The organism is Pseudomonas sp. p106 (assembly GCF_003936645.1).
GTDB lineage: Bacteria > Pseudomonadota > Gammaproteobacteria > Pseudomonadales > Pseudomonadaceae > Aquipseudomonas > Aquipseudomonas putida_E.
The window spans coordinates 1-57,671 of sequence record NZ_RHQR01000021.1; the positions used below are offsets into that span (position 1 = coordinate 1).

Sequence of the window (57,671 nt, forward strand, 5' to 3'; positions counted from 1 at the left end):
TGCGGGAATAGCTCAGTTGGTAGAGCACGACCTTGCCAAGGTCGGGGTCGCGAGTTCGAGTCTCGTTTCCCGCTCCAGTTTAAATACTGTGGCGTCTATGCGGTGCAGTGGTGGTGAAGGTCGTCAAGACGCTTCACGCCGACAGCGGTAAAGCTTCACAATGCGGGAATAGCTCAGTTGGTAGAGCACGACCTTGCCAAGGTCGGGGTCGCGAGTTCGAGTCTCGTTTCCCGCTCCAAATGTAAGACGAAAAAAGGGACCTCTGGTCCCTTTTTTTGCGTCTGGATTTTTTGCCATGGACGGCGAGAGTACGCCGATGCCCCTGGAGCAGGGGCGATGCCGTGCTCAGCGGTAAGTGATGGTGAAATTCAAGGCGCCTTCGGCCACACCAGGTTTAACCGTTGGGGCGGTCTGAACGTAGCGTGCCTGAAAGTCCAGGCGGGTCAGGCCGACGTCAAGCTCTTTGACCAATTGGTCGGCCTCCAAGGGCATCGGTGAGCCGTCGCCGCGTAGAATCTGGATACCGATGCCTGCAGCATCCGAGGTGGTGGTCAGGCTGAACAGACCTTGGTCGGGGTCAATGGCGCTGGATCCTCGGACACCGTCGAGTTGCAGGTAGATATCTGCGCGTTTGGCGCCCGGCGTACTGTTGTCCTGGCAATCGTTGAGGGTGATATGGAAGGGGGTGGCCGGCGTGTGCGTGCCGACGCCCTTGAAGTCATCTACCTTGTGGTCGCCCAGCAGGACAGGGTCGGCACTGACCGCATCGGCTTTGAGGGTGCACTGTGCGCGATTGACCGTCGCTGTTAGCCGATAATCCAGCACCTTGCCCAGGTCGTGGATAAAGCCATGGAACATCTCTCCACTGACCCGCTGCGGGCCTGCGTCAATATCACCGGTCTTGATGAACAGCGCTTGGCCGTTGACCGCGCTCAGTTGCGCGGCGAACACAGTATCTTGGGTCATGGCCCCGGAGTAGGGAATGGCAGTGCCGTCGTCCGGTGTGAAGCTGTTGCTACTAGCGCCATTGTACGGGACGCCCATATCGATGTAGACACCCACGCCCGGGATGTTGGTTTGCAGCACATGGCCATCGACGTTTTTGCCGTCGACCGGTGGCAGGCTGCCGCTGAACAACGGTGCAGTGTTGAGAAGCCTGGCGGTCACCGGGGTGACGGGATTATAGAAGCATTGCAGCGTAGTGCCCTGTTCATTGCGGGCGAACAGGTTGGCTTTGCCGATGAGTGCTCCGACCGGGGCGTCGCGCGGGACCCAGAACGTGCCCAGGTCTTTTTGAAAGGTCAGGTAGGTGGGGCCGCCAGCGGCAAATGCGCAGCTGCCGTGGGCGCTGGTGGACGCCAGGCCGAGCGCCAGGTTGCACAGGATCAAGGCGAGTGGGTGCAGGTGGCTGCGGCAAGATGAGGTCATGAGGTGTGTCCCTGTGGGGCGTTGGCGGAAGCCGGGTCGGTGTCGTCAGCTGAGTGCGGTAGGCAATCGATCGTTTGCATGCGATAGCCGTCGCTGACCGGCATCGCGCGTGCATCCAGCGTCACATGGCATTTCTGGATTTCGATGTCGCCCCAGTGCACCTGCAATTGCTGCTGGCCGGGTTCGGTGGTGGCCAGCAGTGTTTGTCCGGCTTGGCCGACCACACCCAGTGCCTGGCCGTGGGTATCGCTGACCTGAGCGCCGAACGGCAGCGGCCGGCCGTCGGGCTGCTGCAGGGTAAGGACCATGCGCACCACTTTGCGTGCATCGAAACGGGCTTTGACCACCGCGCCCCGGCGAGGCACCACTTGTTGGCTGGCATTGTCGATGACCACTTCGGGTGATAGCTGGTCGGTGTCCAGCACCAGTGAATTGATCCGGTAGGGGTTCAGGTGTGAGACCAGCAGATAGCCCTGCTCATCGGTGCGTGCCGAGGACGCATTCTGCACACCGACGTTGGCGACGTTGGGAACATGGACCAGGGCAGGGTTCTCGCCCAGGTAGCTGCCCAAGGCGATGCCGTCGGCATGCACCAGCAGCGCACCGCTGGCGTTCAGCGACAGGCTGCGTTGGTCGTTTGCTTCGCTGTAACCCACGCCAAAGCTACCTTGGCTGCCTTGATACGCGAGCGCCACAGCGCCGCTCTGGCGGTTGTTCTGGTCGCTGGCGAGCGAAGCATGGTAGCTGAGACGATCATCCAGCAGGCCGCCCTGCAGGCTCGCCCGCTCGCTGTGCTTGCCGTCGGAATGTTGCAGGCTGAACGAGGCGGTGTGCGGGCGGCGGCCGAAATCAAGCGGCAGGCTCAGGCTTACCCCGAACAGGCGGCTGTTGGTATTGCGCGCGCTAAGCGATTGAGAGGCGAACAGGTTGATCGCCAGTTTGTCCACGCGTGTGTTGTACTGCAGCTGGTACTGGCGGCGCTGATAGTCGCTGCGCCAGTAGTCTTCCTGGGACAGCGTCAGGCTCAGTGAGCTGCTGCGCCCAAGGTTCTGGTACATCGAGGCTTCGACCCGGCTGCGCCGGCTGCCTGCAAACCGAGCATCGGCATAACGCTGCTGAACGGACTCGTCAAAGTCGCGATAGCCCTCGGTGGAATAGCGGTAGCCTGCAAAGCGCAAGCTGGTGCGGGTCTGGAAGCTCTTGCCATAGCGCAGGCTATAACTTTGCCCCTGGACGCGGCCAAGCGTGCTTCCCAAGTCTGTATTGGCTTGGGTGGCATCCAGTGACAGCGCGCCCAGCTCGCCAAAGTCACGGGCCATGCCCAGTGCTGTGGCGCGGTAATGGTCGCTGGCGAGCACGCCGCCGTAGAGGGTGGTGTTCCAGGCGCCGCCGCGGGCCAGCGTGCCCTGCCAGAAGCGCGGGTTGTCGAGGTGCTTCGCGCCATTGTAGTTGCCGGCTGTGGCGGTGTAGTGCCAGACGCCTTCACGCAACAGGCTGCCCAGCGATGAATAGGGCTGGATGAAACGGCTGACCTGGCCATCGCTTTCCGTGACCACGACTTCCAGCTCACCGTTGCCGGAGCCGACACTCAGGTCATCGATTTCATAGGGCCCGGGCGCGACGTAGGTCGAGTAGATTGCAAACCCGCTGCGCAGCACTTCGACCTTGGCCCGGCTCTGTGCGACACCGCGGATTACCGGAGCGTATTGGCGCATGGTGTCGGACAGCATGCCCTGGTCCGAGGCCAGGCGTGCACCGGAGAAGGCAAAGGTGCGAAATACCTCGCCGCTGGTAAAAGTCTCACCCAGCGTGAGGTTGGCATACAGGCCGGGCAGGTCGCGCTGTGCGTAGGTGTCGGTGCGTGTCCAGCGGCGCAGGCCTTCTTCATTCTCGCGCAAGGCCTGCTGGCTGCGTAGGCGCCAGGGCCCCAGGTTGAGCCCGCTGCTCAGGTAAAGGTCCTGGCTGCTGGAGTTGCGCCCGTCGCGTCTGGTGCTGTGCTGGGCAGACGCCTGGTAGTTGACGAAGGCAGCATTGATCCCAGTATCCCAACGCTCCTGCGGCACGTTGCCCGAGCGGTCCTGGCGCAGGGCGATCTGTGGAATGGACAGCGACAAGCGCAGTTGCGACGGGTCGAAATCGACGCTCGCTTGCGGGATCAGCGCAGGCAGGTCGACACAGCGATCGTCGTCGGGCAGGGGCGTTTCCAGCGCCTGTTCACGCAGGTTCAGAGTGCGCAACAGTTCGCTGGTCAGGCAGGCTTGCAGGCCTGTACCTTGGGTGGCCTCATGGAATTCGATCTCGCGTTCTTCGACGGGCGTGAGGTTGACCAGCAGTGCCACGCGATAGCGCCCTGCTGTCAGCGGCGTCTGGGCCGCCAGTGTCTGCAGCGCGAGCGCACCGGCTTCTGCCGCCTGGCCAGGGGGTTGGCGCATGAAGCCTGCCTGGAACTGTGCAGGAAGGTCGGCGGCAAGAGAGGGGGCGCTCAGCACCAGGGTCAGGCAACCGCCCATCAATGGCGGTTGCAGGGCGAAGCGCAGGCGCGACGGCAGAGGCCTGCGCCGGTCAAATTGGAGCATGGGAGGGTCCTGAACTGCGCTACCGATCAATGCCTGGGCGCGGTCGGTGAGCGATGTGTGGTGCGTGGGTTGAGCAGCGGCGTACCGGCCGCATCAGGGCCTGGGTACAGCGTGTTCGAGGGCGCTAGGTTAGGCTGGCGCGGGGAGGTGGGATGTAGGAAAGGTCTTTGCTTTGCGGTGGAGTCGTCCACGTAATGCAATGAACTCCCGCCGCAATGCGCAGCGGGAGTTCATATCAGTTAACGCTTTTGTTAACTCTATTCGATCCTCCACTCCGTGCCGTTATTTCTCCAGGCTATTTTTTGACCTAGACCTACTAAGGTAAGGTCAGCCGGAATCGGTCTCCATGGACTGGGCGGCACTGATTCGAGAACGGTATTGGAACCGCCACCCTTTTGAGAGTTGTTCGACTGCGGATTCCTGCGAGAGCTTGGAGGGGTATGTGGGGGCGACTGATGGTTTTCATTGGTCTGCGGACCCGGCCCTTCAAAGTTGTCTGACGAACTTGACGAACTTGACGAACTTGACGAATTGCGGTGCTGGGGCCCCTGGCTGGACTGCTGGGGCCCCTGGCGGGACATGGGCGGTGGATTTCGCGGCGACTGCTGCGAATTTGCTGTGTTCTTGGGGAATTGGACGTCGGTGATATTCTTGAAGAAGGCCTTTTTCGCCGCCTGATAACTGGCCATCGCCTTCGCGGATTGGGCGGCCCTGGCTGTGCGCAGTGCAGCGCGGACGCTATTGATCCCCACACCCCCGACGAAGCCGCCCAGAAAGCTGAGCCCATAGGCGATGTAGCCCAAGTTGGCATTATCGTCGTTGGTCGCCGTCAAGTAGGCTTGAATGCCTAGCGCCGCTGCGTTGGCAGCTACTCCGCCTATTCCTGCAATATAACCTAGGGTGATACCGATGCTCGCCGGTGCCGTCCAAGGCATCGTGATTACTGATACGCCCAGCATCAAAGCGGCGATGCCCACCCCCAACCATGCGCTCCACGGCGTCTTCGGCTTCTCGGGCGGGTCGACATACGAGGGGGGATCGCGATGCGGCGAAACGCCCTCAGAGCGGTGCCCGGTTGGGTCGCGCCAGTTGACTGGGTTGCCCAGGGCATACAGGTAGGGGTTGACTCCCGACTCTTCGGGGCTAAACGAGTCCGGGCTGTGGAAACGCATCAGCGCGGGGTTGTAGGCGCGATAGCCGCTGCCTAACAGGTACCAGCCAAGTACCTCCTCGCGGGCTTCGCCATTGAATGCCAGGAGGCTGCGCATGCCGTTGTCTTCAGGCCGTTCGCCGTAGGCGCTATAGTCTGCATGGCGGGTGCCGTCAGCATCGCATTCGCCGATGACGCTGCCGGGCAGGTCGCTTAGCAGCAGTTGCGTGGCGGCGGGATCTGTAGGGTAGCGCTGTACCCCCAAGGGCTGGTTTGCGCCATACAGGTACTGTGTGAGCACACCGTCTTGCGAGGTGCACTGCAGTTGTTGGCCCAGGAAGCGGCGGGCGTCCTGCCGGGTGCCACGGTGCAGCGAGCCCACCAGCACATTATGGCCATCGTACTGGTATTCGACCAGAGGCGTCAGCCCGTCGGCATCCAGCACTCGTTGCAGGCGGCCGAGGGCGTCGTACTCCAGCTTGCGTCCTTGCTCGTCATTGAGCATGTTGCCGAGTTCGTCGTAGTCGAAGGCTTGCTCTTCGGGGTAATCCTCAAGCAGCTGATGCGTGACTCCTAACAGTTTGAAACTGCCATCGGAGGCATAAGTAAAGTCAGCCCTGTCGGTGTTGCCATCGGCAAATACGGTTTGGCAGCGGGTGAGGTTGTCCAGCTCATCGAAGCGGAACAGCTGGCTGCTGATCGGCCGCCCCTTGGCATTGCACGGCAGTGCCTCTCCTTCACAGTAGTGCGCGACCAGGCGGTCGAGCTCATCGTATTCGAAGGTTTCCTTACGTACCTCTTTACCACCGCGTTCCAGGGTGCGGTTTTGCAGCATGTCGTTGTCCAGCCAGGTCAGGGTGATGACCTGTATTTCACTGCCGGTTGCGCTCAGGGTTCGTTTTACCTCGCGTCCCAGCGAGTCATAGTCCTGCGTGCACTGCACATGGCGCTCGGCATTGGCGCTGTCGCGGGTGGTGGTACAGGCGAGCAAACCTTGGCTATTGTATTCGAACGCCGCTTGCAGGGTGCCCTGCTCGATGCTGGTGACCCGGCCCAATGCGTCATGGCCATAGATGCTGTCGTGGACATCGGAGTGCTCGAGGGCCCTGATTTGGCCTTGCAGCGAGTAGCGGTAGTCGCTGTGATGCTTGAGCTGGCCGGCGACCTTCCAGGATTCTGCTGCCAGGTAGCCCTGATCGGAATACTGGTATTCGCGGCTCCCATTGCTGTTGCCAGCAGTGGAAATGTCTGCGCTCAGCGGTTCGTATGCAAAATTGGCTTGCAGAGTGCTGTTGGTCAGTACCTGCTCATCCATTTCGATACTGGCGTTCACGTGAGTGGGTTGCGCGGTCAACTGCGGTAAGTACTGATAGCCGATCACCCGCTTGCGCATGCCCTTGGCGGTGCTCTGGAGGGTGTAGGCGGTGCGTTTTTCCACCAGCTGGGTTGTGCCGTGGTAGGTGTATTCTTCTACCCGCGGGCCTACTTTGAGTTTGGCCAAGCGATCCAGGCCGTCGAACGCTCGCTCGCAAACCGTCTGGCTGTCGCTGGCGCCCGCCTTGCGCACCTGCAGCGAGGTGGTCAGCTCGCCGGTGCTCTGCGGGGCAAAATGACGGATCAGTGCGGTGCCGTCCGGGCGCACGGTCTCGGCCATACGCCCCCAAACGTCGTAGACGTATTCGGTGACGCGTCGTGCTGCCTGGGTGCTGCTCTCAGTGAAACTGAACGTGTCTTTGATACAGCGGCCAAGCCCGTCATACACGAAGTCCGTGCGGCCCGCCTGAATGGCTGGCTGGTCGCCCCGCTCGAGCTGGCGATACTCGAAGACCGGTTTATTGAAGGCATTGAGTTGGCTGACTTGTAGCTGTTGCTTGACCCCCGGTGCATCCGGGCTCTCGCGCCAGCGAGTGACAAGATCGCCACCGTCACCGAAAGGAGTTGCGTGCGTCACCTCCTTGATGCCATCTGGGCGAAGCACCTCGCTGCGCGCGCCCCAGCCGTCGTAACCATAGCTGTAGTTGCGGGTCACATCTGGCGCTAGCGCCTGGGTATCGACGATGTCAGGCGGGTAGTCGTAGAAGGTTTCGCCGATCAGGCGGCCCACCGAGTCATAGCGCTGTTGTGACACGGTGTACTGGAGGCGCTGTTGCGGGTTGCCCGGGGCACTGACCTCACGCTCTTCCCTGATCTGCCGGTTCTGGCCGTCGTAGACGATGCGCGTGAGCACTCCTTTGGCATCGATGACTTCTTCGCAGGTGCGTGTGCGGCCGTCTTCGCTCAGACGCGGATAGGCAAAGCGGCGGGTCGCCTTGTATGCCGGTTCGTCTGGCGCTGTGGTGTGCTCCACGACGCGATTGAGCACATCGTATTGATAGCGGTTGACCACGCCCAGGGTGTCTTGCTCTTCGACCAGTTGGCCACTGAGGATCGACTGTGCCGAACGAGTGGTGGCCTCCAGGGTGCCGCACGGCGCACTGTAGGTCTCCCGGGTCTGCATCCAGGTAGGTTGCCCTGCAGGGTCATTGATCAACTCATAGCGCCAGCGGCGGCCCGCCGAAACACCATTCATGCTGAACTGATGCTGATCGATTCGGCCGTGCAGAAGTGGCTTTTCAGGCATGTTCAAGTAAGTACGATGATTGCTGTGCAACAGCGTCTCATGTTCCTCGCCCTGCTCGGGGGTGACCGCGAAGGTGTCTTCCTGCTCGAGCGCGAGCCAGCCATCAGGCAGCGCGTTGTAAGTGCTCTGGCGCAGGCCGGGCAGCTGCACATAGCGGTAACGATTACGTTTGATCGGGGCTGCTGGCAGCGTGTCATCATCAACCGGGGCCGGGTAGACAGTCTCGCACTTGAGGTTACGCACGAAACCTTCCGGGTCTGCCGGGCAGCCGTCGCTTTGCTCCTTGGGATAGTACTCGCGCACGGTGCGCATGCCATTGGCCTGAATTTCTTCAACCAGATTGCCGCTGGCGTCATAGCGGGTTAGCTGGGTTTCATCGCGACGGTCTTGCGAGTTGCCTTCCAGGGTGAAGGTCTTGGTGACCTTGTGCGGCAACTGGAAATAATTCGGCTGGTCTGCGAATTGCCGATTGGCCAGTTCGTGATAGGTGGTGCTGACGGTTTCGATGCAGCCTTGCTGGGTGGTGACCTGTTCGGTCATCAGATGGAAACGGTTGAAACTGCGCTTGACGGTGCGCAGTACCTGGCCATCAAGGTAGTGGCTTGCCGTGGATTCGTAGCTGAAGCCGGCCTGTGTCGATTTGTAGAGGTTGTCTTCGCCGCCTTCGGTCCAAGTGACGCCCGCGCCGTTGCCCAGAAAGTTGTTGCTGCTGAAGGTGTAGGTGTTTTTCATGTGGGTTGTTTCATCCAGCGGATCGGGCTGGAGAACATGTTCGGCGGCATAGGGCAGTGTTTGTGCAACCCCGGGAAGCGCGTGGCCGTCTTCCTTGTAAGTCACTGTCTCGACACCACCTACCGGGTTGCTCAAGCGGGTCAGGTAGTACGACCCGCCGATGGCTCGATAGCTGAACTCCCATCTGGCCTGATCGGCACCGGGCAAAGTCATACTGATCAGTTGGTCGCCTTGCAGGCCCAGGCTGAACCGGGCTCGGGCGTCAGTCTCTGGTTGCAGGTCCAGCAATACCTGGTCGTTGCGGCCGTAGTCGATGTTCAGCAGGGTGCGCTGGCTGTCGTCTCGAATCGTCGCCAGGCAAGGCTGGCCATTGACCGGGGTGTAAAGCAGGTCGATACCATGCCCCGAAGGCGCCAGCACTCGAACCGGCAGGGCCACTTCAAAGTTGGGGGCCTGTGGCTCAAGGATCTCGGTGAGCCCAGACTTGTGCGCGATGCGAAAGCGTTTTTTTTCCCCCTCGCTGATATTGCGGAACTGGAAGCTTTCCAGCTTGCGCTCCGTGATAACGGCGGTTTCTCCCGGGCCATTGTCGGCGACATGGAAGCTCTCGCCGGTGTGCAAGTCAAGCATGCCGTTGGGCACGCTGAACCTGGTCAGTTTCAAGCTCCAGCCGATGCCAAAGCCGGTGTTGCGTTCGTTCAGGGGGTTGAAACCCAGTTGCAGGGGCAGGTTGGGGCCGCACAGCGCGTTGGCGTTGAGCTCCGGCAAATCGATACCGAGCGTATATTGGCCGGTGCGTGGATCGACGCTGCCTTGAACGAAACTCATGAAGTTGAACGCATTGGAATGCAAAGACATACCGTGTTCCTCGTGAAACCACTCAGCTCAGCGGGTGGGGGGGGTAGGTGAAGTTACAACGACCACTTTGCCGAGGGTGTCGCGCTTGACTGTACCCGTGCTTTTGCCCTCTACGACGATACCCAAACCCTCTTTGATAAAGTCGTTGGCAATATAGGTGTTGAAGAAATAATCAACATCCTGATTGTTCAAGCGTGCCGTATGGTGCGTGGTTTTCAAGCGCAAACTCCATTCGGGTTCACCCGCCTTCATATTTCTGGAATACAAGGTGATCAGTGATGCAGACGGTATGTCGTCCATTTGAATTTTGCGCGGTGTGCCAAGTCGAGTGTCGCCGCTTGTCAGGTCAAGTGTGAAGGTGCCGCCCTTGGTAATTACAGGGATGTTGAGTGCCCGGGAATCCTGGTCGGGATCGGTAACGATAATGACCCCTGATTGAAGCGGAGTATTTTCATGTGTCATGACAGAAACCTCATTGGTTAAGCGCTTCACTCATCTGGGTGTGAGTCGCCAATGTCAGCGCAGGTTCGCGCGCAGGGCCTGTAAAGCCTGATCAAAGGCTAGGAGAGTTGGCCTTAAGGCGCACCTAGTAGTTTTGCCAGTTGTCCGGCTTATTCAGGGCGGTTTATAACTGAGGTCAGATCAGCCGCAGGCGGTACACGGTGGGCAGGGGGTAACGCCTTCATTATTTATCAACCGTCAACGGCGTTATTCAGCCATTACCACGGTTGGGTATCCACCGTCTTTAATCCGAGGTCGTTAAACATGAGTGCGCAGCACAGAGCATTGCTCGAGGAACCAGAAGTTCCTGATTTGAATGAATATGATGAAGTTGATCTGACGGCATTGGGTGACCGGAACCTGATGACCTACATTAAATATACCGGTATGCAAGATGGAGACTTTGTTCGGCCCCGTTGGGTGGGTGCCAGCCCGTCCGGCGAGGCGTTTGATGATGTTACAGCGCAGCTTCAAGTTGGCCCGGAGGATGTGGCCAATGGGCTTGAGGTCACTATCCGCAACGACAGGCTCCGTGCCGCCGAAGGGGGTTGGGCGTTCTACTCTTATCAGGTCAACGATGGGCAGGAGTCCCTGCGTAAGTTCTGTTACGTAGGGCTGCGCGCACGGACCGAACCGGAAACCCTTTCGGTGCTGCATGCCTTGCCGTCACATGGCTTGACACTTCAGCCAGGTGCCTTGCCCGCCGGTGGGGCAATTACGATGCTGGTTGCACCGTATCAGGCCATGCAGGTAGATGACACGATCACGCTGCAACTGGTGGGGTATGACGAGGACGGAGTGGAGGATAGCGTTTGGTCGCGTACGCTGACCGTGACAAAAGACCATTTCGACAAGATTCCATTGTCTGCCGATGTGCCCAAAAACTGGTTCGGTTTCTTGGAAAAAGGCTACATGGAAGGCTTCTACCGCATTGACCTGGTGGACGGTGGTAGTGTCGATTCGCCTCTGCAGCGCTGGGAAATCGACTCGAAGGCAACGTTGCCCGACCTGCTCGCTGCCCCGCGCATCGAGGGCCACAGCGAAGGTGACCCTCTGGACCCGACACAGTTTCGCAATGGTTTGGCCATTGCGGTGCCGGCGTATCCAGGTATGCAGGTGTCTGACCATGTTGTCCTGCATTGGCGCAGCCCGGCGGGTGATTTGGTCCAGGCGGCGCGGGTCGATCCCAGCAGCCTGGCTGCCGGCTCGCTTTTTTTTCGAGTGCCCGTCGAGAATGTGATGCAAAACGCCGGTAGCAGTGTGCGATTGAGTTACCTGTATGGACGTAAGGGAGGCAACTTGAGCTCGAGTGAGCTTCAGGTGACTGTGGCATTGATACGGTCGCTGCCTGCCGCCGATGTAAGGGGTGCCATTCCAGAAGGCCCGGCTGATGCTGGCCGCATCCCCGGCCTTGAAGCCAAGGACGGGGTTTACGTCGTAGTGCCTGCAGACACGCTGGCCCCAGGGGAGCTTGCCGAGGTGCACTGGATGGGCCAGTCAGCGCTAGGCCAGTACATAGCCAAGGAGCCGGTCAGCCCGGCCAACCCGCTTCGCTTCTTCATTCCCAAAGACTATGTGCCAGCCAATTTTGGGCGCGGCGAAAAGGACGAGTCCAGGCGCTTTCAGGTGTTTTACCGGCTGATCGGTGCTACCGGCCAAGTCGACTCGGCGCCCTACAACCTTCGGATTACGCCGGTGCCCAGCACCAGCTACCCACAGATTACCTGCACGCAGGCCGATGCAGGTGGGCTCTCTCTGGCGAAGGTACCGGCAGCGGGGGCCGACCTGGCGTTGGGCACTTGGCTGTTCGGTAAGCAGGGCCAATTGCTGACAGTTGTGGTCAGTGGCGTGACCGCGACGGGCGAGGTCGAAGAGGTGATTCTGGACAGCGCTCCTGTCACTGCCGAGCAAGCCGAGAACGGCGTAAGGGCGAAGTTGCCCAAGGCATTTCTGGAAGGGTTGATAAGGGGCGAAAGTTTTACCATTTCGCCACGGCTCAGCTTTGACGGCGGCGTTTATTTCACGCCGTTTAGAAGTATCACACTGACGTTGAACCGCTAGAAACAACTGACCGACCGCCCTGTGGCCAACGCATTGCTACTGCGCCATTAAGGGCGTCTGCGGATACCCAACAACGTGCGTCGTACCTGTTTTCTTTAGGCATTTACATGGCCTGAGGACAGGTGTCGCTCGCCTGTTAATGAAGACTCGATTGTCTGGAGATACATTAAATGGCCAAGCCCACACTCGAAGAGTATTTGTCTTACCTGAGCGTCGAACCCCGCACGAAAGGGTGGGGCGCCTTGCTGGTTTATGACCGGTTTAAAACCAACATGCTGTTGGCGCAAGAACATATCGAACGGTTTGATGGCAGTCACTGGTTGAAACCGATCAGCCTGCGGGTGGAAACGGAGGGCAACAGCTGGACGGATATTTCTGAGTTGACGCTGGACAAGCCCAGCCTGTCGTTCGTCAATTCCAACATCAGTAGTTCGGCTGCCCGTTTAAGCATGCACGTGTCGGGGGGCAAGTTCAAACAACTGCGCAAAGCGCTCGGCAGTGGTCAAACAGAACTGGTAGGGCTTTCGCGGCTCGATCCGTTGAGCGCCCCGGCTGTACGCATGAACATCAACCTCAATCAAAGTAATAACGGTACGATCACGGATGAAGGGCGAGTGACCTTGGACCTCTCCCAAGGGTCGGCTTATACCTTCGAAGTGTCGAGTTGGAAAGACTTGAACGAAAAGGTCGGCAGCGCCATTCAGCGCACCTTCGCAGCGCTACCGGCCGAGGAGCGGGTGTGGGAGCTGAATATTCTCAAGCCTGTCGAGGGCGAACTCAAACCCACGTCTTTTGCGGTGCGTACCCATTCGTTGGCCAAGGCTGGGCAATCGATCGTCAGCAGTGATCCGGCTGAGCTGGACGAGGGCGCAGTGGTGGTCGGCGTCGCGTTCAATGGTGCACGGGGGGGCGACTTCCCAACCCGGGACGAGGACATGCCGTACTTGTTGCCGGAGTCGGGTTCCTCGGATCCGTTCACGATGAACCTGCTGGTGGGCAATGATGTCTGGAGCAAACAGGTGCTTGCCCAGATGTTCAAGAAAGTCCCGGGTTATGAAAACGAGCAACCGGAGTATGAATCGCAGGCGGGTTTCATCACCCAGCTGACTTGGCCGGGGCTCACCCTTACAAGCCCCGAGCAGACACACCGTTTTCCAACGCCTCCTTTGTATGAAGGGTTGGACGGTGCAATTACCGCCAGGCGCATCGATGGCTTCAAAGCATGGCGGTTTGATTTGCTGAGGACCTCGGTGAACATGACGCTTGCTTCAAAGGGCGGCGTTGTTGTGCTGGAGTGGAAAGGTCAATGGCCGCCGTCTGGAGAGGATCACCCAGTTCTGGAGTCTGACGAGTTTATCTGGAGAGCCAATGGGGGCAATGGCAGTCTGGCAGTCAAATATCCGGTGGCGATTGACTATACGTGTCGGCAAAACTTTGCGCTTGAACTCGAGACCGCTGGCGAGCACAAAGGCCGTGTCAAAGTGGTGAAAAAAGAACAACAGATCGATGTTGCTCTGGCTCAATACGACGGTCGGCAATTCGTGTGGTTGGAAGAAGTATTCAAAACAGCCCAAGACCTTTTCAAAACTTCTTTCAAAAACGCGTTCGATCAGGTGGTTACGGCGGTTGCGTCGGCAGGCGCGTCTATCGATGTGCTGCGGTTGAACGGTTTGCTGTTCCGTAGCGAGCAAATCGCTGAGCCTCGGAACCTGCAGGTACCTGGCGACCTGTCATTGCTGGGTACTTTGGCACCGAAGCTCACCGCATTCGCCGTCGAACCGCTGGAAGCCACGCTTTCTGCGGGCACCACACAGACCTTTAGGCTGGCGCCACTTCCTGGTGCAGCTGTGGCCTGGAGCCTCGATCACCTGCCAGGTGAGTCAGGGGACAAGGGCACCATTGCCAACGGTGTTTATACCGCGCCGGCAAGCGACGCAATCACGGGGACGTCCAAGCGGGTCATTGTCACCGCAACGGCTGGTGATCAGGTCAGCCGGGCGTTGGTGACCGTCGTGCCGCAGGGCGTTTCGGTTTTCCCCTTCATGCTCAGCGGCCAATTCTCTGACCAGTCGCCTGCCAAACCATCCCGTTACGTTGTGGTCGGCGGCAGCCTGGGCGCTCCGATGAGTTGGGCGATGAAGCCGGGCTCCAAAGGCACCCTGCGGTTACCGGGCGCTGAAGATTCGGACCTGGACATTCCGGTGGACAAGGAAACGCGTATCTACGTCGCCCCAACCAAACAGCAGGGGGCTCCCGGTACAGTCGATTATCTGATGCAGCTGGACACGGTCACCGTGAGCTCGGGGGCACACACAGAGGCCATGGATGTGGTTATTCCGTGGACAACCACCACTGCCGAGATGAGGGTCACTGCGCAAACGGACAATACCCTCAAACTGGCCTTGTGGGCACAAAGTTGGGACGGGGGCGTAGTGGAGATACCGCCTGCGAACACGCTGTGGTTTCTGGTCAAGGGCGAGGGCGATCTGGCAACGACAGGGATCTACACACCGGGTGCGGAAGGTGACTACATCATCGTTGCCGCTGTTGACAAGACCTCGCCGGTCCTTCTATGGGGCTACGCAGTGCTGCCCATGCCCTATGAGCAGACCCACATCGAACTGATCGAACATGTCCAGGTGCACAGCACTCAAAGGAGGAGCTGATCATGGCTGCCAACTCCAAACAAAACCTGCTCGATGAACTGAAAAAAGGGAGTGTGTTGCATGGCTGGGGCGCAATCCTGGCCATCGGCCGGGAGCGCTTCAATCAGTTGCTCCAGACACAATTTGTCGATGCCTTCGCGACGCAGGATTTTACCTTGCCGATCAGCGGCGAGTACTTCATGGAGAATCGTACCGAGAAGGTCGTGTTCGACAACCTCATGCTCGGCCCCCCGCAACTGTCGTTCAAGCATGCCAGCGGTAGAACGGCGCACGTCACCGTCAGCATGGAGTTGATCGCCGGTACCTGCCATGCGATCGCTCAGCATCCCAAGGCACCAGCCTGGCTGCGTCGAAGTCATGTATTGATGCAGGGCATGGGTTACCAGTTGCAGATGCAGGCGGTGTTGAGGGTGATTCCCATACCCTTTTCCAGCCAGAGCCAGTTGATCCTGGACCTGAGCACTGTCACCGAGCCTACCTGTAATCTGGCCTCGTCCGAGATCGCCAGCCGTGCGATGGGAGACTTCATCAAGCAGCAACTTGATCAGCAACGCACTGAGTGGGTACTGCCTGTGCTGACACTCGACTTGCTGGGTTATGACGCGACGGCGATAGAGAGCTTCGATGTCGTGACCCAGAAAGCACCTGAGGGCGGCGGCAGTGGCGCCTCACCCGAAGACGATGGTGCAGTGCTGCTGTTGATGCAACTGCGCGGCAGTGCTGCCCGGGGGGACGTTCCTTCTGCGCTGCCCTACCTGTTGCCCGCGCTGGATGACGGGGCGGCAACTACAACGCTGCCTTGCTGGTAGACCGCATGCGGGCGTCACTGTTGAGCCGGCGTGCCGAAAACACGCTGGCGCGGATAATGCTGGTGCAGGCTTATCAGGTGAGCATGGCCGAAGAGCATGTTGCGCATGATGCAATTCTGTTCGGTGACATCGGGGCCACTGCGCAAAGCGCAGACCTGCAACCTGCCCTGAGCAGTGTCGCGGCCTCGCGCCAGGTCAATTACCAACTCAAGGGAACACCCGCCGGTGCATGGTCGGCGCGCAACCTGCTTCATCCGCGAGCCTGCGGTGAGGTCGTCGAAGGCCGCTATACCGCCTCAGCGCTGAACGAGTTCGTCAGCCATCAACAAGTGGTGGTGGTCACTGCACACGTTGCCGGCGAAACGGGCAACAAGACCAGTACGGCCTTGGTGGTCGAGTCCAGCGACCCCTTGGCCATATCACCCAGGGTGGTGCTTTGGGGCGAGGGAGACGCTGCGATCAAGCTGAATGCGTCCCAGAGTGAAGGGGTGCAATGGTCGCTCGAGGGGGGGGAGCATGGCATCTTGCAGCCCGACCCTGCCGACCCGCGCATCGCCCACTTTGTGCCCAAGGACCAGGCGGGGGCGGCCCAGGTCGTGCTGCAGCGTATCAAGGTCAGCTGCGGCGCCGAGAGTGGTTATGCCACTGTGGTGATACTCAACCGTGCCCCAGTGCTGAAGGTTGAACCGTTTCATGTGAGCACGATGCCACCGAGCGGGATGCAGACGTTCACTTTGGCCGACTACCCCGCTGACCGGTGGGTACTGTTCGGTGCCGGCGAGATCGACTCGGCCACCGGCGCGTACACGGCGCCTGAAAGCGACGCGGGCGAAGTCAGCGTGGTCGCCGGTATCGCTGGCATACATCCCGGTTTTGCCGTTATCGAGCACCAGCCTAACAGGCCACAACAAGTGGCCAGCCTGCGGGCGCGCTGGAAGACGCTCAACAGGTTCGAAATTTCGCTCAACAACGCCAACCGCAACCGGGTGCTGGCCAATGGGCTGCAGCAGGTCGGTATCGACATTCTGATCGAAACCAACTCGTTCGAGGGCGATGAGGGTGTGGTCTGGGACCCAGTGAGTGATCTGGAACTCTCGACGCTGGTGATCCTGCATGAGGATGGCACTGAAGTCGATTATCTGCGTCCCGGGTGCGAAGGGCTTGACCCGGACGAAACCGGTTCCCCGAGGAAATGGGCGGTCAGCAAGGTTCGCAATCGCTTCGACTACTTGCCCACCGGCAGCGCCCCGGCTGCGCAGGTGCCATTGCGCACGCCCGCTGATGCCAGGCGCACGGTGACTGTCTATGTACATTGCCTGGAGGCGGAAGTCAGTAAGTTCAAGGCCAAGTTCCAGGACCATTCCAATGGCTGGCACTACTCGCAGGAAAAGGACGAAACCAAGGGGGTCGTGCAACTTGAAGGGGTGCGTGTACCGGCACCGAGCATCAGCAACTACTCGATGGTGGCAAAACGTGTGGCCAGCCGAATGGGTTCGGATCACGGCCAGCCGCTGGATACCTTCAACTATTGGCACTACACCACCGATTACTGGGTGATCAGCGCCAGGGACGTGCAGTTTGCCAGCGCTCGTTTCGATCACGCCTCGATGATCAGGTGGGAAAGCGAACTGCTCAAGGAGTCGTATTGCACGTACACCGGCTTCGCCTTCAAGCCACGCCGTTACCCGGGTGCGGTACCTGCGTCTACGGGCATCGAGTATCAGGCTGAGTTGCAGTTGTTGGCGAAAGAGTCCTTGGTGAATTTCAAGGAACTGGATTACGGCTTCAAGGGGCAGGAAGACGTCGCCGAAGGCAGCCTGCTGTTAAGCCTGGATCGGGCGCCCAACCTGAACTACTGGTACGACACAGGCGGCAAGAAATACCGTGAAGTGCTGGACAAGCCATTGTTGTTCACCCTGATCGACAACTTTGGCATTGCGCACCGGCTCAAGGCCACTTTTGGCGGCGGAGCCGATGGCCGAAACACACTGACGCTTGAACTTCAGTAAGTGTTTGTCGCCCCTTGGCGGGGCGACTTTTTTCCGCTATCAGAACGAGTGTGTTCCTATGACGACGCAATCCCTTATTCATTCCAACGCTTTCAATTTTCTCAGCTTCGTGCAGGGGAGTGTCGACCCGCGAACCGGGTTGTATTCACTACTGATAGAGCTGCCCGAGTTGCCTGCCAACCACCTCAGCGGCCCCACGCTGCCACTGCGCCTGGGCTACAACCCGCTGAACAGCCAGGACACCGGATTCGGTGTCGGCTGGAGCCTTAACCTCAGCCAGTTTGTCGTCAGTAGCGGCATGCTCAGCTTGCATACGGGTGAGAGTTTCAAGGTGGCAGACAATGGCCCTGGCGAAAAGGCCGTGATACCTGAACGCAAGATCGACAGTTTTCATTTCGACAACGTCAGCGAGGGAGGGAACAAGTGTTTTCGGATCGCCCACAAGTCCGGCTTGATCGAGCTGCTTGAGCCGCAGGCACCCACATTTGCGGTGGCTTTGCCTGTACGCGTGCTGGCAGCGAGCGGGCACGGCATCAATCTGACCTACCAGGTGGTAAACGGCGAGCCGTGCCTGGCATCCATTACCGATGACACCCAGGTCAACGGTCGCCCGCGCACCTTGCTCAAGATCGATTACAGTAGCCATTCACGGGTGCTGATCGACCTGAACCCTGATTCCGAAGCGTTCGCACGCTACACCCTGGAGCGCACGGGTGATGAGCTGGTCAAGATTGTTTTGCCAACTGCGGACCAGGCACGCTGGGCATTCACTTATCGCCGGGTGGGCGAGTTGCGCTGCCTGACTGATCTGCACACTCCCGTCGGTGCACGCGAAGTCATTGAGTACAAGGATGACGGCCATGCCTTGCCCGGCGGCCAAGGGCGAACGGTGCCGTACGTGCAGCGGCATGTCCTGAGCCCGGGCGGGGGGCAGCCGGATATCGAAACGCGGTATGCCTTCAGTAGCAACAACTTCCTTGGTAATGGCACGGGGGTGGCCTGGGAGGACAACGGGCTGGACAACCTGTACAAGTTCACCGGTTCCAGCTTTGTCTACAGTTCGACTGCGAGTCAGTATCAGGATGGCACCGCGCTGCGTACGACTGAGCGCACATTCAATCGCTTTCACTTGCTGACCTCGCAGGTCACCACCCAGCAAGGCTGCATCGAAACCGTCACAACGACCTATCACGAACGAAGTGACACTTTGTTCGCAGACCAGCCGAACAACTTCCAGTTGCCAAACACGGTGACCTCTGCCTGGTCGTTACAAGGCAACTCCAGGGATCGCCGTACTGAAGTGTCCGCCACGCAATACGACAGTCACGGCAACCTCACCCTGGAGGTACAGGCCAATGGTGTACAGACACGCTATAGCTATTACCCGGCCGAGGCTAGCGAGGGCTGTCCGAGCGACCCGGAAGGTTTCGTGCGCACCCTTAAATCACAGGTGCTGGTGCCCGCTGCCGACGGTGAGGGGAAGGCAGAGGCCCTGAGCCGAAATTTCACCTATATCGCCTTGGGCGCACTCGATGCTCAGGCCAAGGGCCAGCTTTTGCCAGACAGCGAAGCCCAGGTGCGTGTGATTGACGGCACCATCCTCTGCCATACCGGGATTGAGTACGCCGAGGCGCTGGCCGATCCGCTGCTGCATGGCCGGCGCCTGAGCGAGGTGCGGAGCATGGGCGGCAAGCCTACCCGTACCGACTACCGCTATGCCCTACGGGTGGTGAATCAGCACCCGGTAGTGGAGATACAAGCTACGGCGACCGGCTTCGACGGGGCGCAAAAGGTCAATACGCTGCAGTACTCGGAGCTGATCGGCGAGCCCCTGCTCAACTACGATGAAAACCAGGTGCAGATTGCCTACGAGTACGACCAGCTCAGGCGGGTAGTGCTGGAAACGGTGGCTCCGAACATGGAGGAGTTCAAAGCCGCGCGCGCATACAGCTACCAGTTGTCCTCCACGGGAAATCAGGCTGTGCAGGTCATGAAAGATGTCAAAGGGGTTACCACCTGGAGCTACGTAGACGGCCTCAATCGTGTGGTTCGCCAGTTGCGCCAGGACCCTGACTTCGCGCAGACAATGGCCGCCCAGGAGGCGCCACGGTTGAGCTACAGCGCTGCCTACGATGCCTTGGGCAATCTGCTTGAAGAAACCGAATATGAATGGCTGGCGCTGGACGATCTGCCGCTGCGCACCCGCTTCGAATACGACGCCTGGGGGCAGCGCAGCTGTGAAATCGGCCCCGACGGCGTGCGCACCCATGAGCAGATCGACCCGATCGGTACGCCAGAATCGAAAGGGCCGATCCTCACCCAGTGGCGCGAGGCGGCGGACGGCCTGTTGCGCACTGGCAAGACCGTCACCTGGCAGAATCTTTTCGAAAAGCCGGTACGGGTCGAACGTTTGCGCCTGGATGGTACGCGCGAGAGCTTGCACCAGTACTTTTATGACGGCCTTGGTCGCACGGCGCGAGAAATCGACGGCCGCGGCGCCCAGACTGCTTTCGCCTTTGATGAGTTCGACCGCTTGCACACGCATACCCTGGCCGATGGCTCGCAGGTGGTGCGTGAGTATGCTGGTCACAGCGATGAAGACTTGCCGGTGCTGATCAAGGTGCTGCACCCCGATGGCGCTACCCAGAGCGTGTTGGGTGAGCAGGTGTTCGACGGCCTGGGTCGCATGGTCGAATCAATTACCGGCGGTCGCCGGCGCGTGCTGCAGTATGCCGATGGCATGCGTCAGCCTGAATCGGTCATCACACCCAGTGGCCAGAAAATCCGTTACCAATACCTGCCTCAGTTGGGTGAAGAGCCTTTGCAACGGACGGTGATTGACTCGGGGGTCGAGGCTCAATACCAGTATGACAAGCAGAATGCGCGGTTGCTGTACTGCAAGGAGCAGGGCGAGGAGCTTTCGCGTACTTATTTCAGTACCGGCCAGGTACGGTCGGAGACGCGAGTTCAGCAGGGGGCTCGCTACGAGATGGCCTATGTACACAGCCTGGGCGGACGCCTGTTGAGTTACACCGATGTACTCGGGCAGGTTCAGTCTTATACCTACAATTCGCTGGGCCAACTCGAACAAACCAGCCTGGGTGCGCTGACCAGTACGTTCACCTATGACTCGCTGGGGCGTAACAGGTCGATCATGACCCAGGCGCGTGATGCCGATGGCAGCGTTCGCAGTTTGCAGACCACCCTTGAGTACGATGAGTTTGAGCGTGAAACGTCGCGCCGCTTTGATTTTGACGATGCGCAACAAGTGCTGGCGCAGGCTTATGATGCGCTCGATGCGATCGTGAGCAAGACGCTCACCGAGGACGGGCGAGTGCTGCGAGAGGAGGCTTACACCTACGACGAGCGTGGCAGATTGACCGATTACATGTGTGAGGGCGAAGACGCATACCTGCCGGTCGACCCCTACGGCAAGAAAATCCAGGCCCAGCGCTTCGATTTCGATGCCTTGGACAATATCTCCCGAGTGCGCACGCGTTTTGACGGTGGCACCCTCGATGCCCGCTATCAGTTCGACAATGAACTGGATCCTGCACAGCTGACTGGTTTCGAAATTCGCGGGCTTGAGGATTCGCCGCTTATTGTCGCGCTCGAGTATGACCTGGACGGCAACCTGGTGCTTGACGAGCAAGGGCGCACGCTTGCGTACGATGCGCTGGGGCGTTTGCAAAGCGTCAACGGGGCGGCCGGTACAGCCAGCGCGAACTATGCGTATGACCCGCTGGATCGCCTGGCGATGCAGGAAACCCTTTGAGCGGTGCGCACGGTGTAACCGGTGTTTCTGGGCTTTGGCGATGCGGTTAGGCGCATATCCGGAGTGATCTGGTGCCCTTGAGATCGAGCGCCGCCCGCGCGGCGCTCGATCTTGTTGATAACTCGATAATTACTCGGCGGTTTAAAAGGCTGATGCAAGAAGTCAACTGTCAGTTCTGCCAGTTGTTCGTGTTGAACAGGGGCCTTTAAATAACGGTATGCAACTCGCTTAGTTTCGGCGTCCTTAACCCTCCAGCGCGACAGGATAAACGTAATGAGCACGTATGAAAAAAGGACCATGACGGCCGAGCAAACCCGCCAGGCCGTGCGTCAGCAGCGGGCGCAGGCTTCTGTGTCCACTGCATTGGAAGCCCCGTTGATCGACCCGAGCCTATTGGCCGATCCCGCTGATAACACGCTGAAAAGCCAAGTGTTGCTCAGCGCTGATGGGGAACTGACAGTCAGCATCCCGGCATGGGACACGTTTGCGCCGCCCGGCTTCGGCGTTTACGACACTTTATATATTTATCATTTAAGTGAGAACGGGGGGCGGGAAGAACTAATCAATAGGGAACTTGACGAAAGTAATAGAGACGAGTTCCCCCTGCCGTATACCGTGCCCAGGGAAAGAGTTGAGGCGTGGGGTGAAGGTACACAGACATTCACTTATGAGGTTTTACCTTACAGTGGGGGCACGAGGCTTCAGGGCGGAAGGCTCGCGCTGATCTTTGACCGCATTGCGCCCAACCGAGGTAACGTCCCGCCCGCTTTTGCGCCGATTGCAGATGTCACCGACGCCAACGTGGCAGATGTTGAGCTGACGTTGGGTTCGTACCCTGATCATGCCGCCGGCGACAAGGTTGCCGTCTACTGGTTGAAGGATGTACCCGAGGACCTCACCGCGGTATTACCTGCCGTGACTGTAGATGTCGGAACGTTACCACAGCAATTGAAGGTGCCCCGAACTGCCATCGAAGCCGCAGGCGATGGTGGCCTTTACGCCCTCTATCTGCTGGTTGACAAGGCCGGCAACATCAGCCGAATCGCCCCTCCTACCGCGGTGGGTGTTGCGCTTGGGCCATTGCCTTCGGGTTTGAAGGCTCCTGAAGTGCCGCTGGCTGGCGATGGAGTGATCGACCAGGAGGATGTGTTCACGGGTGTGTCGGTGCATATCCCGGCATTCGAGCACTTCAAGCCCACAGATGAGTTACAGGTGACCTGGGGCTCCCTCGAACTGGGTTGGCAGCCGATTGGCAACGCGCCATCTTTCCCACTGGCAATCAACCTGTTGCCGCTGCAAGTGTGGGGCGAGTATGCGGCCGCAGGCAGCGGGGCGATGTCGACACCTGTCAGCTATGCACTGCGACGGGGGGCGGTGCCAGCGGGCACCGAGCGGACGGCTGTGGACGTTAACCTTGAACGTATCGGGCCGGTCGATCCAGGCCCAGACCCAACCTGGCCAGACCCGGTCAACCCGAAGTTGGACAACGTCACGGTCAAAGGTGAGGTTTCGGGCAAAAACAATGAACTGACGCCGGACGACCAGTTCAAGCCTGCGACCCTGACGTTCGTGCTCGATAGCACCTTTATCGAGGGCGATAAAATTACCTTCCATTGGGGTGGAACCCATATCACTGAAGCGGATCATGAGGTGCTGGACACCGATCCCGGTGAGCAAGTCACGGCAACGATCCCTTGGGCTTACATCGAAGCCCACAAAAACGGCGTAGTGCCGGTGCATTACAGGATCACTCGGGACGGTGTTCCCAATGCCTCAGTGTCGCCATCGACCGATGTAACCGTAACGGCCATTGTCTTGGTCCCGGACGCCCCTGAGTTTCTTGGTGGCAATACCGAGGCTCCCGTGGGCTGGCTGACCTGCCGATCATTGTATGACCCGGATGACGATAGCGGTGCCGCAGCGGCCATTCGTGTTCAGGTGCCGGACCTGGCGGCATACGGTTTAGTGACGGGTGCCAAAGTTACGATGCATTGGACGGCAGTGCATGGCTTTACCGGTGAAACGCCAATACCGGACATTGACAAGGTCGAGGAAATTACCCTGACAGCGGAAAGTTTGAATGGGTTTGTATGGCGTGTGGAGCCCTATGACACACACATACTGCCCATACCTAACTTCAATGCTGCCCTTAAAGACGGGCGCGCCCGTGTTTGGTACACCTTCGAACTGGACGGTACGACGTACACGTCCGGTACTGAGGAACGCATCATTTCAATGCATCAACTGGGAGCAGCTTGCCCACTCAAACCGTAAGCAGGCAACGCATGAAGATGGCGTCAGCCATCTTCATCTCCCGTCAGATGTCTTTTGCTCAATTGACGAATATTCCTACAGAGGTTTCGGGTAGTGCCACGTAACTTGTACGAAATTTACCCCCTAATCCGTGGGTGATTTCAGTTAATACGACGGAGACCTTTGATTCAATGGCGACTGTGCTTAAAGAACGCTCGCACCCTTCAATGCAGGCGGTGCTCATGTTACCTGTACTCTTGCTGGCTAGCCCGGTTACCGAGGCGTTGACCGTCGTGGAGGGCAAGCGAGCGATCGACGCCACCACGCCGGTCGACAGCTATCAGCTCAACCCTGGCGCCTGGCTTGAGGCGGTCGATGCATCGACCCTGCAGTTGGATATCGGTAGCGGTGCGCAGTTGCAGATGCAACGCAGTAACGTGGATGCGCAAGGCGCTGATGGCATCGCCCTGCGTGGTGGGGCGAGGGTGACCATAGCGGACAACTCGCGTGTGGTCAGTGACCGCTATGGCCTGCGTTTGGAGTCTGACGGCACTGCGGGGGCTTCCGCCACGATCAGCGACAGTCATGTTGAAGGTGCCCGCGGCGGCGCATTGGTGTCATCAGCTGCCACCTTGAGCCTGCAACGCAGCGAGTTGATCGGTACCGGGACCGCTGCGGCAGCGAACATGTTTGGCGGTGCGACACTGACGGCTCAAGACAGCCGCTTGGTAGGTGCGCAAGCTGGGGTGCGTATCTTCTCCGATGCTGCTTTGCCGGGTACAGCCACGCTGAACCTGGTGGGCTCTGATGTGCAAGGGCTGGACGGCTCGGCCATCATTGTCGGCAATCCGTTGCTCGGCCCTGCCAATGGGGTAATAAACGTGGCAGGCGGCTCCACGTTGCGCGGTAGCAACGGTACCCTGCTGGAAGTGGTGGGCCGGTCGACGGCGAGCATGACTGTCGACAACAGCCAACTTGTGGGAGATGTACGCGTCGAAGCCGGCTCCAGTGCCTCGTTGACGCTGGACAACCAGGCCAGCCTGACTGGCCGCCTGGAGAATGTGTCCGGTCTGTCCATTAACGACCAAGCGCGTTGGAATATGGTCGAAGATAGCCAGGTCGGCAGCCTGGCTCTCAATGGCGGCAGTATCAGGTTCGGTGAACCCGACCAGTATCAACGTTTGGCCTTGGGGACTCTGGCAGGCAGCGGAACGTTCATCATGGACAGTGACTTCAGTACTGGCCAGACCGACTTCCTTGATATCACCGGAACTGCCACCGGTAGCCATAGCTTGCTGGTGGGCAGCAGCGGCGCTGATCCCTCGGTTGAAAACCAGCTGCATCTGGTGCACGCCGCGGCGGGTGATGCGCAGTTTTCATTACTCAACGGGCCAGTCGACCTGGGGGCTTTTTCCTATGACCTGGTGCAGCGAGGCAACGACTGGTTCCTCGATGGCTCGCGCAAGGTCATCAGCCCTGGCACTGCTTCTGTGCTGGCTCTGTTCAACACGGCGCCGACTGTGTGGTACGGCGAGCTGACGACGTTGCGTAGCCGCATGGGCGAGTTACGCCTGGATGAGGCAAGTGCCGGTGGCTGGGTTAGAGCCTATGGCAACAAATTCAACGTGTCCGATGCATCGGGTAGCCCTTACCGGCAAGTTCAGCAGGGTTTCTCGTTGGGTGCCGATGCGCCGCTTCCGGTAGGCGATGGCCAATGGTTGATCGGGGTGATGGCGGGCCACAGCGGTTCTGATCTGGACTTGGTCCGGGGCGCCTCGGCAGAGGTCAAGAGCTACTACCTGGGGCTTTATGCAACCTGGCTCGATGCCCAGAGTGGGTACTACCTGGACGGTGTGGTGAAGCTCAACCGTTTTGACAACTCATCAAAAATCGCCTTGAGCGATGGCACGCGGACCAAGGGCGACTACGACAACCTTGGCGTGGGGGCATCCGTGGAGTTTGGTCGGCACCTGGACCTGGGGGCTGGTTACTTCATCGAGCCCTACACGCAATGGTCGGTGGTCAATATCCAGGGCAAGGACTACCAGCTGGACAATGGCTTGCAAGCCCAAGGTGATGATACCCGTTCGCTGCTCGGCAAGGCCGGTGCCACCGTTGGGCGGACCTTCGAACTGGGCGAGGGGCGATTGCTGCAGCCGTATCTGCGCGCAGCCTATGCGCATGAGTTCGTTCAGAACAATCAGGTGAAGGTCAACAATAATCGATTCGACAACGATCTGTCGGGTTCGCGAGGCGAGCTTGGGCTAGGGGTTGCCGCGACCTTGAATGATCGCTTGCAGCTGCATGCAGACTTTGATTATGCCAATGGTGAAAAGATTGAGCAGCCTTGGGGGGCTAACGTCGGGCTGCGTTACAGCTGGTAGGTCGGTCGCAACAGGGAAGGTTCAGCCTTCCCGTTTTTGTGCACGGTAACAAACGTAAGGGGAAGCATGATGCAACGATCAGCGAGAGGCCTGCCCACCGATACGCTCCTCGAACCGCCTGTTTCGCCAGATGTTCTGCCCAATATCCCAGGAGGGCAGGACAACTTGCTGCCCGTATCGGCGCTTGCACGTCCATTGCGGATTGAAGTGCCTATGTGGGACTACTCGAACCCTTCACCCGACTACCCGGAAAAGCTTTTCCTGTATTGGGGCGCGCAGTTGGTCGAGGAGAAAACCTGGTTCGACACCATACCGCCGCAAGACCTGTACGCCGATGTCCCGGTAGCGCTATTGGCTCACGGCCAGGTGCTTGTGACCTACCGCGTCCATGGTTACAACGGAAGTCAGGTGGTGTCTGAGCCACTGACACTGACGATCGACAAGATCGCGCCGTTGCTGGGGGGCGAGGACGGTGCCTTGATTGTTGAGGAGCAGGTCCTGGACGAGGGCGTTACGGTGAGCTACCTGGAGTCTCATGGTGATCGTTTGTTGGCCACTGTGCCGGGGTACGACAGCCCGGCAGTGGGCGATATGCTGACGTATTACTGGGACCGAGCGCCCTTTGCCAACGAGCAGGTTGCCGAGCTTGAGGTGACAGATCAGAACGTCGGGCAGCCGTTGGTACTCGAATTTCCCGGAGACATGATTCGCGAGCGTGAGGATGGTGCGCGTTATATCCATTATCGGGTACGTGATCGCGCGGGTAATGTCAGTGCACGATCGCAGCCCGTCACACTGGCGGTAACGGCCACGCCGGTGCCCAGGAGCTTGAGCCCGGTGCTGATCGCCCAGGCTGAGGGTTCAGGGCCACAACTGACGCTTGCGCTTGACGACTTTGACGCTCCCTTGTTGATCGAGGTTCCGGCCGAGGTGATGGTGTATCCCGGTGAAACGATCACTGTCGTGTGGGGGGAGCCGGGAAGCGTGGGGCACTATTCAACCCGGACCCCGTACGAGGGGCGCGACCGGCACTTTGAAATTCCGGTGCAGAAGGTTTTGGCGCAAAGCAAGCGGACCCTGCCGGTCATCTACCAAGTCGATGGTGGTGACAGTGCTCTGGACTCTGATCCGGTCAGGTTGGAGGTGAGGGCGATGACGCAAAGGCTGCCTCAGGTAAACCTGGTGGGTGCCGACAGTACAGGCTTTCACTTGGCTTCTGCGCCTGCCCATGTACCGATCAAGCTGGACACGTGGCGGATGATCGCCGAAGGGCAGCGGGTCAGCATCCAGGTGACGGGCGTATTGCAAAGTGGCAATGAGGCGCCCGCCCATGATGCACTTGTCGCACATCCGGTATCGGCTACGCAAGCCAGGCAGGGGATTGGCATGGATAACGCTGTGACGGTGCCAAAAACCTATCTGGCAAGCCTCAGGCTCAATGAACGGTTTACTGTCAGCGTTCAGGTGAGTTTCGATGAGGGCGGCAACTGGGTCCGTTTCCCCTCCATCAACCTTACGTTGCGCGCCTGAGGGTATAGGTTGGCTCACTCTGGTTTCACCGGGCTGGAGCGTTCGGCTGTAATGCCGCTGTAGTCATTGATCGTGGTGAAGTTGACCTGAAGGCCCTGGGTTGTCGGTAACCGCTTCAGCGCATACGTCTGACGGCTCAATGGCAGGGCCATGTCGTGGGCCGTAATGGTTTCACTAAACCCAGCGCCGCTGATGACCAGTCGGTTGAAAGTGAAGTGGTAGGGCGAAGGGTTGTCGACAACCAGGTGCGGTTTGCCGTCTATCAGTTGTACCGACCATGCCAGGTCCTTGAGCCGGTCTTGCGGGCGGTCTTTCAGATGGCTGGGGCGATAGAACAGCTTGATGCGCGTACGCAGGGCAATGTTCAGAATATTTTGCCGGGTATCGGCCGTCGCCTGCGGAATTTCCTGCAAGTTGAAATAGAACAGCGACTCACGGTCTTGCGGCAGGTCATTGGGTAGTGCGTTGATCTGCACTGTCTGCTCATTGCCGGGGTCCAGACGGAACAGCCCAGGCGAGGTTATGAGGGGGACAGCAGTGGTTGCATCGTCGGCTTCGGTATTGACCCAAGCCTGAGCGGCGAACGACGTTTTCGAAGGGTTTGCGACAATCACTGAGGCGCTGCGTTTGGCGCTCTCATGGACGATACGGGTATGGCTGATGGTAAGTGCCGCATAGGCAATTGGCGTGTTGACGCCGAGCAGCAGCAGGCAACTGCACACAACAGCCAGGGGGTGACGGAAAAACAGCATGGCGTTGGACCGGGTGTAGTTGGAATCGACTCCAGGTGCAGGCACCTGGAGTGCGTGTCAAGGCAGGTTCACCACGAAAGAAACTTCCGCCTCGGCCAAGCCTTCGCTAACGGTGGCGGCAAAGGATTCATACGCCGCGTAGAACATCAAGTCTGTCGGGCGGGTTTCATACAGGTCGTATTCTTTGGATTCGGCATTGGGGTTGATCTTGGTGCGAGCCTGGTCCTTGATCACAAGACCCAGGCCCGTGGCGCCGCCGCCGCGAATACCGTAGAGGTTTGTGCCCACTACACCGTGCAATGGAGTAAAGGTGATCTTGGTTTTTGCGCCGGGTGCGATGGTGCAAGTAGCGCTAGGCGTTACGCGCAACGCAAATGCCACGTCTGGGGTAACGGTGCCGCTGGCGCTGAAGTACTTGGTGGTGAAGTTGCCGAGCGATACACGAGGGATAACGCTTCCGCCGGGGTTGACCACTTCGATCGGGCAGGTGCCGCCGCCATAGACCGTACCGTAGAAGTTGATCTGGCCGGTTTCGGGGGCTGCGAATACGTTGCTGCTGGCCATTCCCAAGGCAAGCATGAGTAAAGTCTTTTTCATTGGCAGTTCCTTGAATCCTGTTCGTATGTGGGGCAGTCCCGGAATGCTCCCAGACGGCTAAGCGCCTGTTGGGGGGAGCGGCGAACAGGTTAAAGGGGGGGGGATAAGCGGGATGTAGGAATAATTAGCAAGCCTGCATGGATTGCGGGATGGCAGCCGCCGCAAGGCGCGGCGCGTCGGCCTGTCGCGCCCCCCCCTGATGCGGCAGGGCGTATCGCTTAGTGCGCTGATCGTCGATTCGACAGGCTGAGCATTTCTTTGTGTTGATGCCAATCGAATGTTTCGCCCTGTTGTTCGGCTTCGTAGCGCATTTCTTCCAGCTGTTGATACAACTCGAGTTCTTCATCCGGCATGAAGTGCAGGCAATCGCCGCCAAAGAACCAGAGCAGGTCACGGGGTACCAGGTGGGCAATCTGCGGATAGCGCTGGATGACCTGGCAGATCAGATCCTGGCCCAGGTACTGGCTTTGCAGCGGATCGGTTGGCAGATGGGTAAGCAGCTCGTCGAAGCGTTCCAGGAACAGCACGTGGCTTTCTTCGGGAACCTGCTCGCTTTCTCCGAGCGCCACCAGAATGGTACGCAGGTGGTGCAGCAATTGCAGGTGGTGTGCCAGGTAGGATTGGGCCATGAACGTAACTCGATTGCATAGACAGTGCTGAATCATACGCTCCCGGCCACTTCGTGTCGCGACCGAGCGCACACAGGCTATCTCCTGGCTGGAGGCTGGTTCGGCTCAAACCAGCTTCTGCAAGCGAGTGCACTGTCAACTGCAATTACTGCCAGTTGCCGCTGTACGTTCGGGATGTTCACATGAACCCATTGAAACAGGAGATATTGCAATGGCTGATGGTATACCCGACAGCGCGCAACCCCCGACCCGCGGCGATACGCTGAATACTGTTTTGGTCGACCCGCTCACACTGGTGGTCGGTGTCTTGAGTCGCCAGATCGTCAATGCGTCATGGGTTGACTACGCCCGGCGTAATTCGCGCCGCGTGAGTGAGCAGGTGCAGTACGACCGGATGGTCGAGGGCGCTATATGGCGCGTGGGCACCCTGAGCTTGGGTGCACCATGCGTTACCTACAACGAACAGCACATCACGATAACGAACACCATCGTAAAAGATTCACAGTTTGCTTTGCGCGCGGTGTTGGGGCGTGTTGGGCGACGAGTTCATGAAATGCTGGAAACATTACCGGCTTCGAGAACGGCATTCACAGTCAAGGTGCCACTTGCCAACGGCTACCTGCGTTACAAGTTGCTAGAGGGGTCGTTCCTTCGGCTGCAGTGGTCCGGTGAGGCACTGTTCGAACATACGGACGGTGACTTTAGTTGGGCAGCGCTTACCGAGCACTATAAAGAAACGGCGCGTGTCAACCTGTATGGAGTGTTGCCGCCTATCAGCCCGTTACTGCACGATGTGAAAGGCTCTTTCAAGCTTCGAGAAGCGTCATTGGACCTGACGTTGTCCAGTGGGTCGAGTGAACTTGCGCTGGGGGGGACCAACTCGCTGAGTGCCCCGGAAACGGCGGGGGATGCGGGCGTATTGTCTTTTTTGAGCGTTCTCTTTCCCGAGGTTTTACTGGGGTTGCCTCCGGTTGACAACGCTTGGCTCGCCGGTTTTTGCACACCGCCAGGATCGCTGCGTTTTACCGCCGGGCAATTGATTCCGGAGTTGCTACTGTATTGGGCAATGTACGACGCTAACAGCGTGGCTGACCAATACCGCCATCAGGCACACGTCGAACAACCGCTCGCCATTACCCCACGGCTTCGATTGGTTGGAGTCAGTGATGAGAAGCAGGCATTGACGTTGGCGCCAGCCGCGGCAAATGTGCAATGGGCGTTCGAGGGTGCAGCATCAGGGCGCCTGATGAGCGAGAGGGGTGAGATGTTTTATTATCCAGCCAGTGCACCTACGCCAGCATTCGCGCTTGACTCCAACAACAAGACCAAACGTGAGGTGGCACTACAATCTGGCCCGCGTACGCTTATCAGTGCAGATGTGATCAAGGCCACGGCAGGTAGTGAAACAGCCATATCCACCTTCGTTACGTTGCACACCATAGAATCCCACTACCTGAAAGCAGAACTGGTAAACAACAAAGTCAGGCTGCTGCTTTTTTATGACAGTTGGGAAGGTGAGGTGGAGGTGCGAGCCGCTGACACTCGATGGACTGTCATTAGTGGCAACGGCACAGTGTCCGCAACGGGTGTTTTTACGCCACATCCGACGGCGCCTTCACCGTTCACGGTGCTATTGGCTGAAGATACTCAAGACCAAGCCCGGTTTCATTATTGGGCCTCGATTGTAATACCCGTGCCAACACTGACTGCCGCCCGCTTCGTTGACTTGACCAACGGTTGAATGTGGAGTACCGAAGAGCAACCCGAGGCCGGCGGCAGGCCCCGGGCGCTGACATTGACGTTAGCGAATATGCCCTTCAGCGCGCGTAAGCTGCGCTTTTTCAAAGGCATCCACATCGATGACCTGGCGGCGAGCGTGCTGCGCATCGAGCAAACGCTGGCCTTCATGCGGCTGCAGTACGCCAGCATCCACAGCCGCATCGATGGGCGACTCCCCGGGTGCTGGTCGTACGGTACCGTCCTTCACTGACTGGTGCAGCGTTCGTTGCAGTGGCGCGACCTCATCGAGCAGGTCGCTGGCGCGTTGCAACGCAGCCACAGGGTCGCCTTCGGCCTGGGGCCGGAAGCACCCTGCCAGCAATTCTTCCAGCGCTGGGTCGCCTTTGCTTCTGCCAATCAGTTCGGCCACCTGCGCATCCAGTTCGTCGCTCGGCCCGGTATGCCTGCGACCGAACGGGAATACCAGCACCCGCAGGGCGCAGCCGACGAAGCGGTTGGGGAAGTTGTCCAACAGCCGGTCCAGGGCGTTTTCAGCCTGGCCAAGGCTTTCTTCCATGGCCCAGCGCAGCAGGGGGCGCATGTGCTCGGGCGAGCCAAGGTCATGGTAGCGCTTGAGTGCAGCCGAAGACAGGTACAGGTAGCTGAGCACATCGCCGAGCCTTGCACTGAGGCGTTCGCGGCGCTTGAGTGCGCCACCGAGCAGCATCATCGACAGGTCAGCCAGCAAGGCAAAGGCCGCAGCCTGGCGGTTCAGGCTGCGAAAATATCCCTGGCTCAGGGCGTCGCCTGGCACCTTCTCCAGATGACCCAGCCCCAACCCGTGCACCAGTGTGCTCGCCGCGTTACCTGCGGCGAACATGATGTGCTTCATCAGCAGTTCGTCGAACTCCTTCAGGGCCTGGCCGTGGTCCTCGCGGCCTGCCAGGGCCATTTCATCGAGCACGAACGGGTGACAGCGGATGGCACCCTGCCCAAAGATCATCAGGTTGCGCGAGAGAATGTTCGCGCCTTCGACCGTGATGAAAATCGGCGCCCCTTGCCAGTTGCGCCCCAGGTAGTTGTTCGGGCCCATGATGATGCCCTTGCCGCCATGCACGTCCATGGCGTGCTGAATGCATTCGCGGCCCCGTTCGGTCAGGTGGTACTTGAGGATCGCCGACAGCACCGAAGGCTTTTCGCCCAGGTCCACGGCCTTGGCGGTCAGCAGGCGGGCGCTGTCCATCAGCCAGGCGTTGCCGCCGATGCGCGCCAATGATTCCTGGATGCCTTCGAAAGCCGCCAGTGGCACGTTGAACTGCTCGCGGATGTTGGCGTACTGGCCGGTGACCAGGCTGGTGTATTTGGCAGCACCTGTGCCCACAGCAGGGAGGGAGATGGAGCGGCCCACCGACAGGCAGTTCATCAGCATCATCCAGCCCTTGCCAAGCATGGCCTGGCCGCCGATGAGAAATTCAAGCGGGATGAAAACGTCCTTGCCGCTGTTGGGGCCGTTCATGAAGGCCGCGCCCAGTGGCAGGTGGCGTTTGCCGATTTCCACACCGGGGGTGTCGGTGGGTATCAGCGCCAGGCTGATGCCCAGCTCTTCTTCTTCGCCCAGCAGGTGATCCGGGTCGTAGGCCTTGAAGGCCAGGCCGAGCAGGGTGGCGACCGGGCCGAGGGTGATGTAGCGCTTTTCCCAGTTCAGGCGCAGGCCGATGACCTCCTCACCTTGCCATTGGCCTTTGCAGATGACACCGGTATCCGGCATTGCGCCTGCATCGGAGCCGGCCAGGGGGCCAGTGAGCGCGAAGCACGGAATGTCGTCGCCCCGGGCCAGGCGTGGCAGATAGTGGTTGCGTTGCTCGTCGGTGCCGTAGTGCAGCAACAGCTCAGCCGGGCCGAGGGAATTGGGTACCATCACCGTGGAGGCTAGGTCACCACTGCGCGTGGCGAGCTTCATGGCGACCTGAGAATGAGCGTAAGCGGAGAAACCTTTGCCGCCGTATTCCTTGGGAATGATCAGGGCAAAGAAACCCTGCGATTTGATATGGGCCCAAGCCTCGGGCGGCAGGTCGAGATCCTGACCGATTTGCCAGTCGCTGACCATCGCGCACAGCGCCTCGGTCGGGCCATCGATGAAGGCCTGTTCTTCTTCGGTAAGTGTTGGCGCAGGGTAGTCGAGCAGCGTGCGCCAGTCGGGGCGGCCGCTGAACAACTCGCCGTCCCACCATACGGTGCCGGCGTCGATGGCTTCGCGTTCGGTCTGCGACATGGGCGGCAGGGTGCGCTGGAACCACTTGAACACAGGGCCGGTGAATACCTTGCGCCTCCACTCGGGTAGTAACAGCAGGGCAGCCTTGGCGGCCAGAACCAGCCAGATCAACGCCAGCAGCCAGCCGGGCGCCGAGCTGAAGATGCCCATCAGCAAGGTATAGCCGGCAACGATGGCGAGTATCTGCAGCGGTGGCAGACGCCGGTGGGTGAGGTACGCCGTGCCGATCACCAGGACCAGCAACCACAACAGCAACATAATCCTTCCTCCTTGGAACCAGGGGCTTGGGCCGTCTCACAGAGCTTAGACGCAACACAGTGAACGGCAGTCTCAGAACAGTGACAGGGTGTGGCTGTGGGAGTTTCAGCTCATTGTTCGTCTATATCGACCCACTCGCCGATGCAGGCGACAGAGGCCTGGAGTAGACTCACCCCTTCGCATTCATAAGGACGTCGTCATGCTGAAGATCTGGGGTCGCAAGAATTCGAGCAATGTGCGCAAGGCGCTGTGGATCGCCCACGAGCTGGGCCTGGATTTCGAATCCATCGACGCCGGCGGCGCCTTCGGTGTCGTCAACGAGCCGCACTACCGCACCCGCAACCCCAATGGCCTGGTGCCCATGCTCGAAGACGGCGACCTTACCCTGTGGGAGTCCAACACCATCGTGCGCTACCTGTGTGCCGAATATGGCGCCGTGCAGGGCTGGTACCTGGACAACCCGCGCCAGCGCGCTTTGGCGGACAAGTGGATGGACTGGACCACGTCGTCCTTTGCAGGGGCGTTCCGGCCGCTGTTCTGGGGCCTGCTGCGCACGCCCGAAGACCAGCGCGACTGGGTCGCGATCAATGCCGCGCACAAACAGTGCGCGCAGTTGCTGTCGATCGCCGATGAAACCCTGGCGCACCAACCGTACCTTTCCGGTGACCAGATCGGCATGGGCGACATCCCACTGGGGAGCTTCGTGTACGCCTGGTTCGAAATGCCCATCGAGCGCCCGGCCATGCCCCACCTGCAAGCCTGGTACGAGCGGCTGAAGCAACGCCCGGCCTACCAGGCGGCGGTGATGACGGCACTGACCTGAACCTGCTTCGATAGTCACTATCAATACACATGACTGTACTTGTGCGGCCAGGCCTTGCACCATGGCCGCACTCACTGCGCCAGTGACTTGCCCTGGCGTGTCCTGACCTTTTCACTCGGTACGTGACCCGCTATGAGTTCTGCCCTGTCCATCCGACAGCTGACCAAAACCTACGGCAACGGCTTCCAGGCCCTCAAAGGCATCGATCTGGACGTCGCCGAAGGTGACTTCTTCGCCCTGCTGGGCCCCAATGGCGCCGGCAAATCCACCACCATCGGCATCCTCTCGACCCTGGTCAACAAGACCAGCGGCACGGTGAACGTGTTTGGCCATGACCTGGATCGCGAACCCTCGGCGCTCAAGCGCTGCCTGGGCGTGGTGCCCCAGGAGTTCAACTTCAACCAGTTCGAGAAAACCTTCGACATCGTCGTGACCCAGGCCGGCTATTACGGCATCCCGCCGAAACTGGCCAAGGAGCGCGCCGAGCAATACCTGACCCAGCTGGGGCTGTGGGACAAGCGTGACGTGCAGTCGCGTTCGTTGTCCGGTGGCATGAAGCGCCGCTTGATGATCGCCCGGGCGTTGATCCACGAACCGCGCCTGCTGATCCTCGATGAGCCGACAGCGGGGGTGGATATCGAGCTGCGCCGTTCGATGTGGAGCTTCCTCACCGAGCTCAACCAGAAGGGCATCACCATCATCCTGACCACGCATTACCTGGAGGAGGCCGAGCAGTTGTGCCGCAACATCGGCATCATCGACCACGGCACGATTGTCGAGAACACCAGCATGCGTAAGCTGCTGGGCAAGCTGCATGTCGAGACCTTCGTCCTCGACCTCAGGCAGGACCTGGCCCAGGCGCCCACGCTGCAGGGCTACCCATGCCGCCTGCTGACACCCCACACCCTTGAGGTGCAAGTGGACAAGGACATCGGCATTACCGCGCTGTTCGGCCAGTTGGCCCTGCAGAACATCGAAGTGCAGAGCCTGCGCAACAAGACCAACCGTCTCGAGGAGCTGTTCGTGTCCCTGGTTGAAAAGAACCTGTCGAAGGTGGCCGTATGAGTGTGGAACTGCGCACCAACTGGGTCGCCCTGAACACCATCGTCTACCGCGAAGTGCGGCGCTTCCTGCGTATCTGGCCGCAGACCTTGCTGCCGCCGGCCATCACCATGGTCCTGTACTTCGTCATCTTCGGTAACCTGATCGGCCGGCAGATCGGCGACATGGGCGGCTTCACCTACATGGAGTACATCGTCCCCGGGCTGATCATGATGTCGGTGATCACCAACTCCTACGGCAACGTGGTGTCGAGCTTTTTCGGCAGCAAGTTCCAGCGCTCGATCGAAGAGTTGATGGTGTCGCCGGTATCGCCGCACATCATTCTGGTCGGCTACGTGCTGGGCGGGGTGCTGCGAGGCCTGGCGGTGGGGGTGATCGTGACCATCCTGTCGCTGTTCTTCACCCACCTGCAGGTCCATCACCTGGGCGTGACGGTGGTCGTGGTGTTGCTGACGGCGACCATTTTTTCGCTGCTTGGCTTCGTCAACGCCGTGTTTGCACGCAACTTTGACGATATCTCGATCATCCCGACGTTCGTGCTGACGCCGCTGACCTACCTGGGTGGGGTGTTCTATTCGATCAACCTGCTGCCGCCGTTCTGGCAGACCGTGTCGCTGGCCAACCCGGTGCTGCACATGGTCAACTCGTTCCGCTACGGCATCCTAGGGGTGTCGGATATCAGCATTGGTACGGCGATCACCTTCATGCTGGTCGCCACCGCAGTGCTCTACGCGCTGTGCGTCCGCCTGCTGGTCAGTGGCCGCGGCATGCGCGCCTGAGACCCTGTGCTTGCGCCGGCGCCATTGCCGGCCAATCCACCAGCGCCAGTACAGAAGGGTGGTGAACCAGGCGATGATGCCCAGCACCACACCACACACTACCGAGCCCAGCAGGAACGGCTGCCAGAGCGTTGCCAGCTGGCCGGTGATCCATTCGAAGGTAAGGTCTTCGGGCAGGCTGCGCGGCGGCGTGCCCAGCAACCAGGCGCCGGTCATGTAGGTGACGAAGAACACGGGCGGCATGGTCAGCGGGTTGGTCAGCCACACCAGGCTGACGGCGATCGGCAGGTTGCCACGCACCGGTATCGCCAGCGCTGCCGCCAGCAGCATCTGCATGGGGACGGGAATCAACGCCGCGAACAGGCCCACACCCATGGCCCGGGCCACCGAGTGGCGGTTCAGGTGCCAGAGATTCGGGTCGTGCAGCAACTTGCCGAAAAAGCGTAAGGACTTGTGTTCCCGAATGCTGGTCGGGTCCGGCATGTAGCGTTTGAAAAGGCGGCGCGGCATGTAGGCTCCCCGAGCGGTCATCGGGGAAGTATGCCTTGATTCCATCTCAGCCTCGTTCAGAGTTTGTGACAATTGTTGAGCGAGCCTTGGCGTCATTTCGTCTATGCCTGAGGGGTAACTGCGTTTCTGGAGCTCTAACTCATGCGCACAGGGATGTTTGCGCTGGCGCTCGGGCTGTTGTGCCTGGGCGTTCTCCCCGAATTGCCATCGGTCGGGTGGCTGTGGCTGCTGCTCGGCGGCGGCCTGGTTTGCCTGAGCACACGGCTGTGGCCGCTGGGCTGCTGCGTGCTGGGTATGTGCTGGGCTTGCTGGTCGGCGCAGGAGGCACTGGATGATCGCCTGGCCCCAGGCCTGGATGGCCGAACGCTGTGGCTGGAGGGCAGGGTGGTCGGCTTGCCGGCCCATACGCTGAGTGGTGTGCGCTTTGAGTTGGAGCAACCTCGCTCGCGCCGCGCTGCGTTGCCCCAGCGCCTGCAATTGCACTGGTTCGATGGCCCGCCGGTACGGGCTGGCGAGCGCTGGCGCCTGGCCGCGACCTTGCAGCGCCCGGCCGGGCTGCTCAACCCGCACGGTCCGGACCGGGAGGCGCAGTTGTTGGCCAGGCGTATCGGCGCCACTGGTACGGTCAAGGCGGGCCATGTGCTGGACGCCGCGCAGCCGGGTTGGCGTGACGCACTGCGCCAGCGCTTGTTGAGCGTCGCCGCGCATGGCCGGGAAGCGGCCCTTGTCGCGTTGGTGCTCGGCGATGGCGCCGGCCTGGCCCGTGAGGACTGGCAAGCGCTGCAGGCCACGGGCACGGTACACCTGTTGGTGATTTCGGGTCAGCACATCGGCCTGGTCGCCGGCCTGCTTTACGCCTTGGTCGCCGGCCTGGCGCGCTGGGGCCTGTGGCCACGGGCGCTACCCTGGTTGCCGTGTGCGTGCGGCCTGGCACTGGGCGCGGCGCTGGCCTATGGCTGGCTGGCCGGTGCGGGGGTGCCGGTGCAGCGCGCCTGCCTGATGCTGGCGGTGGTTCTGCTCTGGCGCCTGCGCTTTCGCCATCTTGGGGCGCTGTTCCCTTTGCTGCTGGCCCTCATCGGGGTGCTGGTCGCCGAGCCGCTTGCGCCGCTGCTGCCAGGGTTCTGGTTGTCGTTTGCGGCGGTGGCGACCCTGGTCTACTGCTTCAGCTCACGTCTGGGCCGCTGGCGGCCCTGGCAAGGATGGACCCGCGCCCAGTGGGTGATCGCCATCGGCTTGCTGCCGGTACTGATCGCCACCGGTTTGCCAGTCAGCCTGAGTGCGCCACTGGCCAACTTGCTGGCAGTGCCCTGGGTCAGCCTTGCGGTATTGCCCTTGGCGCTGCTTGGAACGTTGCTGCTGCCCTTGGCAGGGGTTGGTGAAGGCCTGTTGTGGTTGGCGGGTGGGCTGCTGGATGTCTTGTTCCGGTTGCTGGCTTGGGTGGCGCACTGGCGCCCGGCGTGGATACCGCCTGCTTTGCCGGTCTGGGCCTGGCTGATGGTCTGTTTGGGTGCGTTGCTGGTGCTGCTGCCGTCCGGTGTGCCCCTGCGCAGCCTGGGCGGGGCGATGCTGCTGGCGTTGTGGGTGCCCAGGGAGGCTGTGCCGCAGGGGCAGGTGGAGGTCTGGCAGCTGGATGTCGGGCAGGGCTTGGCGGTACTGCTGCGCACGCAAAACCATAGCCTGCTTTACGACGCCGGCCCGGCGCGGGGCGAGAGCGATCTGGGTGAGCGGGTGGTGTTGCCGACCCTGCACAAGTTGGGCGTAAAGCGCCTGGACATCATGCTGATCAGCCATGCCCATGCCGACCATGCAGGTGGCGCGCCGGCTGTCTACCGTGGGTTGCCGGTGTTGCGTGTGCTGGGCGGCGAAGTGTTGGAGGACCTTGCACTGCAGCCTTGTGCCAGTGATGAGCAGTGGGAATGGGATGGCGTGCGCTTTTCGCTGTGGCATTGGGCCCAAGGGCAGAGCAGCAACGACCGCTCTTGCGTGTTGCTGGTCGAGGCGCAGGGGGAGCGGCTGCTGTTGGCAGGCGATATGGAGGCGGGCGCCGAGCGCGCGTGGTTGGCGGCCCACGCGACGCCACGTATCGATTGGTTGCAATCACCGCACCATGGCAGCCGCAGTTCCTCGACAGAGGCATTCATCCGCGCTACGGCGCCGCGCGGCGTGCTGATTTCACGGGGGCGCAACAACGGTTTTGGGCATCCGCATGTGCAGGTGGTCGAGCGCTATCGGCGGCATGGGATGGCCATTCACGATACGGCGGTGGAGGGGGCCTTGCGGTTGCTGCTGGGCAACCATGGCGAAGTGGAAGGGGTGCGGGCGCAAAAGCGCTTTTGGCGGGGCAGCGCGCCGTGATGGTTGATGAGCCTGCCCTGGGTATAGCCACACAATTCCCTGACCTTCGGCAGATGAGCCCCCCGCGCGCCTATGTTAGAGTGGCGGCCTTTTTCCGAGGGGGCGTTTACTGTGTGGGAATTGGTCAAGTCCGGTGGTTGGATGATGCTGCCGATCATTCTGAGCTCCATCGCTGCCATGGCTATCGTCGTCGAGCGCCTGTGGACCCTGCGCGCCAGCCGCGTTACCCCGCCGCACCTGCTGGGCCAGGTGTGGATGTGGATCAAGGACAAGCAGCTCACCAGTGACAAGCTCAAGGCCCTGCGCGCCGATTCGCCGCTGGGTGAAATCCTCGCTGCGGGCCTGGCCAACTCGCGCCATGGCCGTGAAATCATGAAAGAGTGCATCGAGGAGTCTGCCTCGCGGGTCATTCATGAACTGGAGCGCTACATCAGCACCCTCGGTACCATCGCCGCGATGGCCCCACTGCTCGGCCTGCTGGGTACCGTGCTGGGCATGATCGATATCTTCAGCGCCTTCATGGGGTCGCAGATGACCGCCAATGCGGCGGTGCTGGCCAGTGGTATCTCCAAGGCCCTTGTCACTACGGCAGCCGGCCTGATGGTCGGCATCCCGGCAGTGTTCTTCCACCGCTTCCTGTTGCGCCGCATCGACGAACTGGTGGTGGGCATGGAGCAGGAGGCGATCAAGCTGGTGGAGGTCATCCAGGGCGACCGCGAAGTCGAAGTGGCCGGAGGCAAGGCGTGAAGTTCCGGCGCAATCGCCAGCGGGAGAACGTCGACATCAACCTGGCGTCGTTGATCGACGTGGTGTTTGTCCTGCTGCTGTTCTTCGTGGTCACCACCACCTTTACCCGTGAGACCCAGCTGCGTGTGGAGCTGCCCGAGGCCGTCAGCGCCGAACAGCCCGTCGCAGACCCGGAAAAGCTGGTGGAGGTCACCATCAGTGCAGACGGCGTGTATTCGGTGAACAATCACCTGTTGCCCAAGAGCGACCTGGCGACCCTGACCGAGGCGATCCAGCGCGAATCGGGCGGTGACAACACGCTGCCGCTGGCCATCAGTGCCGACGGCAAGACCCCGCACCAGGCCGTGATCACTGCGATGGATGCCGCCGGCAAGCTCGGTTTCAGCCAGCTGCGCATGACCACCGTCGAGGCCGCCCAGGGGACACCTTGATGGCGCTCGCTGACCGTCTGCTAGCCGCCTGGTACGCCGGGCACCCGGCCCTTGCCCTGCTGCGCCCGCTCGAGGCGCTTTACCGGCGGGTAGTGACGCGCAAGCGCGCACGGTTTCTCAGTGGCGAAAGCGCCAGCTACCGCGCCCCGGTACCGGTCATCGTGGTGGGCAACATCACCATTGGTGGCACCGGCAAGACGCCGATGATCCTCTGGTTGATCGAGCATTGCCGGCGCCAGGGGCTGAAGGTGGGGGTGGTCAGCCGCGGCTACGGTGCAGAACCGCCTCGCCTGCCCTGGCGTGTCGAAGCCTCGCAGAGTGCCGAGCAGGCCGGCGATGAACCGTTGCTGATCGTTCAGCGCACGGGTGTGCCGCTGATGATCGACCCCGACCGCTCCCGCGCCGTGCAGGCATTGCTGGCCAGCGAGCCGTTGGACCTGATCCTGTGTGACGACGGTATGCAGCACTACCGCCTGGCACGCGACCTGGAACTGGTGCTGATCGACGCTGCGCGTGGCCTGGGCAATGGCCGCTGCTTACCGGCCGGGCCCCTGCGCGAGCCTGCCGAGCGCCTGCAAGAGGCTGATGCGGTGCTGTTCAACGGCGCCAGCGCCGACCGCCCGGAGGGCTTCGCCTTTCGTCTGCAACCCAGTGCGCTGGTCAACCTGCGCAGTGGCGAGCGCCGCGCGCTCGACTTCTTCCCGGCGGGCCAGCGCCTGCATGCGGTAGCCGGTATCGGCAACCCGCAACGTTTCTTCAATACCCTGCTGGGGCTAAACTGGCAGCCGGTGCCGCATCCGTTCGCCGACCACGCCCAGTTCAGCGCTCAGAGCCTGGCTTTCAGCCCGCCACTGCCGTTGGTGATGACCGAGAAGGATGCGGTGAAGTGCCGCGCCTTCGCTGCCGATGACTGGTGGTACCTGGCCGTGGAGGCCCTGCCTACGCCGGCCTTCTGTGACTGGTTCGACAGCCAGCTGCAACGCTTGCTGCCTGGGCATCGAACGCCCTGAGCCCGCTTTTCAATTTCCGGCCATCTGGCCTCAAGGACGCTTCCATGGACACCAAACTGCTCGACATCCTGGCCTGCCCGATCACCAAGGGCCCGCTCAAGCTCAGCGCTGACAAGACCGAGCTGATCAGCAAGGGCGCAGGCCTGGCCTATCCGATTCGCGATGGCATCCCGGTGATGCTGGAAAGCGAGGCGCGTACCCTGACCGACGACGAGCGTCTGGACAAATGAGCTTGAACTTCACCGTGGTCATTCCCGCCCGCCTGCGCTCGACGCGCCTGCCGGGCAAGCCGTTGCTGCTGATCGCCGGCAAGCCGATGGTTCAGCATGTCTGGGAGCAGGCGCGCAAGAGCGGTGCCGGCCGTGTGGTCATCGCCACCGACGATGCCGGTATCGTCGAGGCTTGTCAGGCCTTTGGCGCTGAAGTGCTGATGACCCGCGCCGACCATGAGTCGGGTACCGACCGCCTGGCTGAAGTGGCTGCGCAGCTTGGCTTGCCTGCCGACGCCATCGTGGTCAACGTCCAGGGTGACGAGCCGCTTATTCCGCCGGTGATCATCGATCAGGTCGCAGCCAACCTGGCGGCGCATCCGGAGGCAGGTATTGCGACCCTGGCCGAGCCGATCCACGACCCTGAAACCGTGTTCAACCCCAATGCGGTCAAGGTGGTCAGCGACAAGAACGGCCTGGCCTTGAGCTTCAGCCGTGCGCCGCTGCCGTGGGCGCGTGACGCTTTCGCCAAGGACCGCGATCAACTGCCGCAGGGCGTGCCCTACCGTCGCCATATCGGCATGTACGCCTACCGCGTCGGTTTCCTTCAGGACTTCGTCAGCTGGGGCCCGTGCTGGCTCGAGCAGACCGAGGCGCTTGAGCAGCTGCGTGCGCTGTGGCATGGCGTGCGTATTCACGTGGCGGACGCCATCGAGGCGCCAGCAGTGGGTGTCGATACTGCACAAGACCTCGAGCGCGTGCGGCGCTTGCTGGAGGCCTGATGCGCGTCCTGTTCGTTTGCCTGGGCAATATCTGCCGGTCGCCCACCGCCGAAGGTGTGCTGCGTCATCAGTTGCAGGCCGCAGGCCTGGCTGGGCAGGTTCACGTGGCCTCTGCCGGTACCGGTGACTGGCACGTGGGCAAGGGGCCTGACAGCCGCACCTGCAAGGCCGCCCTGGCGCGGGGCTATGACCTGTCGCGACAGCGTGCCCAGCAAGTCAAGGCTGAGCACTTTGCCGAGTACGACCTGATTCTGGCCATGGATGAAAGCAACCTGGGCCACCTGCGCGCCATGCGTCCGTACAATGCGACTGGCGAGCTGGACCTGTTCCTGCGCCGCTATGAGGCGGCTGTGGATGAAGTGCCGGACCCTTACTACGGCGGTGCAGAGGGCTTCGAGCAGGTGCTGGACCTGATCGAGGCGGCCTGCCGTGAGCTGGTTGTCGAAATCAAGGGGCGGTTATGACGGCGCACTGGCAGGAGCAGGTTTCGCTCAAGCCTTACAACACCTTCGGCATCGATGTTAAAGCCCGCTACTTCGCCCAGGTACATACCGACGATGAGGTGCGCGAGGCCCTGGCGCAAGCGCGCCAGCGAGGGCTTGCGGTGATGGTGATCGGCGGCGGCAGCAACGTGCTGCTGACCCGTGATGTCGACGCGCTGGTGCTGCACATGGCCAGCCGTGGCCGCCACGTCCTTGGCGATGACGCGGGGCGTGTGCTGGTGGAGGCCGAGGCGGGTGAGCCCTGGCATCCCTTCGTGCAATGGTCGTTGCAGCAAGGCCTTTGTGGCCTTGAAAACCTCAGCCTTATCCCGGGCACGGTGGGCGCGGCGCCAATGCAGAATGTGGGTGCCTATGGGGTAGAGATCAAGGATGTGTTCGCCGGTTTGACGGCACTGGACCGGCAGACGGGCGAGCTGCGTGACTTCGGGCTTGAGGAATGCGCCTTCGGTTACCGCGACAGCCTGTTCAAGCGTAACCCTGGGCGTTGGTTGATCCTGCGGGTGCGTTTTGCCCTGAGCCACCGGCTGCAGGCCCATCTGGATTACGGCCCGGTGCGTCAGCGTCTGGCCGAGCAGGGCGTGCAGGAGCCGACGGCGCAGGCGATCAGCGACGCTATTTGCAGCATTCGCCGCGAGAAGCTGCCCGACCCGGCAGAGTTGGGCAATGCCGGCAGCTTTTTCAAGAACCCGGTCGTTGCCGTCGAACAGGTGGCGCGCATCCGCGCTGAGTTTCCAGGTGTGGTGGCTTATCCCCAGGCTGACGGGCAGGTGAAGCTGGCCGCAGGCTGGTTGATCGAGCAGGCCGGCTGGAAGGGTTATCGGGATGGCGATGCCGGCGTGCACCGCTTGCAGTCGCTGGTGCTGGTCAATTATGGCCAGGCGAGCGGGGCGCAGTTGCATGGCCTGGCGCAGCGCATTCAGGCGGATATCCTGGCGCGCTTCGGGGTTGAGCTGGAGATGGAACCCAACCTGTACTGAGGCCGGTGCAGGCACGACAAACGGCCAAGAAAAAGCCCCGCCAGTTCACACTGGCGGGGCTTTTTCATTCAGCCGTGGCTATCAACCGTGATGAGGCTTGTGCTCATCGGCGGTCTCCAGCGCTGGCGTGCCAGCAGCGGCCGCTTCCTGCGCAGCCTTGGCTGCCGCTTCGGCCTCACGCTTGCGACGACGCACTTCGCGTGGGTCGTTAGGGGCGCGGCCGTTAGGCAGCATGACGGTGGCCGCTTCGACCGCTGCCGGTGCTTCTACCGGGGCAGGTTCGGCGACTACAGGTGCTGCTTCAACTACGGTTGCTACAGGCTCGGCAGCCACTTCTGGCTGGGTTTCGACGACAGCAGAAGGCAGCTCGGCAGCCGGCGCTTGTTCAGCGGCGACCTGGGCTTTCTCTGCTTCACCTGCTTCGATGGCCGGTGCTTCGACAGGTGCCTCTACAGGCGCCTCGGCAACCACTACCGGCTCGACCGCAGGGGCCTGTTCGACTACCGGCTCAGGCGCAACTTCAACCACAGGCACGGCACTGGCTTGGACCGCGGCGACCGGCTCGCTGAGCGGCTGCTCGACCACCGGTGCAATGGCGATTTCCTCGGCCTTGGCGACGGCTTCGACCTGCTCGGCCGGCTGAGCGACTTCGCTGTTGTCGGTGGTCGCGGCTTCGGCACTGGCGCGTTCAGCCTGCTGGTTGGCTTGCGCTTCGGCGCCGGCACTGATGTTGCTGCTGGCGACAGCGGCGGTGACGGCCAGGCCGGCAGCCAGTTCGGCACCCAGCTCGGTGGCCTGGTGCTGTTGCGGTTGCTCGTCGCTGCCTTCTTCCTCGCTGCCTTCGATCAGCTCGCCATTGGCGTTGCGCTGGCGCTCACGACGGTTGCTGCGGCGACGCTGGCCGCGGGAGCGGCGGCGCGGACGCTCGTCATCGGAACCTTCCTGCTCGTCCTGTTGCAGCTCCTCGTTCGGCAGTTGCTCATCGGCGAGCTCTGCAGCCTTCTCGGCAGCCTGCTCAGCTTCACGTGGCTGGCGCTCTTCGCGTGGCGGGCGAGGCTGACGTTCTTCGCGCGGTGCGCGTTCTTCGCGAGGTGCACGCTCTTCACGTGGAGCGCGTTCTTCGCGTGGGGCACGCTCTTCACGAGGCGCACGTTCTTCGCGAGGTGCGCGTTCTTCGCGAGGCGCACGTTCTTCGCGTGGAGCACGCTCTTCACGTGGCTGGCGCTCTTCACGAGCGGCCGGTGCTGCATCCAGAGGCTCACGCAGTTCGCGGACGCGCTCTTCGCGGTTGCCGCGGCGGTCTTCGCGTGGCTGGCGAGGTGCGCGTTCTTCACGAGGTGCGCGCTCTTCACGAGGGGCACGTTCTTCACGAGGGGCGCGCTCTTCACGCGGCTGGCGCTCTTCACGCGGCGCACGCTCGGCGCGTTCTTCACGAGGTTTGCGCTCTTCGTCACGGCGGCCGTTGCGGTTGCGGCTCTGCTGGCGGCCGTTGCGACGCTCCTCGTTACGCTGAGTGCGCTCGGTGGCAGGCTTCTCGGCTGCGACCACCGGTGCGGCGGCAGGCTCTTCCTTGCCGGCGAACAGGCTGACCAGCGACTTCACCAGGCCTTTGAACAGGCTTGGCTCCGGAACGCTGGGTGCCGGGGCTGCCGGTGCGGCAGGCTGCTGTTCTTCGACAGCGCTCGGTACCGGAGCGTTGGCGCGGGCCGGTGCGGTCTTGACCGCTGCTTCCTGGCGCACCAGGGTGCGCGTGGCGGTCGGCTGCGGCGCTTCTTCGGTTTCGGTGGCGGCGATTTCGTAGCTGGACTGGTTGTTCAGCACTTCCGGGTTGTCGTCGCGCAGGCGCTGGACTTCGAAGTGCGGGGTTTCCAGGTGGTCGTTCGGCAGAATGATGATGCGGGCACGGGTGCGCAGTTCGATCTTGGTGATCGAGTTGCGCTTCTCGTTGAGCAGGAAGGCGGCCACCGGAATCGGTACCTGGGCGCGTACTTCGGCAGTACGGTCCTTCAGGGCTTCTTCTTCGATCAGGCGCAGGATGGCCAGGGACAGCGACTCGACATCACGGATGATGCCGGTGCCGGAGCAGCGCGGGCAGACGATGCCGCTGCTTTCGCCTAGCGACGGGCGCAGGCGCTGACGGGACATTTCCAGCAGGCCGAAGCGCGAGATGCGGCCGACCTGCACGCGGGCACGGTCTGCCTCGAGGGCTTCGCGTACTCGTTCTTCGACGGCGCGCTGGTTCTTCGCCGGCGTCATGTCGATGAAGTCGATGACGATCAGGCCGCCGATGTCACGCAGGCGCAGCTGGCGGGCGATTTCCTCGGCCGCTTCCAGGTTGGTCTGCAGGGCGGTTTCCTCGATGTCGCTGCCCTTGGTGGCGCGCGCCGAGTTGATGTCGATGGAAACCAGGGCCTCGGTCGGGTCGATCACGATCGAGCCGCCCGATGGCAGGTCGACGACGCGCTGGAAGGCGGTTTCGATCTGGCTTTCGATCTGGAAGCGGTTGAACAGCGGCACGCTGTCTTCGTACAGCTTGACCTTGCTGGCGTACTGCGGCATCACCTGGCGGATGAAGGTCAGGGCTTCTTCCTGGGCATCGATGCTGTCGATCAGCACTTCGCCGATGTCCTGGCGCAGGTAGTCGCGGATGGCGCGGATGATGACGTTGCTTTCCTGGTAGATCAGGAAGGGTGCAGCGCGATCCAGGGATGCTTCCTTGATGGCGGTCCACAGCTGCAGCAGGTAATCGAGGTCCCACTGCATTTCTTCGCTGCTGCGGCCAAGGCCAGCGGTGCGCACGATCAGGCCCATGTCGCCTGGCACGGTCAGGCCGTTGAGGGCTTCACGCAGTTCGTTGCGCTCTTCGCCTTCGATGCGGCGGGAGATGCCGCCAGCGCGTGGGTTGTTGGGCATCAGCACCAGGTAGCGACCTGCCAGGCTGATGAAGGTGGTCAGGGCGGCGCCTTTGTTGCCGCGCTCTTCCTTCTCGACCTGGACGATGACTTCCTGGCCTTCGCTCAGGACATCCTTGATGTTGACGCGGCCTTCAGGGGCTTTCTTGAAGTACTCGCGGGAGATTTCCTTCAGCGGCAGGAAGCCGTGACGTTCGGAGCCGAAGTCGACGAAGGCGGCTTCGAGGCTGGGCTCGATCCGGGTGATCTTGCCTTTGTAGATGTTGGCCTTTTTCTGCTCACGCGCGCCGGACTCGATGTCCAGGTCGTAGAGACGTTGGCCGTCCACCAGGGCTACACGCAACTCTTCGGGTTGAGTTGCGTTAATCAGCATTCTTTTCATGTTGTACCGTCGGTTTCCGGGCTGCCGGAAACGGCGTTCGGCACACACGACTTCTCATGGTCGGTGCCAAGGTGCGCAAAGGGTGGCCGGGCCACCCCCGTGTCGAGCAACGTTCGGCACCAGCCGGTTTCCCAGCCTGCCGTTGTCGCGACGACGCGTCCTGTTTGCTGCGGTGCCAAGAGGCCCCTGCGGTATCTGCAGAGATATCCGAATCGATATCCGAATCAACCCAGCAGGCCTCGTGCACTCAGTCAGGAGGAGGAATCAACCGTCAGCCGTGGACGCCCATGGGGCATCTGTTCAGGACCTTATCCGCTCGCCGGCCATTCACTGGGCCGGTGGCCGGACGCGGTGCTACACGGTCCGAGGGCTGTGCATCTCCACCCTGCACGTATCCCTGATAATTCGGGTGCTGCCGCGCGCTGAATCCGCAACGGGTTGCATTTTTCGCCAGCGCAGTTTCCGCGCTGACGCCATTCATGTCCAAGGCAGGTATTTCCGAAGCATTCGCCGTGCGTTGCGTGCAAGCGTCGGGGCGGGCAGAGGTGCAGCGAAAAGAAGCGGGTAAGCAGGTGAAACACCGCACTTGTCGTTTTTTTTCGGTCTTCTCTACACAGCGCTGGTGGCGATTCCAGGCAATTCGGTAAACTGGCGAAAACCCCGTAGGACGGCCTCGCGTCCTGCAGAATTGCGTTGGTCAGGGACCGGCCAAGGGCCTGGTTCCGCTGGCCTGCCGCTTTTGGCGGCGTTCGCGACTATAGCAGTAATGATTAAGTGCTTCAATTCCATAAAAAATTGTTATGATCCCTTGATGACGACCAATACCCCTCCGACTTCCGGCGTTCAGCTGATCGAAGTCGCGCCGGAGCTTGCCGGCCAACGCATCGACAATTTCCTCATCACGGCGCTCAAGGGTGTACCCAGAACGCTGGTCTACCGCATCCTGCGCAAAGGCGAGGTTCGGGTCAACAAGGGCCGTGTCAAGCCTGAGTACAAGATCCAGGCGGGTGACATCGTCCGTGTGCCCCCTGTGCGCCTCCCCGAGCGTGACGAGCCGGCCCCGGTTGCCCAGGGGCTGCTGCAGCGCCTGGAAGCTGCCATCGTCTACGAGGACAAGGCGCTGATCGTGATGAACAAGCCGGCCGGTATCGCCGTGCATGGCGGCAGTGGCCTGAGCTTCGGTGTGATCGAGGCGCTGCGCCAGTTGCGCCCCGATGCCAAGGAGCTGGAGCTGGTGCACCGCCTGGACCGCGACACCTCGGGCCTGCTGATGATTGCCAAGAAGCGCAGCATGCTGCGCCACCTGCATGCCGCGCTGCGTGGCGATGGGGTCGACAAGCGCTACATGGCGCTGGTGCGTGGCCACTGGCCTACCTCGAAGAAGCAGGTCAATGCTCCGTTGCTCAAGAGCAACCTGCGTTCGGGCGAGCGTATGGTCGAGGTGAACGAGGAGGGCAAGGAGGCGCTCACCCTGTTCCGTGTGCTTCGCCGTTTCGGCGAGTTCGCCACCATTGTCGAGGCGCGCCCCATCACGGGGCGTACCCATCAGATTCGCGTACATACTCTGCACGCTGGCCACATGATCGCTGGTGACAGCAAGTACGGCGACGAGGATTTCAGCCGCGAAATTCGTGACTTGGGAGGCAAGCGCCTGTTCCTGCACGCCTATGCGCTCACGGTGCCGCTGCCTGATGGTGGTGAGCTCAAGCTCGAAGCGCCTGTGGACGAAGTCTGGGCGAAAACCGTGGAGCGTCTGGGGGCGTCCTGATTCATGAAAAAGTCTTACGAGTTGCTGATCTTCGACTGGGACGGCACCTTGGCCGACTCGATCGGGCGGATCGTCGAGGCGATGAATGCCGCCGCCGAGCGCGCCGGTGAGGCGCCAAGCCCGGAGGAGGCGGTCAAGGGCATCATCGGCCTGGCGCTTGGTGAAGCCATTTCAACCCTCTATCCGCACCTCGATCCTGTGCAGGTCGAAACCTTCCGTCAGCACTATGCCGACATCTATACGGCGCTTGATCAGCAGCCTTCTCCGTTGTTCGAGGGGGTGGTCGAGTCGCTGGATGCCTTCCGGGTCGAGGGTTATCGCCTGGCAGTGGCGACCGGCAAGGCGCGTCGTGGTCTGGATCGGGTGCTCAAGGCCAATGGCTGGGAGCGGTTTTTCGACATCACCCGCGCCGCTGATGAGACCCGTGGCAAGCCGCACCCGCTGATGCTCGAGGAAATTCTAGGGCATTGCGGTGTCGAACCTGGGCGGGCGCTGATGGTCGGAGATTCGGCATTCGATCTGCTGATGGCCAATAACGCCGGTATGCATTCTGTGGCCGTGGGCTATGGTGCCATGTCGCTGCAGGCGTTGGCCGAGTTCGGTCCGCAAGTGTGCATCGATCACTTTTCCCAGCTGCGCGAGTGGCTGGCAGGTTCTGCGCAAATCCAATTCCAAGGTAGGTGAGCATGGTTGACGAGTGGAAAGCACCCGGTTCCGAGACTGAAGAAGAGCGCCTGGCGCGCGAAGACCGTCAAGAGGATGAGCGTGTAGAGCGCAAAAGCTGGAAGCTGCTGGAGAAGACCCTGCTGGCCGGTGTCCAGGAGCAGCGCAGGGCGCGTCGCTGGGGGATCTTCTTCAAGCTGCTGACCTTCGTCTACCTCTTCGGTGTATTGGCCCTGTTCCTGCCTTGGACGGATATGGACAAGGCCGCTTCGCGCAGCACCAGCCATACCGCATTGGTGGAAGTGCGCGGGGTGATCGCCGATCAGGAAGCTGCCAGTGCCGACAATCTGGTCAAGAGCCTGCGCGAGGCGTTCAAGGATCCAAAGACCAAGGCCGTGGTCATGCGTATCAATAGCCCCGGAGGCAGCCCGGTGCAGGCAGGCTATGTCTATGACGAGATTCGCCGGCTGCGCGGCGAGTATCCGGACATCAAGCTGTACGCGGTAATCGCTGACCTGGGTGCGTCGGGTGCCTATTACATTGCCAGTGCGGCGGACGAGATCTATGCCGACAAGGCCAGCCTGGTGGGGTCCATTGGTGTGACGGCGGCCGGGTATGGCTTTGTGGGGTCGATGGAGAAGCTTGGTGTGGAACGGCGCACGTATACCGCCGGTGAGCACAAGGCCTTCCTGGATCCGTTCTCGCCGGAGAAGCCTGAAGAGCGGGCGTTCTGGCAGGGCGTGCTGAATACCACCCATCAGCAGTTCATTGCCATGGTCAAGCAGGGCAGGGGTGATCGCCTGAAAGACAAGGAGCACCCTGAGCTGTTCAGTGGCCTGGTGTGGTCGGGTGAGCAGGCCAAGGCGCTGGGGCTTGTCGATGGCCTGGGTAGCGCGAGCTATGTGGCGCGTGAGATCGTGGGGGAGAAGGAGTTGGTCGATTTCACGGTCGAAGAGTCACCGTTCGATCGCTTCTCCAAGCGCATTGGTGCCAGCGTGGCGGAGAAGTTGGCCATGTACATGGGCTTCCAGGGGCCTGCCTTGCGCTGAGTGCTTGCCTGGCCCCATCGCCGGCAATTGCTGCATAAGGCTTGCGGGTGATGGGGCGCAAGACCGCCTCTGGTGGTCTCAGGGCACTGTCACGCCTTCCGTGCTCAGCATATCCACCAGCCGGATCAACGGCAGCCCGATCAGGCTGGTGGCATCGCACCCGTGGGTGCTCTTGAACAAGCTCACACCCAGCCCCTCGGCCTTGAAGCTGCCCGCGCAATCGAGCGGCTGCTCGGCCGTCACGTAGCGCTCCACGCGCTCCCGGTCCAGTTCCCGCATCGTTACGGTAAACGGCACGCAATCGACCTGGCATTGCCCTGTGGCGGTGTTCAGCAGTGCCACCCCGGTCAGGAAGGTGACGTGCTGTCCGCTGGCCTCCAGCAATTGCTCGCAGGCGCGCTCGAAACTGTGCGGCTTGCCCAGAATCTGCTCGCCCAGTACCGCGACCTGGTCGGAGCCGATGATCAGGTGCTGCGGGTGGCTGCCGGCCAGTGCCTCGGCCTTCTGCCTGGCCAGGCGTCGCACCAGCTCTGTGGCGGGCTCGTCAGCGAGCCGCCGCTCGTCAAGGTCGGGGCTTGCCCAGGTGAAGGGCAGGCCCAGGCGCGCGAGCAGTTCGCGCCGGTAAGGGGAGCTGGAAGCCAGCAACAAAGGCAGCATGGTAGACTCCTGATCAGTTGATCCCGATTCTAACATGCAACATACCGCCGAATTTCCTTTGACAGGTGCAGGGGGCATCCCTAGAATGCTGCGCCTATGTTGAATGACCCGATTCCACCTCACGTTGACCCGCGCAAATTAGCCGATCGTGGCGTAACCCTTAACGGTTCGCTGCAACTCGCTGATTTGGAAAGACTCTGCGACCCGCTTTCCGACAATGTCGGTACGGTGCAGGCGAAGTTCGATTTTGAACGAGATGAACAGCACGTGGTGGTTATCCACAGCGAGCTGGATGTCGAAGTCAAAATGGTTTGCCAGCGTTGTCTTGAGCTGGTCACCCTGCCGATTCACAGCGAATGTACTTACGCTGTGGTGAAGGAGGGTGCGAATACCCAGTCGTTGCCGAAAGGCTATGACGTGCTGGAACTGGGCGAAGATCCTTTGGATCTGCAGGCCTTGATCGAGGAGGAGCTTCTGCTCGCCTTGCCCATCGTGCCTGCTCATCATCCGGAAGAATGCCAGCAGCCGGCGGGCGCAGACGAGCCCGAATCGAGCAAGGACGAGGTATCGCGGTCCAACCCGTTCAGTGTTTTGGCGCAGTTAAAGCGTGACCCAAACGTTTAGGAGTTAATCAATTATGGCTGTTCAGCAGAACAAAAAATCCCGCTCTGCCCGTGACATGCGCCGTTCGCACGACGCTCTGTCGGAAAACGCGCTGTCGGTAGAAAAGACCACCGGTGAAGTACACCTGCGTCACCACGTATCGCCAGAAGGCGTATACCGTGGTCGTAAAGTGATCGACAAGGGCGCTGACGAGTAATCCTTGTCTGCTCAGATCATCGCGATCGACGCAATGGGCGGGGACTTCGGTCCCCGCAGCATTGTCCAGGCTAGCATAGCCTGCCTTTCGGCTACCCCCTCGCTGCACCTGACCCTCGTCGGTCAACCATCCCTCCTAGAAGATCTTGTCAGTGGCCTTGCGGCTGCGGATCGTGCGCGCCTGCAGATTGTCGCTGCCAGTGAGGTGATCGGTATGGACGAGCGGCCATCCCAGGCGCTGCGCGGCAAGCCGGACTCGTCGATGCGCATCGCCCTTGAACTGGTGCGTGATGGCAAGGCCCAGGCCTGCGTCAGTGCCGGCAATACCGGCGCGCTGATGGCGTTGTCGCGCTTGGTGCTCAAGACGCTGCCGGGTATCGATCGGCCTGCCATGGTCGCGGCTATCCCGACTCAGGCGGGGTACTGCCAGTTGCTCGACCTGGGTGCCAATGTCGACTGCAGTGCCGAAAACCTCTACCAGTTCGCTGTAATGGGCTCGGTGGCCGCACAGGCCTTGGGTGTCCAGCGCCCGCGGGTGGCACTGTTGAATATCGGCACCGAGGACATCAAGGGCAATCAGCAGGTCAAGCTGGCAGCCACGCTGTTGCAGAACGCTCGCGGCCTCAATTATGTCGGCTTCGTCGAAGGTGATGGCCTTTATCGGGGGGAGGCGGACGTGGTGGTGTGCGACGGCTTTGTCGGCAATATCCTGCTCAAGTCCAGCGAGGGCCTGGCGACGATGATCGCTGCGCGCATCGAAAAACTGTTCAAGGGTGGCCCGTTGTCACGTGTTGCCGGGGCCGTCGCGATGCCGCTGCTCAAGCGTCTGCAGGCCGACCTGGCGCCGGCGCGGCATAATGGGGCAAGTTTTCTGGGGCTGCAGGGTATCGTCATCAAGAGCCATGGCTCGGCCGGCGTGCAGGGCTTTCAAAGCGCCATCCAGCGTGCGCTGATCGAGATCCAGGAAAACCTCCCGCAGCGCTTGCACGGGCGCCTTGAAGACCTGTTGCCTTAGGCATTTCGCCGATGAAGTGCTTAAATGTGACCGCTTGGTCCGCGTTTCCATCCAAGTTTTCAGTTTCCGCGTCTAGTCTTTGGCTCGGCGCACCCTATCCGACGACAAGATCATAAGGGCTTGTTCAATGTCTGCATCCCTCGCATTCGTCTTCCCCGGTCAAGGTTCCCAGTCGCTGGGCATGCTCAAAGAACTGGGCGCTGAAAAGCCGGTGATCGTTGAGACCTTCAAGGAAGCCTCCGAGGCTCTGGGTTACGACCTGTGGGAGCTGGTCCAGGAAGGCCCGGAAGAGCAACTCAATCAAACCGACAAGACCCAACCGGCCATCCTCACTGCCTCCATCGCCCTGTGGCGCCTGTGGCTGGAGGAGGGTGGCGCGCAGCCGGCCTTCGTGTCGGGCCACAGCCTGGGCGAGTACAGCGCTCTGGTCGCTGCTGGCAGCCTGTCGCTCAAAGACGCCGTCAAGCTGGTCAAGCGCCGTGGCGAACTGATGCAGGAGGCCGTGCCGGCCGGTCATGGCGCCATGGCCGCCATCCTCGGCCTGGGCGACGATGATGTGAAGGCCATTTGCGCCGAAGCGGCCGAAGATGAAGTGGTCAGTGCAGTCAACTTCAACTCGCCGGGCCAGGTGGTCATCGCCGGCAACGTCGCGGCGGTCAATCGTGCCATCGAGCTGTGCAAGGCCAAGGGCGCCAAGCGCGCCTTGCCGCTGCCGGTCAGCGTGCCGTCGCACTGCGCCCTGATGAAGCCGGCTGCCGATCGTTTCGCCGAGCACGTCAATGCCGTCGAATGGAAGGCGCCGCAGATTCCGGTAGTGCAGAACGTTACTGCCGCCGTCGCCGCCGACCTCGACACCCTCAAGCAGGATCTGCTGGCGCAGCTGTATCAGCCGGTTCGCTGGGTTGAATGCGTGCAGACCCTCGCTGCGAACGGCGCGGTCAACCTGGTCGAATGTGGCCCGGGCAAGGTGCTGGCTGGCCTGAACAAGCGTTGCGCCGACGGTGTGACCACCTACAACCTCAATACCCCCGACGCCGTCGCCGCCACCCGTGCGGCGCTGGCCTGAATTTGGAGAAGCTTGCATGAGCCTGCAAGGTAAAGTTGCACTGGTTACCGGCGCCAGCCGGGGTATCGGCCAGGCCATCGCCCTCGAGCTGGGCCGCCAGGGCGCTACCGTGATCGGTACCGCCACCTCGGCTTCCGGTGCCGAGCGCATCGCTGCCACCCTGAAAGAGCACGGTATCACCGGTACCGGCATGGAGCTGAACGTCACCAGCGCCGAGTCGGTGGAGGCGGTACTGGGTGCCATCGGCGAGCAGTTCGGTGCCCCGGCCATTCTGGTCAACAACGCTGGCATCACCCGCGACAACCTCATGCTGCGCATGAAGGACGACGAGTGGTTCGACGTGATCGACACCAACCTGAACAGCCTCTACCGTTTGTCCAAGGGCGTGCTGCGTGGCATGACCAAGGCGCGTTGGGGTCGTATCATCAGCATCGGCTCGGTCGTCGGTGCCATGGGTAACGCTGGCCAGGCCAACTATGCGGCCGCCAAGGCCGGCCTGGAAGGCTTCAGCCGCGCCCTGGCGCGTGAAGTCGGCTCGCGCGGCATCACCGTCAATTCGGTGACCCCGGGCTTCATCGATACCGACATGACCCGCGAATTGCCAGAAGCGCAGCGCGAAGCCCTGCAGACCCAGATTCCGCTGGGCCGCCTGGGTCAGGCCGAAGAAATCGCCAAGGTGGTTTCCTTCCTGGCATCCGACGGCGCAGCCTATGTCACCGGCGCTACCGTGCCGGTGAACGGCGGGATGTACATGTAACACTGCAACTCAATGTGACGGATTGCTTAAAAAAAGAGTCATACTCCCAGCCTAAAATCCGTTATAAAGCTGCAACCAGATTCCAGGCAGGGGGCAGGGTGACTGAAGCGAAGGTGCGTTCCGCTTGAAAAGCGAACGTCTTTCTATAAAATTGGTCACCGGCCAGCTGCCTGACATATATCCATTAGGAGTGAAAACTAGGTATGAGCACCATCGAAGAACGCGTCAAGAAAATCGTCGCCGAGCAACTGGGCGTCAAGGAAGAGGAAATCAAGAACGAATCTTCTTTCGTTGATGATCTGGGTGCCGACTCGCTTGACACCGTTGAGCTGGTGATGGCTCTGGAAGAGGAATTCGAGACCGAAATCCCTGACGAAGAAGCCGAGAAGATCACTACCGTTCAAGCTGCCATCGACTACGTCAACGCCCACCAGGCTTAAGACGCTGTAGTCGACGCTTCTTGTCGAGAAGAACCGCACTGCCTTTGCCGGCGTGCGGTTTTTTCTTTGCGAAGGTCCTGCAATGATCCGCGGGCTTCGAGAGCCTGTTGCCATTTCATTCCATTGCCTTGAATGCAATGGCAAGAGACTCTGTTATTAGAAAAGGAGAGTACTGTGTCGCGTAGACGCGTCGTGGTCACTGGTATGGGTATGCTGTCGCCACTGGGTACGGATGTACCGAGCACCTGGCAGGGCATTCTGGCTGGCCGCAGTGGCATCGGTCCGATCGAGCATACGGACCTTTCTGCCTACTCCACCCGTTTTGGCGGCTCGGTGAAGGGCTTTGAGGTCGAGCAGTACCTGTCGGCCAAGGAAGCTCGCAAGCTTGACTTGTTCATCCAGTACGGCCTGGCGGCCGGTTTCCAGGCGGTACGCAATGCCGGCCTGGAAGTCACCGACGCCAACCGCGAGCGCATTGGCGTGGCCATGGGTTCTGGGATCGGCGGCCTGACCAATATCGAAGAAACCAGCCGCACCTTGCACGATCAAGGCCCGCGCCGCATTTCGCCGTTCTTCGTGCCAGGCTCGATCATCAACATGATCTCCGGCTTCCTGTCGATCCATCTGGGGTTGCAGGGCCCCAATTATGCCATTGCCACTGCCTGCACCACTGGCACCCACTGCATCGGCATGGCTGCTCGCAACATCGCCTACGGTGAAGCCGACGTGATGATCGCCGGTGGCGCCGAAATGGCCGCTTGCGGCTTGGGCATGGGTGGCTTCGGTGCTTCTCGCGCACTGTCGACCCGCAACGATGAGCCGGCCCGTGCCAGCCGCCCGTGGGACAAGGGGCGTGACGGTTTTGTACTCTCCGACGGCGCCGGTGCGCTGGTGCTCGAAGAGCTGGAGCATGCCCAGGCCCGTGGTGCGACCATCTATGCCGAGCTGGTTGGTTTCGGCATGAGCGGCGACGCTTACCACATGACTTCGCCACCCGACAGTGGCGAAGGCGCTGCGCGCTGCATGGCCAACGCCTTGCGTGATGCTGGCATCCAGCCGGCTGAGGTCAGCTACATCAACGCCCACGGTACCTCGACTCCGGCTGGCGATATCGCTGAAGTCGCGGCGATCAAGCGCGTGTTTGGCGAGCACGCCTACAAGCTGGCTGTCAGCTCGACCAAGTCGATGACCGGTCACCTGCTGGGGGCTGCGGGCGCTGTAGAGGCCATCTTCAGCGTGCTGGCGATCAACAGCCAGATGGCACCGCCAACCATCAACCTCGATGAGCCGGACGAAGGCTGCGACCTCGACTTCGTGCCCCATCAGGCGCGCAGCATGCCGATCGACGTAGTGCTGTCCAACTCGTTCGGCTTTGGTGGCACCAACGGCTCGCTGGTGTTCCGCCGGTTCGCCGGCTGATGCACAGCTGGATCGACGGCCAGCCCGCGACTGCGGTCAACCTGCAGAACCGTGGCCTGGCGTACGGCGATGGTCTGTTCGAGACCATCGCCGTACGCAGTGGCCGCCCCAGCATGCTGGACGGTCACCTGGCACGTCTGGCCCTGGGCTGCCAGCGCCTGGCAATCAATGCCGACCTGGCGTTGGTGCGCGATGAAATCCTGCGTTATGCCAGCCAGCTGGGTGACGGTGTCGCCAAGCTGATCCTCACCCGGGGCGACAGCCAGCGTGGCTATGCGCCGTTGGCAGGTGCCGCGCCGCGGCGCATCCTGATGGGCAGCCCGCTGCCCGGCTACCCTGCCGAACATGCCGAACACGGTGTGCGTCTTTTCCCTTGCCAGACTCGGCTTGGGGAACAACCGTTGCTGGCAGGCCTCAAACACCTCAACCGCCTGGAGCAGGTGCTGGCCCGTGCCGAATGGCAGGACAGCGAGCATGCCGAAGGCTTGATGTGTGATGGGCAAGGCAGGCTGGTCGAAGGTGTTTACAGCAATCTTTTCCTGGTGCGCGGTGGCGTGTTGCTTACTGCCGAGCTCAGCCGTTGCGGCGTGGCAGGGGTGATGCGCGGTGCGTTGCTGGAACAGGCGCAGGCACTGGCCATCCCGGTGCAGGTGCGTGACCTGCCGTTCGACGAGCTTGCGCTGGCCGATGAGGTATTCATCTGCAACAGCGTTTATGGGGTCTGGCCTGTGCGGGCTTTTGCTGCGCTGAACTGGTCGCCGGGCCCGCTCACCCGTAAACTGCAGGCCTTTGCCCGTACGTTACTGGATACCTGAATTCGTGAGACGCAAAATCCTGCTGCTGCTGGAAATGGGCTTGATCCTGGCCGGCCTGGCATTGGGCTGGTCTGCCTGGAAGGTCAACTCGGTGCTGGAGCAGCCCTTGCGCGTGACGCAGGAGCAACTGCTCGACGTGCCC

Annotated in this window: 43 protein-coding genes and 2 tRNA genes (1 of these 45 running past the window's edge); 34 read left to right on the forward strand and 11 right to left on the reverse strand. The window is 61.0% G+C overall.

Translation table 11 applies throughout. The annotated features are described in order from the left end of the window. The first annotated feature begins 1 nt into the window (after position 1). Together EGJ09_RS21745 and EGJ09_RS21750 are read left to right on the forward strand one after the other, a co-directional pair. Positions 2-77: transfer RNA gene (locus EGJ09_RS21745), tRNA-Gly, on the forward strand. A gap of 85 nt (positions 78-162) precedes the next feature. Next, positions 163-238 (forward strand) — tRNA-Gly (locus tag EGJ09_RS21750). Between the two features lie 107 nt (positions 239-345). Here the strand turns inward: EGJ09_RS21750 and EGJ09_RS21755 are convergent. The 4 genes from EGJ09_RS21755 to EGJ09_RS21770 all read right to left on the reverse strand — a co-directional run bounded on the left by EGJ09_RS21755 (position 346) and on the right by EGJ09_RS21770 (position 9,826). Continuing rightward, positions 346-1,428 carry a fimbrial protein gene (locus EGJ09_RS21755; protein WP_125924754.1) on the reverse strand — a complete coding sequence of 361 codons (1,083 nt, stop codon included), beginning with the start codon at positions 1,426-1,428 and terminating at the stop codon, positions 346-348. Then, complete coding sequence (locus EGJ09_RS21760; RefSeq protein WP_125924755.1) at positions 1,425-4,004, reverse strand: fimbria/pilus outer membrane usher protein; 2,580 nt, start codon at positions 4,002-4,004, stop codon at positions 1,425-1,427. Before EGJ09_RS21760 ends, EGJ09_RS21755 begins: the two co-directional genes overlap by 4 nt. Before the next feature lie 257 nt (positions 4,005-4,261). Next, complete coding sequence (locus EGJ09_RS21765) at positions 4,262-9,364, reverse strand: RHS repeat domain-containing protein (protein WP_125924756.1); 5,103 nt, start codon at positions 9,362-9,364, stop codon at positions 4,262-4,264. Between the two features lie 27 nt (positions 9,365-9,391). Continuing rightward, positions 9,392-9,826, reverse strand: a complete 435-nt coding sequence (locus EGJ09_RS21770; RefSeq protein ID WP_115275599.1) for a hypothetical protein — start codon at positions 9,824-9,826, stop codon at positions 9,392-9,394. A gap of 303 nt (positions 9,827-10,129) precedes the next feature. Here EGJ09_RS21770 and EGJ09_RS21775 point away from each other — a divergent pair, with 303 nt between their 5' ends. The 8 genes from EGJ09_RS21775 (at position 10,130) to EGJ09_RS21805 (ending at position 27,352) form a co-directional block, all read left to right on the forward strand. After that, entirely contained in the window at positions 10,130-11,926 is a 1,797-nt protein-coding gene (locus EGJ09_RS21775) for a hypothetical protein (protein ID WP_125924757.1), read from the forward strand. A gap of 170 nt (positions 11,927-12,096) precedes the next feature. Further along, entirely contained in the window at positions 12,097-14,592 is a 2,496-nt protein-coding gene (locus EGJ09_RS21780; RefSeq protein WP_125924758.1) for a hypothetical protein, read from the forward strand. A 2-nt stretch (positions 14,593-14,594) separates the two neighbouring features. Then, positions 14,595-15,401 carry a hypothetical protein gene (locus tag EGJ09_RS26845; RefSeq protein WP_256658450.1) on the forward strand — a complete coding sequence of 269 codons (807 nt, stop codon included), beginning with the start codon at positions 14,595-14,597 and terminating at the stop codon, positions 15,399-15,401. Positions 15,402-15,406: 5 nt separating this feature from the next. After that, positions 15,407-17,410 (forward strand): hypothetical protein, encoded by a 2,004-nt coding sequence (locus tag EGJ09_RS21785; RefSeq protein WP_256658451.1) that lies wholly within the window; start codon positions 15,407-15,409, stop codon positions 17,408-17,410. A 58-nt stretch (positions 17,411-17,468) separates the two neighbouring features. Next, positions 17,469-21,185: an RHS repeat protein gene (locus EGJ09_RS21790; RefSeq protein ID WP_125924759.1), complete on the forward strand. Its 3,717-nt coding sequence runs from the start codon at positions 17,469-17,471 to the stop codon at positions 21,183-21,185. A gap of 273 nt (positions 21,186-21,458) precedes the next feature. Beyond that, a complete protein-coding gene (locus EGJ09_RS21795; RefSeq protein ID WP_115275604.1) occupies positions 21,459-23,459 on the forward strand; it encodes a hypothetical protein in 2,001 nt (666 codons plus the stop codon). Between the two features lie 170 nt (positions 23,460-23,629). Then, entirely contained in the window at positions 23,630-25,822 is a 2,193-nt protein-coding gene (locus tag EGJ09_RS21800; protein ID WP_125924760.1) for an autotransporter outer membrane beta-barrel domain-containing protein, read from the forward strand. 66 nt (positions 25,823-25,888) lie between these two features. Then, a complete protein-coding gene (locus EGJ09_RS21805) occupies positions 25,889-27,352 on the forward strand; it encodes a hypothetical protein (RefSeq protein ID WP_196997696.1) in 1,464 nt (487 codons plus the stop codon). A 14-nt stretch (positions 27,353-27,366) separates the two neighbouring features. Here EGJ09_RS21805 and EGJ09_RS21810 read toward each other — a convergent pair whose 3' ends face one another. The 3 genes from EGJ09_RS21810 to EGJ09_RS21820 all read right to left on the reverse strand — a co-directional run bounded on the left by EGJ09_RS21810 (position 27,367) and on the right by EGJ09_RS21820 (position 29,330). Further along, positions 27,367-28,104: a molecular chaperone gene (locus EGJ09_RS21810; protein WP_115275607.1), complete on the reverse strand. Its 738-nt coding sequence runs from the start codon at positions 28,102-28,104 to the stop codon at positions 27,367-27,369. Positions 28,105-28,161: 57 nt separating this feature from the next. Continuing rightward, on the reverse strand, positions 28,162-28,701 hold the full coding sequence (locus tag EGJ09_RS21815; protein WP_115275608.1) for a fimbrial protein: 540 nt from the start codon (positions 28,699-28,701) through the stop codon (positions 28,162-28,164). Positions 28,702-28,919: 218 nt separating this feature from the next. Beyond that, complete coding sequence (locus EGJ09_RS21820) at positions 28,920-29,330, reverse strand: PA2817 family protein (RefSeq protein WP_115275609.1); 411 nt, start codon at positions 29,328-29,330, stop codon at positions 28,920-28,922. Positions 29,331-29,541: 211 nt separating this feature from the next. Between EGJ09_RS21820 and EGJ09_RS21825 the strand changes: the two genes are divergently transcribed. Beyond that, positions 29,542-31,071, forward strand: a complete 1,530-nt coding sequence (locus EGJ09_RS21825; protein ID WP_125924761.1) for a hypothetical protein — start codon at positions 29,542-29,544, stop codon at positions 31,069-31,071. 60 nt (positions 31,072-31,131) lie between these two features. On the opposite strand, the gene EGJ09_RS21830 is transcribed toward EGJ09_RS21825, so the two are convergent. After that, positions 31,132-33,579, reverse strand: a complete 2,448-nt coding sequence (locus EGJ09_RS21830) for an acyl-CoA dehydrogenase (protein WP_125924762.1) — start codon at positions 33,577-33,579, stop codon at positions 31,132-31,134. Positions 33,580-33,778: 199 nt separating this feature from the next. On the opposite strand from EGJ09_RS21830, the gene EGJ09_RS21835 reads away from it, so the two are divergent. The 3 genes from EGJ09_RS21835 (at position 33,779) to EGJ09_RS21845 (ending at position 36,243) form a co-directional block, all read left to right on the forward strand. Further along, positions 33,779-34,402 (forward strand): glutathione S-transferase, encoded by a 624-nt coding sequence (locus EGJ09_RS21835; RefSeq protein ID WP_125924763.1) that lies wholly within the window; start codon positions 33,779-33,781, stop codon positions 34,400-34,402. Positions 34,403-34,534: 132 nt separating this feature from the next. Then, the gene (locus EGJ09_RS21840; protein WP_039601023.1) at positions 34,535-35,467 is read left to right on the forward strand and encodes an ABC transporter ATP-binding protein; all 933 of its coding nucleotides are present in this window, start codon (positions 34,535-34,537) and stop codon (positions 35,465-35,467) included. Then, a complete protein-coding gene (locus EGJ09_RS21845; RefSeq protein ID WP_012313417.1) occupies positions 35,464-36,243 on the forward strand; it encodes an ABC transporter permease in 780 nt (259 codons plus the stop codon). Before EGJ09_RS21840 ends, EGJ09_RS21845 begins: the two co-directional genes overlap by 4 nt. Here the strand turns inward: EGJ09_RS21845 and EGJ09_RS21850 are convergent. Beyond that, positions 36,127-36,753: a DUF2062 domain-containing protein gene (locus EGJ09_RS21850; RefSeq protein WP_119688512.1), complete on the reverse strand. Its 627-nt coding sequence runs from the start codon at positions 36,751-36,753 to the stop codon at positions 36,127-36,129. The genes EGJ09_RS21845 and EGJ09_RS21850 overlap by 117 nt on opposite strands. Before the next feature lie 141 nt (positions 36,754-36,894). On the opposite strand from EGJ09_RS21850, the gene EGJ09_RS21855 reads away from it, so the two are divergent. From EGJ09_RS21855 to murB, 8 genes are all read left to right on the forward strand, one after another. After that, positions 36,895-39,108, forward strand: coding sequence for a DNA internalization-related competence protein ComEC/Rec2 (locus EGJ09_RS21855; protein ID WP_125924764.1), 2,214 nt, complete (start codon positions 36,895-36,897; stop codon positions 39,106-39,108). Positions 39,109-39,219: 111 nt separating this feature from the next. After that, a complete protein-coding gene (locus EGJ09_RS21860; protein WP_039601022.1) occupies positions 39,220-39,855 on the forward strand; it encodes a MotA/TolQ/ExbB proton channel family protein in 636 nt (211 codons plus the stop codon). Beyond that, positions 39,852-40,286: a biopolymer transporter ExbD gene (locus tag EGJ09_RS21865; protein ID WP_012313421.1), complete on the forward strand. Its 435-nt coding sequence runs from the start codon at positions 39,852-39,854 to the stop codon at positions 40,284-40,286. Before EGJ09_RS21860 ends, EGJ09_RS21865 begins: the two co-directional genes overlap by 4 nt. Then, positions 40,286-41,296 (forward strand): tetraacyldisaccharide 4'-kinase, encoded by a 1,011-nt coding sequence (gene lpxK / locus EGJ09_RS21870; protein ID WP_119688514.1) that lies wholly within the window; start codon positions 40,286-40,288, stop codon positions 41,294-41,296. The genes EGJ09_RS21865 and lpxK overlap by 1 nt, the downstream gene beginning before the upstream one ends. 44 nt (positions 41,297-41,340) lie before the next feature. Further along, positions 41,341-41,526, forward strand: a complete 186-nt coding sequence (locus EGJ09_RS21875; protein ID WP_003247142.1) for a Trm112 family protein — start codon at positions 41,341-41,343, stop codon at positions 41,524-41,526. Then, complete coding sequence (gene kdsB, locus EGJ09_RS21880) at positions 41,523-42,287, forward strand: 3-deoxy-manno-octulosonate cytidylyltransferase (RefSeq protein WP_046786568.1); 765 nt, start codon at positions 41,523-41,525, stop codon at positions 42,285-42,287. Before EGJ09_RS21875 ends, kdsB begins: the two co-directional genes overlap by 4 nt. After that, complete coding sequence (locus EGJ09_RS21885) at positions 42,287-42,751, forward strand: low molecular weight protein-tyrosine-phosphatase (protein ID WP_115275614.1); 465 nt, start codon at positions 42,287-42,289, stop codon at positions 42,749-42,751. Before kdsB ends, EGJ09_RS21885 begins: the two co-directional genes overlap by 1 nt. Beyond that, the gene (gene murB, locus EGJ09_RS21890) at positions 42,748-43,767 is read left to right on the forward strand and encodes a UDP-N-acetylmuramate dehydrogenase (protein WP_125924765.1); all 1,020 of its coding nucleotides are present in this window, start codon (positions 42,748-42,750) and stop codon (positions 43,765-43,767) included. Before EGJ09_RS21885 ends, murB begins: the two co-directional genes overlap by 4 nt. Before the next feature lie 81 nt (positions 43,768-43,848). Here murB and rne read toward each other — a convergent pair whose 3' ends face one another. Beyond that, complete coding sequence (gene rne / locus EGJ09_RS21895) at positions 43,849-47,061, reverse strand: ribonuclease E (RefSeq protein WP_177433176.1); 3,213 nt, start codon at positions 47,059-47,061, stop codon at positions 43,849-43,851. Positions 47,062-47,872: 811 nt separating this feature from the next. Here rne and rluC point away from each other — a divergent pair. Genes rluC through EGJ09_RS21915 form a run of 3 tightly spaced genes read left to right on the forward strand, consistent with a single transcriptional unit; the run spans position 47,873 to position 50,541 of the window. Then, a complete protein-coding gene (gene rluC, locus EGJ09_RS21905) occupies positions 47,873-48,829 on the forward strand; it encodes a 23S rRNA pseudouridine(955/2504/2580) synthase RluC (protein ID WP_115275617.1) in 957 nt (318 codons plus the stop codon). Positions 48,830-48,832: 3 nt separating this feature from the next. Beyond that, positions 48,833-49,513, forward strand: coding sequence for an HAD family hydrolase (locus EGJ09_RS21910; protein ID WP_046786563.1), 681 nt, complete (start codon positions 48,833-48,835; stop codon positions 49,511-49,513). A 2-nt stretch (positions 49,514-49,515) separates the two neighbouring features. Beyond that, positions 49,516-50,541, forward strand: a complete 1,026-nt coding sequence (locus tag EGJ09_RS21915) for a S49 family peptidase (RefSeq protein ID WP_046786562.1) — start codon at positions 49,516-49,518, stop codon at positions 50,539-50,541. Positions 50,542-50,619: 78 nt separating this feature from the next. Here the strand turns inward: EGJ09_RS21915 and EGJ09_RS21920 are convergent, their stop codons facing one another. Continuing rightward, complete coding sequence (locus EGJ09_RS21920) at positions 50,620-51,198, reverse strand: nucleoside triphosphate pyrophosphatase (RefSeq protein ID WP_046786561.1); 579 nt, start codon at positions 51,196-51,198, stop codon at positions 50,620-50,622. A 96-nt stretch (positions 51,199-51,294) separates the two neighbouring features. On the opposite strand from EGJ09_RS21920, the gene EGJ09_RS21925 reads away from it, so the two are divergent. The 9 genes from EGJ09_RS21925 to mltG form a co-directional block, all read left to right on the forward strand. Further along, the gene (locus tag EGJ09_RS21925) at positions 51,295-51,822 is read left to right on the forward strand and encodes a YceD family protein (RefSeq protein ID WP_012313431.1); all 528 of its coding nucleotides are present in this window, start codon (positions 51,295-51,297) and stop codon (positions 51,820-51,822) included. Positions 51,823-51,835: 13 nt separating this feature from the next. Next, a complete protein-coding gene (gene rpmF / locus EGJ09_RS21930; protein WP_010223221.1) occupies positions 51,836-52,018 on the forward strand; it encodes a 50S ribosomal protein L32 in 183 nt (60 codons plus the stop codon). Positions 52,019-52,021: 3 nt separating this feature from the next. Next, positions 52,022-53,032, forward strand: coding sequence for a phosphate acyltransferase PlsX (plsX, locus tag EGJ09_RS21935; protein ID WP_080952128.1), 1,011 nt, complete (start codon positions 52,022-52,024; stop codon positions 53,030-53,032). 127 nt (positions 53,033-53,159) lie between these two features. Next, entirely contained in the window at positions 53,160-54,098 is a 939-nt protein-coding gene (gene fabD, locus EGJ09_RS21940; protein WP_046786559.1) for an ACP S-malonyltransferase, read from the forward strand. A gap of 16 nt (positions 54,099-54,114) precedes the next feature. Then, complete coding sequence (gene fabG, locus EGJ09_RS21945) at positions 54,115-54,855, forward strand: 3-oxoacyl-ACP reductase FabG (protein ID WP_008096412.1); 741 nt, start codon at positions 54,115-54,117, stop codon at positions 54,853-54,855. A 203-nt stretch (positions 54,856-55,058) separates the two neighbouring features. Then, the gene (acpP, locus tag EGJ09_RS21950; RefSeq protein WP_039603098.1) at positions 55,059-55,295 is read left to right on the forward strand and encodes an acyl carrier protein; all 237 of its coding nucleotides are present in this window, start codon (positions 55,059-55,061) and stop codon (positions 55,293-55,295) included. Between the two features lie 174 nt (positions 55,296-55,469). Further along, on the forward strand, positions 55,470-56,714 hold the full coding sequence (gene fabF, locus EGJ09_RS21955; protein ID WP_046786557.1) for a beta-ketoacyl-ACP synthase II: 1,245 nt from the start codon (positions 55,470-55,472) through the stop codon (positions 56,712-56,714). After that, positions 56,714-57,529, forward strand: a complete 816-nt coding sequence (gene pabC, locus EGJ09_RS21960) for an aminodeoxychorismate lyase (RefSeq protein WP_125924767.1) — start codon at positions 56,714-56,716, stop codon at positions 57,527-57,529. The genes fabF and pabC overlap by 1 nt, the downstream gene beginning before the upstream one ends. Before the next feature lie 4 nt (positions 57,530-57,533). Further along, on the forward strand, positions 57,534-57,671 hold the beginning of the coding sequence (mltG, locus tag EGJ09_RS21965) for an endolytic transglycosylase MltG (protein WP_046786555.1). The gene runs 993 nt beyond the window's last position; 138 of the gene's 1,131 nt are visible here — the first part of the coding sequence; its start codon is at positions 57,534-57,536; its stop codon lies off the right edge, out of view.

Bases quoted from the DNA above. Each gene is read 5' to 3' on its own strand.
- EGJ09_RS21755 (WP_125924754.1), bottom strand. From the start codon at position 1,428: ATGACCTCATCTTGCCGCAGCCACCTGCACCCACTCGCCTTGATCCTG.
- EGJ09_RS21760 (WP_125924755.1), bottom strand. From the start codon at position 4,004: ATGCTCCAATTTGACCGGCGCAGGCCTCTGCCGTCGCGCCTGCGCTTC.
- EGJ09_RS21765 (WP_125924756.1), bottom strand. From the start codon at position 9,364: ATGTCTTTGCATTCCAATGCGTTCAACTTCATGAGTTTCGTTCAAGGC.
- EGJ09_RS21770 (WP_115275599.1), bottom strand. From the start codon at position 9,826: ATGACACATGAAAATACTCCGCTTCAATCAGGGGTCATTATCGTTACC.
- EGJ09_RS21775 (WP_125924757.1), top strand. From the start codon at position 10,130: ATGAGTGCGCAGCACAGAGCATTGCTCGAGGAACCAGAAGTTCCTGAT.
- EGJ09_RS21780 (WP_125924758.1), top strand. From the start codon at position 12,097: ATGGCCAAGCCCACACTCGAAGAGTATTTGTCTTACCTGAGCGTCGAA.
- EGJ09_RS26845 (WP_256658450.1), top strand. From the start codon at position 14,595: ATGGCTGCCAACTCCAAACAAAACCTGCTCGATGAACTGAAAAAAGGG.
- EGJ09_RS21785 (WP_256658451.1), top strand. From the start codon at position 15,407: ATGCGGGCGTCACTGTTGAGCCGGCGTGCCGAAAACACGCTGGCGCGG.
- EGJ09_RS21790 (WP_125924759.1), top strand. From the start codon at position 17,469: ATGACGACGCAATCCCTTATTCATTCCAACGCTTTCAATTTTCTCAGC.
- EGJ09_RS21795 (WP_115275604.1), top strand. From the start codon at position 21,459: ATGAGCACGTATGAAAAAAGGACCATGACGGCCGAGCAAACCCGCCAG.
- EGJ09_RS21800 (WP_125924760.1), top strand. From the start codon at position 23,630: ATGGCGACTGTGCTTAAAGAACGCTCGCACCCTTCAATGCAGGCGGTG.
- EGJ09_RS21805 (WP_196997696.1), top strand. From the start codon at position 25,889: ATGATGCAACGATCAGCGAGAGGCCTGCCCACCGATACGCTCCTCGAA.
- EGJ09_RS21810 (WP_115275607.1), bottom strand. From the start codon at position 28,104: ATGCTGTTTTTCCGTCACCCCCTGGCTGTTGTGTGCAGTTGCCTGCTG.
- EGJ09_RS21815 (WP_115275608.1), bottom strand. From the start codon at position 28,701: ATGAAAAAGACTTTACTCATGCTTGCCTTGGGAATGGCCAGCAGCAAC.
- EGJ09_RS21820 (WP_115275609.1), bottom strand. From the start codon at position 29,330: ATGGCCCAATCCTACCTGGCACACCACCTGCAATTGCTGCACCACCTG.
- EGJ09_RS21825 (WP_125924761.1), top strand. From the start codon at position 29,542: ATGGCTGATGGTATACCCGACAGCGCGCAACCCCCGACCCGCGGCGAT.
- EGJ09_RS21830 (WP_125924762.1), bottom strand. From the start codon at position 33,579: ATGTTGCTGTTGTGGTTGCTGGTCCTGGTGATCGGCACGGCGTACCTC.
- EGJ09_RS21835 (WP_125924763.1), top strand. From the start codon at position 33,779: ATGCTGAAGATCTGGGGTCGCAAGAATTCGAGCAATGTGCGCAAGGCG.
- EGJ09_RS21840 (WP_039601023.1), top strand. From the start codon at position 34,535: ATGAGTTCTGCCCTGTCCATCCGACAGCTGACCAAAACCTACGGCAAC.
- EGJ09_RS21845 (WP_012313417.1), top strand. From the start codon at position 35,464: ATGAGTGTGGAACTGCGCACCAACTGGGTCGCCCTGAACACCATCGTC.
- EGJ09_RS21850 (WP_119688512.1), bottom strand. From the start codon at position 36,753: ATGCCGCGCCGCCTTTTCAAACGCTACATGCCGGACCCGACCAGCATT.
- EGJ09_RS21855 (WP_125924764.1), top strand. From the start codon at position 36,895: ATGCGCACAGGGATGTTTGCGCTGGCGCTCGGGCTGTTGTGCCTGGGC.
- lpxK (WP_119688514.1), top strand. From the start codon at position 40,286: ATGGCGCTCGCTGACCGTCTGCTAGCCGCCTGGTACGCCGGGCACCCG.
- EGJ09_RS21875 (WP_003247142.1), top strand. From the start codon at position 41,341: ATGGACACCAAACTGCTCGACATCCTGGCCTGCCCGATCACCAAGGGC.
- kdsB (WP_046786568.1), top strand. From the start codon at position 41,523: ATGAGCTTGAACTTCACCGTGGTCATTCCCGCCCGCCTGCGCTCGACG.
- EGJ09_RS21885 (WP_115275614.1), top strand. From the start codon at position 42,287: ATGCGCGTCCTGTTCGTTTGCCTGGGCAATATCTGCCGGTCGCCCACC.
- murB (WP_125924765.1), top strand. From the start codon at position 42,748: ATGACGGCGCACTGGCAGGAGCAGGTTTCGCTCAAGCCTTACAACACC.
- rne (WP_177433176.1), bottom strand. From the start codon at position 47,061: ATGAAAAGAATGCTGATTAACGCAACTCAACCCGAAGAGTTGCGTGTA.
- rluC (WP_115275617.1), top strand. From the start codon at position 47,873: ATGACGACCAATACCCCTCCGACTTCCGGCGTTCAGCTGATCGAAGTC.
- EGJ09_RS21910 (WP_046786563.1), top strand. From the start codon at position 48,833: ATGAAAAAGTCTTACGAGTTGCTGATCTTCGACTGGGACGGCACCTTG.
- EGJ09_RS21915 (WP_046786562.1), top strand. From the start codon at position 49,516: ATGGTTGACGAGTGGAAAGCACCCGGTTCCGAGACTGAAGAAGAGCGC.
- EGJ09_RS21920 (WP_046786561.1), bottom strand. From the start codon at position 51,198: ATGCTGCCTTTGTTGCTGGCTTCCAGCTCCCCTTACCGGCGCGAACTG.
- EGJ09_RS21925 (WP_012313431.1), top strand. From the start codon at position 51,295: ATGTTGAATGACCCGATTCCACCTCACGTTGACCCGCGCAAATTAGCC.
- rpmF (WP_010223221.1), top strand. From the start codon at position 51,836: ATGGCTGTTCAGCAGAACAAAAAATCCCGCTCTGCCCGTGACATGCGC.
- fabD (WP_046786559.1), top strand. From the start codon at position 53,160: ATGTCTGCATCCCTCGCATTCGTCTTCCCCGGTCAAGGTTCCCAGTCG.
- fabG (WP_008096412.1), top strand. From the start codon at position 54,115: ATGAGCCTGCAAGGTAAAGTTGCACTGGTTACCGGCGCCAGCCGGGGT.
- acpP (WP_039603098.1), top strand. From the start codon at position 55,059: ATGAGCACCATCGAAGAACGCGTCAAGAAAATCGTCGCCGAGCAACTG.
- pabC (WP_125924767.1), top strand. From the start codon at position 56,714: ATGCACAGCTGGATCGACGGCCAGCCCGCGACTGCGGTCAACCTGCAG.